This window comes from Silvibacterium dinghuense, from assembly GCF_004123295.1.
Classification (GTDB): domain Bacteria; phylum Acidobacteriota; class Terriglobia; order Terriglobales; family Acidobacteriaceae; genus Silvibacterium; species Silvibacterium dinghuense.
The window spans coordinates 2074324-2131994 of the sequence record NZ_SDMK01000001.1 but is presented as its reverse complement, the minus strand read 5'-3'; the positions used below and the strand labels follow the sequence as shown (position 1 = coordinate 2131994).

The window sequence follows — 57671 nt, the reverse complement described above, 5'->3', positions numbered from 1 at the left end:
TTTGTCACCCGCGGCCAGGGTGCCTATCTCTGGGATGAGGACGGAAACCGCTACATCGACTACTTCGGCTCCTGGGGGCCGATGATCCTCGGCCATGCCTTTCCGCCCGCCGTCGAGGCCATCCAGGCCGCGGCCACGCGCTCGGCCAGCTTCGGCGCTTCGACCGCTGCCGAAGGCGATCTCGCCGAGCTGGTCGTGAAGGCTTTCCCTTCGATCGAGAAACTGCGCTTCGTGAGCTCAGGCACCGAGGCAACGATGTCGGCCATCCGCCTGGCGCGCGCCTTCACCGGCCGCAAGTACATCATCAAGTTCGAGGGCTGCTATCACGGCCACTCCGACGGCCTGCTGGTGAAGGCCGGCTCCGGCGTCGCCACCTTCAGCATCCCCGGCTCGGCCGGCGTACCCGATGAGATCGCGCACCTGACACTGGCGCTGCCTTTCAACGATCTCGACGCGGTACAAAAAGCATTCGCTACGTATAAGGATCAAATCGCAGCGATTATCGTCGAACCGGTGGTCGGCAACGCAGGCACCATTCCGCCCGGCCATGGCTACCTCGAAGCACTTCGCGCCCTGACAACCGTCGAGGGCGCACTGCTGATCTTCGACGAGGTCATGACCGGCTTCCGCCTCTCACTCGGCGGCGCGCAGGAGCTCTACCGCATCCAGCCCGATCTGACCACGCTCGGCAAGATTGTCGGCGGAGGCCTTCCCTGCGCGGCCTTCGGCGGACGCGCCGAGATCATGAATCAGCTCGCGCCGCTCGGCCCCGTCTATCAGGCCGGAACGCTCAGCGGCAATCCTCTGGCCATGGCGGCAGGCATTGCGACGGTCGGATATCTCGTAAAGCATCGTGTCGAGGTCTACGCGCAACTTGAATCTGTCACAGACACCGTTGCAAATGGTGTCGCGGCGGAAGCCTCGAAGGCTGGTATCGCAATGACCACGAATCGCGTGGGGGCGATGTGGACCTGGTTCTTCACCGGCTCACCGGTCACCGACTACGCAAGCGCGGCACAATCCGACACCGCAACCTTTGCCGTCTTCCATCGCGCCATGATGGAACAGGGCATCTGGCTTCCCTGCTCGCAATATGAGGCTGCCTTCCTCGGCATCGCCCACTCCATCGCGGATGCTGAAGCGACAATTGCAGCTTCGCGCAAAGCATTTGCATCGGTAGCAGAGACCCTGGCTGCCAAGGCACGCTGAAGCAATCAGCGGTCAGGCGCAGGTACGGTCAGTGATAAAGCGGCCAGCAGGAGCGGTGCTTCTGCTGGCCGCTTTTGTGCCTGACTGCTGGCTGCTCCCCTGCTGACTCGCTGCTTACGGTGCGCCGAAGAGTTCGACCTCGGGACGGATCGGGTTGCCAGGCTCAGCCCGCGCATACCAGAGCTCGAGACTATGAATACGGCGCTCGCCGCCAGGCAACGCAATCCAACGGCTGGTGCCACTCGGCGGGATGAAGGTACTCACCGGCAGTGTCTCTGCAGCCCCATCGGCATAATGAATCACCACGTGGTCGAAGCGAATCGGCGCATCGTGCACCTGCAGCAGCACGAAATGAAAACGTCCCGCATAGCGATCGACCTTGATATCATCGTGATCCACCGGACCATCCACATGCGCGGTGCCCAAGACCATCTCCGGACGCTGTTGCGCAAAGGGAGGGGGGTAGGGTCTGGGACCGTAACCTCCATACTGCGCCTGTGCTGCAAGCGGCAGGAAAAGTGCTGCCGCGCTCAAGATCCACTTTGCTTTGTTCATCGCTTCACTCCTCGTAACGGAGCCACTGCCTGCAGACAGCACTCTCAGCCACACGGGGATGGACCCGAGGCATCCATCAAAGTTGCGCTGTGAAAATTTACGAGAACCAGGCCGCCAACGAAAGCAAAGCCTGCAGCAGCGAATCCCACTTCATCAAGAAGACGCTCCGATGACGGAACATCCGCCTGCCGCGATAGAGTAGAGGGCAAAGGCGGACATCATGAGCGATACCGTTTTCAATCCCCGCAACTCACTCAGCAGCGACGAAGTCGTCACTCTCACGCGGCAACACAATTACGGCACATGGCGCTATCAGAAATCATGGAAGCCGCTGCACATCGTTGATGCCGAGGGCTGCACCTTCACCGATGCATCAGGCAAACAGTATCTCGACTTCTCGGCACAGCTCATGTGCTCGAACCTGGGCCACAAGAATCAGGCCGTAATCCGGGCCATCGGCGAGCAGGCGCAGAAGCTCGCCTACATCATGCCCTCTTATGCCACCGATGCACGCGCCGAGTTAAGCCGCCTGCTCCTCGATGTCTTACCCGATGGGCTGACCAAGTTCTTCTTCGCGACATCAGGCACAGAGGCAAACGAGGCTGCCTTCAAAATCGCGCGCATGTATACGGGCAAGACGAAGATCATCGCCCGCTATCGCTCTTATCATGGTTCGACCATGGCTTCGATCGCTGCCACCGGCGACCCTCGCCGCTGGGCCATGGAGCCGGGCGGTAAAGGTCAGGGCTTTCTCTTCGCCCCCGAGGTGCACTGCTACAAGTGCCCGATCAAGCACACATATCCGGGCTGTGGCATTGCATGTGCCGATTACCTCGAGCACATGATCGAAAACGAGAGCGACGTCGCCGCAGTACTCGTCGAGCCGGTGGTTGGGACAAATGGCGTGCTTGTACCACCTCCAGAGTATTTACCGCGTCTGCGTGAAATATGTAACCGTCATGGTGTCTTATTAATTGCTGATGAAGTTATGTCTGGTTGGGGACGCACGGGCGAATGGTTCGCGGTCAATCACTGGGGCGTTAAGCCGGATATTCTCGTCACCGCCAAGGGCATCACCTCGGCCTATGTGCCACTCGGGCTCTGCGCCACCACGCAGACCATCGCCGACTACTTCGAAGATCACTTCTTCGCGCATGGCCACACCTACGAGGCGCATCCCATCACGCTCGGTCCTGCGATCGCCGCTATCGGCGAAATGCAGCGGCTCGGGCTTGTCGCACGCGCAAAGGAAATGGGCGCATATTTAGGCGAGAAGCTGCATGCCCTTAAGCTAAAGCATCCCTCCATCGGAGAGGTGCGTGGTCTCGGCCTCTTCTGGGCCGTCGATCTCGTCCGCGATCAGCAGAAGAAGACACCCTTCAACACCAAGCAGGACAAGGTCGACGGTAAGCCCACCGTCGTCGATCAGGTTGCCGCGGAATGCATGAAGAACGGTGTGTCGCTGCAGGCCTGGATCAGCCACTTTGTCATCGCTCCGCCACTCATCATCGAGAAGAGCCAGATTGATGCCGCAGTGGAAGTCTTCGATCGCGCGTTGACGATTGCAGACCAGGCACTTTGATTCATCCGAAAACAGAGGAGCCGCGGCATTTTGCCGCGGCTCCTCTGTCTGTGCTGATGGTCATTCCTGGTTAGAAGAGGAACTTGATCGCCAACTGCGTATTGCGGTTGTGACCATAGCTCCAGCGGGAATCCTCGAAAGTATTTCCGCTTGGGGTATCGCTGACGTCGTCGATGCCCAGATCCGGCGTACCGAGGTTCTGGTTGTTAAGTGCGTTGTACATGATGAGCTGAAGCTGAACGCGAAGCTTCTCGTTCACCTTCTCTTCCTTGAAGAGATTCAAGTCCATGTTCGACCACGCCTTGGAGAAGACCGTGTTGCGGCCTACGCCAATATACGGAGACTTCGCACCGAGATGCTGCACCAGCGCCTGCGTATTGCGGAGCCAGTGCACCTGCGACGAGCTGACGGGCGTGCAATCCGCCCAGTTGTAGTAACCGATGCCACCGCAGACCGAGCCATCCGCATCGTAGATACCGACCTTGTTGATGGGAGCCTTGGGGTTTGAGAGCACTGGACGCGCCACATCATACCCACTCAACTGCCAGTTCATGAAAGAGGTATCGTCCGTGTAGCTCTGGTAGCCGGCACCATCGCCGAAGAAGCCATACTGATACGGCGTACCCGGCTGACCGGTGTTGAAGGTGTAGATGGCACCCAGAATCCATCCACCCAGTGCCTTAGCCACGAGAGTATGCTCTTCCGCGAAGAAGGGCAGTTCATAATGGAAGCCGCTCGATACCACGTGCTTGAGCGATACGCCGCTCAGGCCGCGTTCCGGCTGGTTCGGGTTCAACGGGTTCTCAGAGAAGGTGATCGAGTTACCGGCCGCAAACGTGCTGAAGACATCCGAGGTGTTGTCGATCGTCCGGCTATAGCTGTAGTTGGTAATGGTCGTCAGGCCGTGCCACTTGTGGGTCTGCAACTGGAACTGGAGCGAGTTATAGAGGGCGAAACCGCCGTTATCGCGGGTACGCACGTTGGCATGGGTGCAATCCGGACGGCCATAACCGGGCTGGGTGTCATCCGTGCAGAGGTCGATGTTCGCATACGCTGGAAACTCGTTCTTGATGTCCAGCAGGTAAGGATTGCCATCGATGCTCTGGAAGCTCGCGACCTGATGGTTGCCGACATACTTCACATCGAGCGAAGCCCTGCTGCCGAGCGCAGTCTCAAAACCGAAATACCACGATTCCGTGTAGGGGTTGCGGAAGTCGCTGGTGTTGTTGGTGGTGTTACGCGATCCGGGATTGCCACCCGTGGGAATGTACTGCAGATTCTGTGCGCGGACCTGAGATGCGAGTACGCCGCCGGAAGGCAAGCAGGTGATGGTGGTGCCGCAACCCGTGATGCTGCCGTTGTTCACAACCGGCGACGAGGATGCCGCATTGATGAACATGTTATAGAAAGCCGGGTTGAAGTTGATGGCAAAGCCGCCACGGACGACAACCTTGTCCTTGAGGCTCTCTGGGCTATAAGCAAAACCGAGGCGCGGCTGGAAGTTCTTGTATTCCGGCTTGGTATAGGGATAAGTACGCACGGAGAGCGGCAAGCTCTGATCCCAGAAAGCAGTTGCCGCATTTTCTTCCCGCTTCACTGTTTCGTCGTGGAGCAGGTTGATGGCCTGGGTGAAGAACTCGTAGCGCAGGCCAAGGTTCAGAGTAAGGTTCGGCGTGGCCTTCCAGTCATCCTGGATATAGGCAGCGTAGTCGGGCTCGGTGAACTTGGTGGTGAAGGTGCCGTTGGCCAGCGTAAAAGCGCTCGTTGTGCCATCGAGGAAGTTGTTCATCACCGGGTTGGTGGGATCGGTAGAAGAACCCGAGAAGGTCATCGCGCCTTCGTAGTAAGGCAGGAAGGGGTTGGGCGAGTTCTGATAGCTCCACTCGCCACCGAAGAGGATGGTCTGCTTGCCACTGGTCCAGGTGGCATTGTCCTGTACCTGGGTCACCTTCACGGTACGGCCCTGGGGAAGATTGTCCGCATAGCCGAAGCCCATCATGCCGATCTTGCCCGGAGTCTGACCATCGCTTTCGCTGGTCGGTGTCACGTCGCCGGAAAAGCCGATGCTCGCTGTGCACTGGTCAGGTGTGTTTACCGTGCAGTTCGGCTGCGCGCCGCCCTGGAAGAGGATCGAGGTCTGCTGGAAAGAGTAGCGGAGTTGGTTGACAAGATTCGGAGTGAAAGTGTGTTCCCAGTCTGCGCCGATCGACTGGGCGTGGTCGGGCTCGTTGTACCAATTACCTTCCGGCACGCTGGAGCCGCCGCTTGCGTTGATATACGGATCGTCCTGGTAGAAGTAGCGAAGGAAGAAGTGCTCCCTTCCCTGCTGATAGTCCAGGCGCGCCATCACTTCTTCGTCGTTGGACTGCGCCGGGATCGAACGGGTAACACCGGCAAAGGGAATCGTGATGGTCTGACCGTTGTAGGTGACCGGAACCTGGTAGGTGACGCCTGCAACCTGCGGATTGCCGGTCGTGATCGAGTACGGTCCGTTGTTGACCAATGCGGCCACACCGGGAGCATTGGGGAAGGCCGACGTGAGGTCCGAAAGACCTGCGGGGGTGGGTGTAATGGACGAGGTGAGATTAGTGGCGCCACCGCCATAATGGCTGCGGTTAAATAGGGCACTGCCGAAGAAAAACAGCTTGTCCTTGAGTACCGGACCACCGAGCGTGCCGCCGACGACGTTATCGGTGAAACGGGTCAGGGTTGGCGTAACGCACTCATTGGAAGTGGTGGGCTGCTGACCGGGCAAGCAATATCCCTGCCAGGAACTCTTCTGGCCTTGGGCGAACGACTCGCCCCAGTTGCCCTCATATTTGTAAAACGCCGTGCCGTGGATCTGGTTGCTGCCCGAGCGAGTTACATAGTTGATAACGGAGCCGGCGTTGCGGCCATACTGGGCGCTGAAGTTATTGGTGATGATCTGTACGTTGTCGAGAGCATCTTCATTCGAAAAGAAGACCTGCGGGCCGCCCACGGAGTTGTCGTTATTCGACTGGCCGTCGATTTCCGAATTGTTGGCGCGGCCGCTCTGACCCTCCGACGAGAAACCGCCATAGGCGCCATTGTTGTTGCTGAACGCGAGATCGTGAGTAATCACGACGCCCGGGCTTAGGAGAGCGGCCGTATCGAAGCCGCCGCCGAAGGGCAGGGTCTGCAGCATCTGCGAATCGATGGTGTTCGAGACCTGGGCTTCCGAGGTATCGAGCAGTGGCGTTGCATTGCCCTCGACCTGGACGACCGAGGTGCTTCCAACGCTGAGCTTCTGAGGACCGATATTGGTCTCGCCAACGATCACATTGACCAGGCTAATGCTGAGCTTCTGGAAGCCCTGTGCTTCAATGATCAGCGAATACGATCCAACCGGCATATTAACCAGCGAGAAGGAGCCGTCGCCGCGTGTCTGCTGCACGGAGTGATAGTTCGTGCCTACGTTTGTTGCCGTTACCGTCGCGTTCTGTACGACTGCGCCGGAAGCATCCATCACGACACCCGCGATGGAACCGGTTGTGATTCCCTGGCCGGCCGCGCGCAGCCCGCCTCCCAGCAATAGCACCAACAGCATCAGAGAAACACACGTCAAACGTGCATGAAAACCGTCGAAACGACGCATCCGAACCTGCCTGAAGAATGTGGGTTTTTCGTTCAAGGTGAAGGAGGCTGATTCGCCTGGGCATTCCTTCCCTCGCCACATGCAAAGGCAATTCACTGTCCTGTTACGTTTGGTAACAGAAATAAAAATCTTGAATTGTATTTCTTGCTAACAACACAAGCGTGTCCATATTGAGACACGTCGCTGTCCCATAACGGACATACCGCGCATAAGAAATATTTCTTACGCGTCATCTGCAACACTACCCGTAACTTTTCTGTAACGAATTCAGTCTTGCTGTGGGAGGTGGCCATCGGAAAACCTCCGCAAATCCATATTTATGGACAGGAAGTCTTCCGGAATTCATCGCGCCGCAAAGAGGATGAGCGCGTCTGCATACAAATACGTTCCTGCGGAGGGGAAAGTTTCTCCCGGCGCCGAGACGCTTTCGCCTCATACACTAGAGCCTGTGAAGCTTCAGTTCGCCGCCATCGGTGTACGCACCCGCACCCCGGTCGATCCGCTCGTCGAGCAGTATCTCGGCCGCATTGCCCCCTTTGCCGAAACCGATGCCCCCATCTTTCGCTCGGCCGCGGCCTTCTGGGAAAACATCGACCGCCAGCGAGCCCGGCCATTGCTGGTGCTGCTCGATAGCCGAGGCCGCCAGTTTTCGTCGGAAGACTTTGCTGCCTGGCTTGGCCGCCAGCGTGACGAAGGTCAGCAACGCCTCGCCTTTGCCATCGGACCGGCGGATGGCTGGTCGGGAGAGGAACGCAAACGCGCCGGCCTCCTGCTCTCACTGGGGCCCATGACGCTGCCTCATGAACTGGCGCGGCTCCTGCTCTGCGAGCAGGTTTATCGCGCATTTACAATCCTCTCTGGGCATCCGTACCACACCGGCCATTAAGATCCACGGCCTGAGGTCTGGCGCAGCATCGAATATTCGATGGAAGAATCTGGTTCCCCAGGCTGCGTGCTTATCCTTTCCCTCGCCTGCATCCTTAAAATAAGGATGGGCCAGCCGAGGATCATACGGATCGGCACGGCCGCAGAGAAGAGAAAGGAAATCGATGTCCTGGTTTCGTCGCGAACATAACAATATTGAAGACACCGGCGAGAAGACCGTCCGCACGGAAGGCCTATGGGTGAAATGCGACTCCTGCGGCCAGGTCATCTGGAAGGCCGACCTGGATGCCAACCTCCACGTCTGCCCCAAGTGCGGTTTTCACTTCCGCATGGGCTCCCGCGCCCGTGTGGAGATGCTCCTCGAGCCTGGCTATGAGCTGGTCGACCTCGAGCTCCGCTCGACCGATCCTCTGAACTTCACCGATCTCAAGCCTTATAAGGATCGCCTGGCCAAGGCCCAGCGCGATACCGGTCTCAACGACGCCATCGTCAATGCGGTCGGCAACCTCGGTCCGCACCCGGTGGTTATCAGCGCCATGGAATTCAGCTTTGCCGGCGGCAGCATGGGAGCAGTAGTTGGCGAGACTATTGCCCGGGCCATCGACCGCTCGCTCGAGACCCGCCATCCGCTGATTGTTATCTCCGCATCGGGCGGCGCCCGCATGATGGAAGGGATCGTCAGCCTGATGCAGATGGCCAAGATCTCCGCCGGCCTCGCGCGCCTCGACGACGCCCGCATCCCCTACATTTCGCTGCTCACCGATCCTACCTACGGCGGCGTAACCGCCTCATTCGCTATGCTGGGCGACCTCAATATCGCAGAACCCGGGGCGCTGATCGGCTTCGCCGGGCAAAGGGTGATCGAGCAGACCATCCGACAGAAGCTCCCTGAGGGCTTCCAGCGCTCCGAGTTCCTGCTCCAGCACGGCTTCCTCGATGCCGTCGTCGGCCGTAAGGAGCTTAAGAGTTATCTCATCCGCGCTCTCGACTTCATGCAGCCAGCCTGAGAGTTCTCTCTGAGAAGCGGCAGCCTCGCGAGGGGCTGCCGCTTTTCTTTGCGCCAAGCCTTCCCCGCATGAAAATCATTCTTTCGATGGAATTACCACTCCATCGACCGATGGTTCCGAATCACCACCCTGCTCAGGCACTATCAGTGGCGCGACGCCCCTCCCTCGTCCAGAACTCACTGAAAGCAGGCTCTTTGAGCACTTACGACGTCATTGTGGTGGGCAGCGGTGTTGCCGGCATGGCGGCATGCCTGCACCTGGCGCGCAGCGGCATGCGCGTGCTCTCCCTCGAGGCCGATGCAGGCACGGATTCCCCCGTCGGAGAATCGCTGGATTGGTCCTCTCCTGACCTGCTCGCCGCGCTCGGCCTGCCTATGGATCAGCTGATCGGTGAGGGCATCGCCACCTACAAGCGGCACGTGATCCTGCGCATGCCCGACGGCCGCGAGCAACATTACGTCCCTGGAGAATGGCTGGGCCGCTCCCCCTGGAACGTCAACCTGGCTACCATCCACGTCGATCGGCAGCGCCTCAACCGCGTCCTGCATGAGCTCGTAGCGCAGGCCGGGGTCCATACCCGCGTCGCGCGGATCGCTCGCGTGGAAAGCGCAGATCGGCGCATCCTGGCCCTGTGCACTACCTCCGGGGAACGCTTTGAGGCTCCGTGGTTCATCGATGCCTCGGGCTCGGCTGCCGCGCTCTTTCCCCGGCATTTCCGTCTTCCCTTTCGCGAATTCGGCCCACAGAAGGTCGCCCTCTGGGACTACCTGACGGTCTCGAAGTCGCTGGAAGGCACCACGCTGAACGCCGATCAACCCGACTGCTCCTACCTCGAATGGGTCTGGCAGATTCCCATCCATCCGCAAGTCATCAGCGTGGGCTACGTGGCACGCGCGGAGACCATCCGCGAGCAACGCCGGGCCGGAGAATCCCTGGAAGCCATCTTCGATCGGCAGTTGGCCTGCTTTCCTGAATTGGCCGAAGCCCGGAAACAGCAGCGCCAAAGGGGAGAACCGGCTACGCTGCGCACCACCACCTTCCGCTGCCGCGTGCACAGCGAGTCCGCTGGTCCCAACTGGCTGATTGTCGGCGAATCCGCCGCCATGGTCGATCCCATGACCTCGAATGGCGTGACCGCCGCACTGCGCCATGCCGCCGAAGCCTCCAGCCTGATCCTTCGTGCCCGAAACCGCCACGAGCTGCCCGGCCTCGGCACATGGCTCTACAGCCGGCGCATCGCCGCGCTCGGCCTCTTCTTCAATAGCGGTATTGAGCAGGTGATTTATGACTGGCCCATCCGCCGCCGCGTCGGCATCGCCCGCGCAGGCGATATCTATACCATCCCCGCCTGGCTCATGAACCTGGTCTACGCCCGTATGCGCCCGGTTGGCCCAATCAAAACGATGCTCTATACCTCTGCCACTGCGCTGATGCGCAGGACACTGGCCATTTTTTACTGGTTTTCGAAAAGGAAGGCACCCGCCAAAGCTGTATGTACCATTCCCTGAGCACTCCCATGCACGTCTCGGCTTGTGGAGAGGGCGCACCGGTGCTCTTCCTCCACGGCATGCCGACCAGCGGCCGCCTCTGGGACGCGGTGATCGCCCGCCTCTGCTCTCAATACCGATGCATCACTGTCGATCTGCCCGGCCTTGGCCGCTCGCCCCGTGCGCCGCATTCGCTCGGCGATCTGCGCACCATTGCCGATCAACTCGACCAGATTCGCCGCCGGCAGGGGATCGAGCGCTGGCATGTCGTCGGCCACGACGCAGGCGCTGTGATCGCCGTCCACTATGCGCAGTTCTATTCCGGCCGCGTGGATCATCTCGCCCTGCTCGCACCCGCGCTCTTTCCCGAGCTCAAGCCCTATTTCCTGATCGAACCGCTGCGTAAGCCGGTCGTCGGAGAATTACTCGCGCCGGTGATCCGTACCCTCTTCTGGAAGATTGCCATGCAGCGCGCCCTCGAAGAGGTGGAAGACGGACGGAGTCTGGCCCGTGACTTCTATGCTCCCTTCGCCGGGCCAGCCGGAGCCATGGCCTTCCTGCGTCTGGTGCGCTGGGGCCAGCCGCAGCGCCTGCTCGCCGATGTCCCCGCCATCCTTCCCCGTCTTGCGATGCCCGCGCTCCTCTTTCACGGAGCTGCCGACCCGGTCATCCCCGCCGAGTTTGCCCAACGCGCCTTACGCCTGATGCCGAATGCCAGCCTGCTCACGCTCGAATGCGGCCACTTCATCCCGCTCTGCCAGCCGGCTGCGGTCGCCACCGAGCTGGGCCGCTTTTTTGCGGCCTGAATTTGCATAGACAGTAGCGTGGAAATGGCGTGCTGCATGAAACCTGCGCGGCATGAAACCATGGAGACGTGGCCAGGGCAAAACCATTCAGGACAGGACAGACCACTCCGCAACGCAGCCGGAGCGTCGATCTCCAACGCGTGACCCATGGCGATAAGGCCGAGCTCATCGCGGCCAATCTCGCCAATCGTCCCTATCACGAGCCATGGGCGCGGCCTTTTACCGACGATGCCGGCTTCCACGCGTGGTTTGCGCGCTGCGTCACCGGACCGAATGTCTCTTTGCTCGCGCGGGAGCCGCGCTCCGGAGAGCTTATCGGCGTTGTGAATCTGAATGAAATTGTGATGGGCGCTTTCCGCAGCTGCTTTGTCGGCTACTACGGTTACGAGCGCTGGAGCGGCCAGGGTTACATGACCGCGGCGCTGCGCGCCGCCGCCACATTTGCCTTCCGCGACCTCGGCCTGCACCGTCTCGAGGCAAATATCCAGCCAGAAAATCTGGCCTCTATCCGCCTCGCCCAGCGAGCCGGTTTTCAAAAAGAGGGCTTCTCGCCCCGCTATCTCTTTCTAGATGGCGCCTGGCGCGACCACGAGCACTGGGTACTGCTCAACCCTGAGCTACCCCACTCAAGCCAACTTCAGGCTTGAATGAGCCACCGTCCTCTCACGTCTCAAAATCGAGACATGGGGCACCCGGCTGCACGTCCACCGGAGCGCGACCAGAAAACACTACCCCCACACAAACTCAATCGGCATCTGCACATCCGGATGCAGGCTCTTGTGCACCGGGCAGGTATGCGCGGCGCGTTCCAGCTTCTCCCGCTGTTCCTCGGTAAACTCGCCCGGAACCCGGATCTTTACCGCCAGCTGCCCAATCCGCCGTATTCCCTCGGTGGCCATGCTCTTTTCGACGGTCGCTGTAGCGCCGGCGATATCCACCTCGAGCGTCCGCGCCATGATGCCCATCACCGTCAGCATGCAGCTGCCCAGCGCCGTCGCGACCAGGTCGGTCGGCGAAAAGCTCTCGCCGCGTCCCTGATTGTCCTTTGGCGCGTCCGTCGTGAGTTCGGTGCCGCTGGGGCCATGCACGGCCTTGCAGTGCAGCTGTCCCTGGTACTCCAGTGCAATTGAAACCATCATGATCTCCATCGTGGCGCCATGCCGAATCTGCTCCGGCGCCGTGCCTTTTTTGTACCACCGCGAGGGAAGAGCGAGATCTCAGGCTACCGGCACCGCATCCTGTTCGCGTTCGCGGTCCGGCTGCCGCGCCATCAACAACGGGCCGAAGGCGACCGCTACGCCGGAAAGAACCACCAGTCCCAGTGCCTTTTCGAGACCGATATGGACCGCAACCCAGCCGATCAGAGGCGGACCGGCGAGAAAGCCGAAGTATCCCACCGTGGAGACGGCCGAGATCGCAGGACCGGCGCCGATCTTCGTCGTCCGCGCCACCGCGGTGAAGACCACCGGCACGATATTCGCCATACCGAACCCTGTCAGCACCAGACCCACCAGCGCAGCGGCCCAATGATGCAGCGTCACCGTTGCGCCAAAGCCCAGCGCCAGCAAACCACCGCTCGCAGCCAGCGCCTGTGCCGGTGAGAGCCAGCGCAGCAGCCAATGTCCACTGAAACGTGCTCCTGCCATGGCGACGGCATAGGTTGCATAACCTGCCGCCGCAAGCGAAAGGCTCACACCCAGGTTCGAGCGCAGGAAGACCGCCGCCCAGTCGCCCACCGCGCCCTCGGCAAAAAGCCCGAAGAAGGCAATCACCGCAAGGCGCAGCGTGCCTGTATCCGGCAGCCGGAAACGGCCCTCGTTCGCAGCCGCTGCTCTCTCTTCTGCCGGCTCCTGGATCAGCCACGGCAGAGCCAGCAGCGTGGCTGCGACCATCAGCAATCCCCCTCCGCCCAGATCGAGAAGCAGCGATGCACCATGCCGCAGCGAAAGGCTCGACGCACCGGCGCCAAGGAGTCCGCCGAGACTCCAGCAGCCCTGCAGCGGGCTCATGATCGATTTGCCGAAGTGGCGTTCGACGGCAATGGCCTGCGTGTTCACGGTCACGTCGAAGGCGCCCTTGGCCGCGCCATACAGCACAGCGCACACCACCAGCATGACGAAGCTGTCCACCATGCCCATCGCCGCCAGGATCAGTCCGTAGCTCAGCGCCACCACTCGCGCCACCGTCCGGCTGCCTATCCGTGCAATCAACTGCCCCACCAGCGGCATGCTCACAATCGAGCCGAGCACCAGCCCGAAGAGCACCAGGCTCAGTTCGCCGTTTCCCAGCGCCAGCCGCTGCTTGAAGACCGGCACGTGCACGGCCCACAGCCCAAAGCCGAAGCCGTCGATGAGAAACAGCGCTGCCAGCGCCCACTTTGCTGCGTTTTCCCGCATATATCTATTGGAGCCGATTCCACCTGTGCAGGATCATGAATTTCCATGGCGGTCTTGATAACCTTTCTGCATGAGTTTCTCACTCGATGCGCTACGGGCCTTCACGGTTCTCGCCGAGGAGCTCCATTACGGCCGCGCAGCGATCCGGCTGCACCTCTCGCAACCCGCGCTGACCCGCCAGATCCAGCGCCTCGAGGACGAGATTGGGGGACGCCTCTTTGAGCGCACCACCGGCATGGTTCGCCTCTCGCCTGCAGGCGAAACGCTGCTCGAACGCGCTCGAGCCCTCGTCCGCGAAGGCTCCGCATTTGAGGCTCTCGCGTATCAGGCCGCACGCGGTGAAGCCGGCAGCCTGCGCGTCGGCTTCGGCATCGCCGCTGTCGGCGCAATCCTGCCCACTGCGGTTCTCGCATTCCGCAAGGCCTGTCCGAATGTTCTGCTGGAGCTTCGCGATCTCGGCACCACGCGCCAGATCGAAGAACTGATTCAGGGCACGCTCGACGTCGGCTTCATCCGCCTGCCCAGTCCGTCCGCGCATATCGAGGCCATTCCCGTGCTCGAAGAAGAGCTGCTGCTGGTTGCGGCACAGCCGCGGCTCGCAAGCGCGAAGATTCAGCTTCGCGACTTTCGCGACGACCCGTTTGTCCTCGTTTCACGCTCGGTCTCGAGCACGTATTACGAGCACGCTCTTCGCCTCTGCCATACCGCCGGATTCAGTCCGCAGGTAGTGCAGGAGGTGAACGAGTGGTTCACCGGCCTGAACCTGGTGCGCGCCGGCATGGGCGTCAGTCTTGCGCCGGCCAGCACCCAGCGCATGCGGGTCCCCGGCATCCGCTATCGCTCCCTCGACGACCCGCGCGCGTACTGGCGCATCGGTATCGCCTGGCGCAAAGACCGCTGGCCGCTGGCGGAGCGCTTTGTCGAGATCGTGAGGACGCTGCCCCATCAAGGCACAACCTGACCGATCCCGCTCTCCTGCGGTCAGAGAAGATGTAAAGCCGGCCTGCGTCATGCGGCTCAGACCGGCCTTGCGTATTTATTTCTCTTTCAGGTTTGCCGGCAGCGTCCAGCCCTGCATGTTCTCCGATTTCAGCAGCAGGTAAAAGTCGTACGTCTCGTTGTCCTCACCGTTGTTGTGCTTGCTCTGTGCAACGGCCATGGCTTTTTGTGTATTCACCACGGTGCGCGGTGAACTGACCTGTGCCGCCGCATCGCTGACCGTGCTGCCGATAGTCGTGGACGCCGCGCTGCTCGTGCTGGATGTCGAGTCGAGCGACTCGAAGATATCGTCCAGAGTGCATGGCTGGAGCGGTGGTTCGGCGATGATGGGCAGCGTGGGCAGGCTCGTATCCTGCGACGAGAAGTTTAGCGTCAGCGCGAGATTTGCCACTTCATCCGAGGCATCGCGTGAGGTCAACGGGCTCAGCCCCCAGCGCCACTCGATCATCTTCAGCACGGAAGTGTGGTCGTAGAGCAGAGAGTTGATTCTCGGCTTGGCGGGATTGCCCTTCGTAAACGGCGACACCACCAGCGTGGGAACGCGGCAGCCCAGCAGCGCCTTGCCGTCCACAAGATCTGTATCCACGGTGTTCGGTGCAATCACACGCGGCGGCACGACATGATCGAAGAACCCGCCCCACTCGTCGCGATTGATCACCAGCACCGTATTCTTCCACTGCGGACTTGCCGCCAGCGTCGTCACAATCTCGCGCAGAAAGATCTCACCCTTGCGCAGGTCGGCATGCGGATGGTCATCGTTGCCGAGGCCATCATCGAGGATGGTGAACCACGGATCGACGAAAGAGACGGCCGGCAGATTGCCCAATGTTGCATCCGAAAGAAACTGCGCATACAGGCTCGAGATGCCCGCATACTTCAGTCCCCACAAGGCCAGGAAGGGGACATTCGAGTAGTAGTAGCGGCAGCTCACACCTGCTTCCTGCAGCCGGTCCCATATTGTCGGCAGCGAAGAGAGATCAAGCGTATTGCTCAGGCGATCGGTCTGCGCCGCATGCTGAAAGACGCGGTTCGGGAACGTAGAGGAGAGGATGGACGCGAAGTAGTTGTTCAGCGTCGTGTAATTCCGCGCCAGAGTGCCGAAAAGCGGAAGGTCGGCCTCTTCGTAGTAGCCGATGCAGAAGCTGTCGTTGGTGCTCGTGCGCAGCCAGCCGTCCATCTTGCCGTTGTCGTACTCCGAGCGGCCGCCGGCATAGGAGTGATCCGGGTCGGGATGCTCACAGCCCACGTAGTAATTGAGCCGGTGCGTCGCCTGCGGATTTCCATTGTTGTCCAGATAGGTGAGCCCGGCCTGACGTCCATTTGCGTTCGGCATCCAGCCCAGCAAATGATCGAAGCTGCGGTTTTCCATCATGACAACAACGATGTGCTCGATCCCTGAGCTTGAGGGTGATGGCAGCAGCGCCGTTGCGGCCTGCATGTCGGTCTGCGCTTTTGTATCGGTTGCCGTGCTGGCGAGGACAGCAGCGGACAGGCTTGCCGCGCTGCGCAGAAAGGATCTGCGGTCTACGCTCATCGGTGGGGTCTCCGTTAAGCTGATTCCGGCAGCAATCTGTCTTCACTACCTGCCCATGCTTATAGAAGTCCCGCGCCCCTGTGCATCTCAACAACGCTTGAAAAAACCGTGAAAAGGCTCGCTGCCGCGCGCATCCTGGGTTGGCCTCGCGTCTGGTTCGCTTGCAACGAACGTGATCCTGCGATGCCTTCAGCTCCATGTGCGCAGCAGAGCGCCATTCGCGCCTGCAACGGGATCACTCTTCGGATACGGAAGATGCGACATGCGTTCGATCGCTGTTGCATCCGGCGCTGCGCGGCAGATGTCCCACTGCTGATCCGGAGGATAGGCACCCACGACAAGAAAGTCGTCGCTGGCCGACAGCCGGCAATGACCCGTGCCAGTGGGCAACACGGCTACATCCCCAGCTTCGACGGCGACCTCATGTCCGCCCTCACCGCCCAGCAGGATGCGCGCGTGTCCGGCAGCGAAGCCGAGCACCTCGTGCGCGGTCGAGTGATAGTGATGAAAGCTGTAGACACCATTGCGCCATTGCGGAGGCCAGCCATTCCGTGCGAAGACGGCCTCGAAACGGGACGCAGGATCTTCGCCATGGCCAGGAATCACACCGCGATAGAGCAACACCGGCAGATGCTCGTTGTTCGGCATCCATCCATTGCGTGAGAGCCGCAGCAGCTGGGGATCTCCTGCGCCGCCGCTCGTAGCAGAGAGCTCACCTTCGGCAACCATCCGTCCTGCAACGGGAGCGAGCCCCATCGCCGTCAGCATCTGTCCAAACCTGCGCCGCGTCATGCTCATACCTCTAGAGATGACCTGGGAGAACAGCGCGATGCCACAGAATCCGACAGGATCTGACTGGGCGTCTGAATAGCCCGTCATCCACTAAAATTGAGCTATGTCCTACGCAGCAGCCATTGAGGGCCTTTATGCGCTCGCGGGAGAGCTTCATGCGCCTGCGCCCGGCCAGCCGCGCCGCAAGTTCGAGCTCAGCCAGATGCGCGCTCTTGCCGCTGCTCTCGGCAATCCCCAGCAGGCATTCCCTTCGGTGCTGGTCGCGGGCACAAACGGCAAAGGATCCACATCTTCCACACTTGCCAGCATCCTTGCGGCCTCCGGTCTGCGCGTCGGCCTCTATACCTCGCCGCATCTCACGCGCGTCAACGAGCGCATCCAGTTCCTCGCCCCGGGCCATCCCCCCAGGGAAATCGGCGACGATGCCTTCGCACGTCTGTACTTCCAGGTCGATGACATGGCCCGCCGTCTCGTCACTGCAGGCTCCTTACCTGGGCATCCCAGCTTCTTCGAGGCCATGACCGCCCTCGCTTTCCTCAGCTTCGCCGAGGAAAGTGTGGATATCGCCGTCCTCGAAGTCGGCATGGGCGGACGTCTCGACGCCACCAATATCGTCGAACCGCTGGTCTCCGTCATCACCGACATCTCGCTCGATCACACCGAATGGCTTGGGCTCACCATCACCGACATTGCTCGCGAAAAGGCCGGCATCCTGCGTGAACATGGGGTTCTCGTAACCCTTCCGCAGCATCCCGAAGCGAATCAGGCCATCGGTGAGATCGCCGTTGCGCTGCACGTCGAAGGCATCAATGCTGCGGACTACATCCCATCCCGCGCCACGGAAAGCAACAGCTATTCGATCCGCGTGCTGGGCGAGGCCATCGAGATCGCCTCGCCTCTGCACGGCGCGCACCAGCAGCGCAATGTCGCCCTGGCGATCACAGCGGCAACGGCACTCCGCAATCGTATCAGTGACAGTTACAAATTAACGCCGGCATCCATTGCCGCCGGCATCCGGAACACCCGCTGGCCCGGACGCCTCGAGCAGATTGGCCGCATTCTCTTCGACGTCGCCCATAATCCCGCGGGAGCCTGGGCCCTGCGCGCCGCGCTTTCCCATCTCGATCCCGAGCCGCGCCCCCTTATCGCCGTCTTCGGCTGTCTGCGCGACAAAGCCATCGGCGAAATGACGCAGATACTTTTCCCTCTTTTCGACAGGGTTATCCTCACCGAGGTGCCCTCGCCGCGCACGGCTACGCTCGCGGAGCTCTCCACCGCGATGGCCGCCACCGGCACGAGCTTTGAGACTGCTGCCAGCCCGGGCGAAGCCCTCGAGCGTGCCCGCGCACTGACCGGCGAAGCCGGCCTTACCGTCATCACCGGCAGCGTCTACCTTGTGGGAGAACTCCGTCCCATGGCCCAGACCCTGAATACGAAGCCGGCACGCTGAAAGAAAACGACATGCAGCCCACGCTCAAGCCCCGTCCCAATCCCATTCCTGCCGGCACGTGGCTCTTTAATTACGTTTTCCGTGCTCCGGCCTTCTTTCTCACCACTGCATTCTTCGGCAGCCTGTCTCTGATTGCATCCCTGTGGGATAAATCCGGGCGCCAGCAACATGCCATCGCCCAGCGCTGGGGACGCACCATTACCCGTATCAGCGGCAGCCGGGTGCGTGTCCTCAATGCCCAGTTCCTGAATGGCAGCGTCGCCGTGTATTGCGCCAACCACTTGTCCTATATGGACACGCCGGTCATCTTTGGCGCGCTGCCGTTCCAGTTCCGCATCGTGGCCCGCCACGAGCTGTTCAGCCTGCCTTTCATCGGCTGGCATCTCACCCGCTCCGGCCAGGTTCCGGTCAATATCAGCAACCCACGCGCTTCGGTCGGCAGCCTCAGCTCCGCCGTGAGAACACTCAAATCCGGCCTTCCGCTCTTTATCTTCCCGGAAGGCGGCCGTTCCGACGCTGGTCACCCCGACGAATTTCTGAACGGACCGGCGTTTATGGCCGTCCGTGCCCAGGTACCCCTTGTTCCCATTGCGCTGATCGGCACCTGGGAGCTGCTCCCAATCCATACCTCGGTTTTTTACCCCGTACCGGTCACGATTGCCGTCGGTGAGCCCATCGACACCATCGGATATACGATGCGCGATCTCGACAAGCTCACCGCCCGGCTACGCGACGAGATCAGCCGTCTTTACTACCAACACTCTCACCTCGAGCCGCCCGTTCTGAGCACTTAGGCGTGTTCGAGACCGTTCCATCGAAGGCACAATCATGAGCGCACCCCGCATCGCCATCCCTGTTCCTCACAGCACCGACGCTGCCTATAATGCCCGCTCCCTGCCGCAGTACCTCCATGCGATCGAAGCAGCCGGCGGTATCCCGGTCGAAGTTCCTCTCAGTGCATCGCCGGCCGAAGTTGCCCGCCTGGCTGCTTCCTGCCAGGGCGTGCTGCTCCCTGGAAGCGGAGCCGATGTCGATCCGGAAAAGTACGGCCATCCCCGCATCCCGGCCTGCAATGCCACCGATCCCGCCCGGGAAGCCGTGGATGAGTTGCTGATGCAGGATGCCGCAAACCTCGACAAACCGCTGCTCGCCATCTGCTTCGGCTTCCAGTCATGGAACGTCTGGCGCGGCGGCACACTCATCCAAGACATCCCGACCCAGCACCCGACGAGCGTCAATCATGCTCCCGGACGCACCATCGTGGATGCCCATTCCGTCACTATCGAGCCCGGAACGCGGCTGGCCGCGATTGTGGGGCACGACACGCCCGCAGACCCGCTCCCGGTAAACAGCAGCCATCACCAGGCCGTCGACCAGCCCGGAGACCGGCTCCGCATCGCCGCCCGCAGCCGTGAAGACGGCATCATCGAGGCGCTCGAGGGTACGAGCGAGGCCTTTGTTCTCGCCGTACAGTGGCATCCCGAGCGCTCTTATGACGCCGATCCAGCCTCCCGCGCCCTGTTTGCCGCGTTCCTCGCCGCCGCCTCGACCTGGAAGCCGCGCTCCGTCGTCGAATCTGTCGCTGTTTCCGGCACCGCGGCGGACGCTGCCCGATGAATGCGGCCGATCTCCTCCTCGAGGCCGTGGACAAAGCCGGCCTCGATCCTCTTCCCGAAGGCGCTCCCGGCCAGTTCGCAACCTACCTCGAGCTTCTCCTCAAGTGGAACGCCCGGCTGAACCTCACAGCCATCCGCAATCCTGAAGAAATCCTTCGCCGCCACTTTCTCGAATCCATCGAATGCGCCCGCGCTATCCCTGATGCCGGTGCACTCCCCTCTTCAACTGTCCTCGATCTTGGCTCCGGGGCGGGTTTTCCCGGAATTCCTGTCGCCATTCTGCGCCCGGAGCTGGTCGTAACCCTGGCGGAATCGCAGGCCAAGAAGTCTTCTTTTCTCAGGGAAGCCGTTCGTACCCTGGGTTTATCAGCCCGGGTCTTCGATGGACGCATCGAGACGATGCCCTTGCCCCAGCGTTTTGGCACCGTGACACTGCGCGCGGTGGACAAGATGGTTGAGGCGACAGCCCTTGCCGCTGAGCGCGTACAGGAGGGGGGATATCTCCTTCTCTTCGCCACAGAAAATACTCGCGAAGCCGTGGAACAAGCCGTTGCGCCCGTTCTACCCGGCCTCCAATGGGATGCGCCACGGAACCTTCATAGCAGCGGGCATGGATTCCTGCTTCGCGGCCACCTCCCAGCCTGATTGTTCCACGTGGAACGCGCCCATCTCCTGCGTTTCCATGTTCCACGTGGAACATCTTCTCTTCCTCTTCAAAAATCCCCGCGATATCACCTGCGACATCGCCTGGAAGCACTCAAGGCTCCATTCCCAAGCCTGTGCTCCACGGATAGCTGGCTTCGGTTCTCTCCCCGTGCTTATGCAGAGAGAAAGAACCTCTTTCTTTCTCTTGTTCCACGTGGAACATTTCCTCGCCACTTAGAGCCTGTTATGAACTTTCCCGCGGCGGTCGCTGGGAGCCAATTTTTTTCGAGGTCGAGGAGCGAGTTGCGACGGATATCGGGCCATATCCGAGCAGCGAGCGACGAAGAGATCGGGAAAATTGGCCCCAGCCCTTCGGGTTGCGGGGAAAATCGGCCCATACTTCGTTGTCGGCCTCGCCTAGGAATAGCCTATGCCTTCGGCCTCCGTCTCGTCTCGGCCGATTTTCCCCAGCAACGCCGCTCACGCGAAAGTTCATAACAGGCTCTTAGCCCATAGCGCCGCTGCGTTCCACGTGGAACACTCCACGATTTCCACCGTTGCCTGCATACTTACCCACAACCCCACCGTTCCGAGAACCCTGCGCAAACCCGCTCCAGACGCGCATTCCCCCGCATCCCTCAATGCGGCCCCGAAAACTTTCCACAGTTTTCCTCGACTTTCGCACAGCCATCCCCATTGCATCCTCCCCCGCCCCATCGATACCCTTTTTCTTCATGGCAGACGCCTCCGCATCCAGCACAAACACCGTTCTCGCTGTCGTCAATCAAAAAGGCGGCGTCGGCAAATCCACCACCGCGATCAACCTCTCGGCCGCGCTCGCCATGGAGGGACTCCGTGTCCTCCTGATCGATTGCGACCCCCAGGCCAACTCCACCGGGGGATATGGTCTGCCGCGCGACGAGCAGCGCAAATCCACCTATGACATCCTCGTCGGAGAAGCTACTCTTGCCGAGGCCCTTCAGCCGACCGAGATCGACACTCTCAAGCTCGTTCCTTCGAGCAAGCACCTCATCGGCGCCAATGTCGAGCTTATCGAGCATGATCGCCGCGCCTATCGCCTCCGCGACGCCATCGACACCATCCGAGCCGACTACGACTACATCCTGCTCGACTGCCCGCCGGCGCTCGATCTTCTGACTCTGAATGCTCTGGTGGCTGCCAGCGGCCTCCTCGTGCCCATGCAGGCCGAGTACTTCGCTCTCGAAGGCATCAGCGAGCTCATGCACACCCTGGAGCGGGTCCAGGAGAGCCTGAACCCCGACCTCCAGATCGAAGGCGTCCTGCTCACCATGTACGACGACCGGACAAACCTGGCCCAGCAGGTGACCGAAAACCTGCGCGAGTTCTTCAAGGACAAGCTTCTCAAGACCAGCATCCCGCGCAATATCCGCCTCGCCGAAGCGCCAAGCTATGGCAAGCCTGTCCTTTTATATGACCCGCGCTCGCGTGGCGCGGAAAGCTATGCCGAGCTGGCTGAGGAGCTCCTCAGCCGCCACAAGCGCGTCAGCCCCAAAGCCAAGGAACGCAAGGCTGCAGCGGCATCGAAACCGGCAGCCAAGGTTCGCTTCTGGCCTTACGGCTGAGGCATCCGATTCGCCTCACTTGTTCCGCCTGTACCCTGACATCACTCTCCCGCTCGAAGGATTCGCCCATGCCGCCAGCCACCTCCCCAAAAGAAGCACCCAAGCGCCGCGCTCTCGGCCGTGGACTCGATACGCTGCTGCCCCGCGCCGCAGCTCCCGCACCGGCAAAGCCCGCGCCGGAGCCGGAACCCAAGCCGCAGGTCCTGGAAGGCACCCCACGCGAGATCCCGGTTGGCGAGATCGACAAGAACCCTTATCAGACTCGTACCCGCTTTGACGAAACGCAGCTCAACGAGCTGGCAGCCTCGATCGCCGCCACCGGAGTGGTGCAGCCGATTCTCGTCCGCCCCCTGGCCAATGGACGCTTTCAGCTGATTGCCGGCGAGCGCCGCTGGCTTGCCTCGCAGCGCGCAGGCAAGGAAACCATCCCCGCCATCCTGAAGACCGTATCAGATGAGCTGGCGATGGAGATGACCATCGTCGAAAACCTGCAGCGCACAGACCTGAACCCGATGGAGCAGGCGCGCGCTTATAACCGCCTTGCCGGCGAGTTCAAGATGACGCAGGAGCAGATGGCCAAGCGCACGGGCAAGGATCGCGCCTCGGTCTCGAACTTCCTTCGGCTGCTCCGCCTTCCAGAAGCAATTCAGGCCAAGGTGGAAGCCGCTGAACTTAGCTTCGGTCATGCCCGCGCCCTGCTGGCACTGGAAAATCCTGAAACGATTCTCTCCGCGGCACAGAAAGTCCTCGCGCTTTCGATGTCTGTACGACAGACCGAAAGCTACGTGCAGGGCATTCTGAACCCGGAAAAGAAGGAAAAGGGCAAGGAAAAGGAGGATCGCCAGGCAGGCGATCCCAATGTCCGCGAGGCCGAGCTCCGCATCCAGCGCGCTCTCGGGCTCAAAGTGCGTATCGAAGACAAGAAAGGCCGGGGCCGCGTCATCATCGAATACGCCCGCCTCGAAGATTTCGACGCTCTTCTCGATCACTTTGACAGCTAGATTTTCACTGGCAAGGGAGCGCCGCCTCCACTAGCATGGGCCTACCCATGCTCATACGGATACGCTCCCTCACCGCGCTCCTGGGCGTTGCCCTGCTCTCTGCTCCGGCTCTCTTCGCACAGAATTCCACTCCCAGGGCTTCGACATCTAATATTTCGATGCCGAATAATCCGAAGGCGCTCCTTGACCTTGCGCGCGAAGTCAGCGGTCTGACCTCAGCCGAGATGAAGCCCTGGCATGCGAAATACAGCTACCAGACCTTCGACCGCGACGGAAAGCCCGCAAACCAGGGAACGGTCGAGGAGTGGTGGGCCGCGCCGAACAAGTATAAGCGCGAATGGGTCAGCGATCACTTCAACCAGACGGAGTATCAGAATGAGCGCGGGCACTTCCGCTCCGGCGATCCGACCCTGCCACCAGCTGCAGAACTCACGCTCCTGAGTAGAATTACCGAGCCGATACCTCCGCCCGACAAGCTCGCCGGATACACGATCCAACACAGGGACAACCCGTACTCGCACGAGCACTTCGTCTGCATCGAGACGGCCGGCCATCTCGATCACATTCTCGCAGGGCCTCCGTTCGGCCTTTTCCCCGTCTACTGCTTCGAGCAGAACAAGCCGATCTTGCGCACCGTGGGCTCCTTCGGAACCCACACCACGCTCTATCAACAGGTAGGGAGTCTTGCAGGTCACTCCGTCCCCATCCAGCTGCAGATTGTGGACGGGGAAAAGAGCTACGCCAGCGCACATCTTGAAGAAGGAAACCTGATTGGCACCGTGAACGAGGCAGCCTTTCAACCGCCGCCCGACGCAGTGGAAACAGGTCCAAACAACGTGCTCTCAGAAAAGGTGGATGGGCTTATCAAAGGCCACAGAATCGCAGGCGATCCGCCGATCTATCCCGTCGAGTCCAAACAGCAACACTGGGAAGGAGAGGTGGACATCTCCGCAATCATCGCCGAAGACGGCACTATCCAGCAGCTCATGGTCATCTCCGCGCCAGACTATAGACTGGCCGCTGCTGCCATGCTCGCGGTCCACACATGGAGATTCCAGCCTTTTCTCCTACGTGGCAAGCCGGTCAGCGTGCAGACACAGATCAATGTGACCTATAGGCTAGGAGGATGATCGAGAACCTAGCCGCGCTCACCACCGAGGCCCGCAACCCTGCCACTGCCGACCTCGACAGCCGGTCCACTGCGGATCTTGTCCGTGCGCTGCATGCCTGTGACCAGGAAGCCGTCGATGCCGTGGGACGCGAGTCGGAGCGCATTGCCGCCGCCATCGATGCCATCGCCCTGCGCTTGGAGCGCGGCGGACGCCTTTTTTACTCCGGCGCAGGCACCTCCGGCCGTCTCGGCGTCCTCGATGCCTCCGAGTGTCCGCCCACCTACAACACGCCTCCCGAGATGGTGCAGGGCCTCATCGCCGGCGGCGATCACGCACTCCGCCACCCCGTGGAAGGCGCCGAAGACGACGAAACGCAGGGCAGGCGCGACCTTGAGACCCACGGCTTCTCCGCAAACGATGTGCTGGTTGGCATCGCAGCCAGCGGCCGCACGCCTTATGTCCTCGGCGGTATCGCCTATGCCCGTGCACTCGGTGCCCTGACCATCGGTCTCAGCTGCGTCGCCGGCTCACGGCTTGCTCAGGCGGCTGAGCTCGAAATCACTCCCGTCACCGGCCCGGAAGCTGTCACCGGCTCCACGCGCATGAAGGCCGGCACCGCCACCAAACTTGTCCTCAACATGCTCTCGACAGGGGCGCTGGTCCGGCTCGGTTACGTCTACGGCAATCTGATGGTCAACGTGCAGCCAACCAACGCCAAGCTGCGCGACCGTGCAGCCCGCATTGTCTCGACGGTCACCGGCCTTGAGACAGCTGCGGCCTCCACCCTGATCGAGCAGGCCGGGTCGGTGAAAACGGCCATCGTCATGCACCAGCTCCAGCTCGACCGCGCGGCAGCCGAAGATCGCCTCCGGGAAGTGGGTGGAAGCCTCCGCCGGGCACTCAGGCAATAATGCGACCCTCGCGCGAAGCGGCTTCCTTCCAGCACTTCCCCTATTTATCACTTTCACTGTTACGTATTAGCCTTTTCAAGGCGAATACGTAACAGAAACACCTACAAATACCGATGGATTGATACATCAGCCTTTAGAAACGCTGCCTTCCGCATCTTTTCCCTAAAGAGCACCGCTTCAATTACCCTGAAGAGTTGTCAAACGCTACGGAGTGCCGTCTGCCTTGAAGAAACAAGCCAATCTGAAGAAATCCACCAGCGCGCCGAAGGCACAGTCGCCCGGAAAGCCAGTCCCGCAGCCTGCGGGAGAAGTCCTTGTAGGCATCGTCATGGGCTCGAAGAGCGACTACGAAGTCATGGCTCCGGCCGTCGAGATCCTCAAGGAGTTCGGCATCCCTCACGAAGCCCGTGTCGTCTCCGCCCATCGCACCCCAGACTGGCTCTTCGCGTACGCCGAACAGGCCGAAGCACGCGGTCTCCGCGCCATCATTGCCGGAGCCGGCGGCGCCGCGCACCTGCCGGGCATGCTCGCCGCCAAGACGACGGTGCCGGTCCTCGGCGTGCCCGTGCCCGCCACCCTGCTCAATGGTCTCGATTCGCTGCTTTCCATCGTGCAGATGCCCAAGGGCATCCCGGTTGGAACGCTCGCCATTGGCAAGCCGGGAGCGGCGAACGCCGCACTTTTCGCCGCACAGATCCTCGCCACCACGGACGCCGACCTCCGCGCCCGTCTCAAAGCCTGGCGCGAGAGCCGCCGCGACGAAGTGCTCGCGCAGGAGCTGCCCCAGTGACCGACAGCAAGACAACCGCAAAGACCGCCAACCCCATTCTGCCCGGCGCAACCATCGGCATCCTCGGCGGAGGCCAGCTCGGCCGCATGATGGCCATGGCCGCCCGCTCGCTCGGCTACCGCGTGCAGGTCATGGACCCCGATCCTTCATGCCCGGCCCGCTTCGTCGTCGACGCCTGTTTTGAGGGCAATTGGAACGACGCCCGCGCCGCCGCCGACCTCGCCCGCGGCTCCGACGTCATCACCCTCGAGATCGAGCAGGTCTCGCTCGCCTGCCTCGACGCCGCGCAGAAGTTTGCGCCCGTCCGCCCAGGCCGTGAACTGATGCGCATCATCCAGGACCGCATCCTGCAGAAGACGTGGCTCGCCGAGCACGGCTTCCCGCTCGGACCCTGGCGTGCGATCGAGTCGGAAGAAGACCTCGTAAAGGCTGCCGCAGAGATTGGCCCCAGGCTCTTCGTGAAGAGCGCGCGCGGCGGTTACGACGGCCGAAGCCAGGTGAAGCTCGGCTTCGGCGACGCCACCACACCGGCCGAGGCATGGAAGCTGCTGGGCGAGAAACCTTGCGTGGCGGAACAGGCCGTCGAGCTCGATCGCGAAATCTCCGTAATGGTGGCCCGCGCTCCCAACGGCGAGACGAAAAGCTTCTCCTCGGCCATGAACCACCACGAGAAGCAGATCCTGGCCTGGAGCGTGATCCCGTCTTCGATTCGAGCTGAAATGGAGAACCAGGCTCAGGGTATCGCTGCACGGATCGCACAGGAGTTCGAGCTCGAGGGGCTGATAGCAGTCGAGATGTTCGTAACGAAATCCGGCAACCTGCTGGTCAACGAGCTCGCGCCGCGTCCGCACAACAGCTACCACGCCAGCGAACGCGCCTGCGTCACCAGCCAGTTCGAACAGGCCATCCGCGCGGCGTGTGACCTGCCGCTCGGCGATGTGTCGGTGGTACAGCCCGCAGCCATCTCCAACCTGCTCGGCGACCTGTGGTTCGACAAGGAAGGCAACTGCCGCGAGCCTCGCTGGGATGCCGCACTGGCCGTACCCGGAGTAAGACTGCACTTATACGAGAAACATAGCGCAAGACCAGGAAGAAAGATGGGGCACTTATCGGCTGTGGGTGCTACGCCGGAAGAAGCTGTGGAGCGGGTGCTCGAGGCGCAGGGGAAGCTGTAAGTCTAGCAGTTAGCGGTCAGTTACAAATACGGTTAGTGAAAAAGCGGCCAGTGGGGTTGTTGCCCTGCTGGCCGTTTTGCTTCCCATATCAATAATTGACTGTCATCCCGACCGAAGCGGAGGGACCTGCGACATCAACAACGATGCATTCAATAGATGCTTTGCTTTGGGACTTCAAGACCGGCCAGATTAAACACCATCTCCCAGCCAAGCTCTCTGGCAACTCCATCCTTCGGATACCAGCGATCGACAACGTGATACTTCCCGTCTTTCACACCTTCGATGATCCATTGCGAACCATCCGTCCCTTTTTGATCATTCACCGGATTAGGGGCGGTCCAAAAGCCTGTCTTATTGACGCGCGTTAGGAACGCTTGCATATCTACATCCTTTACTCCGCAGGTTTCCTCATCGATAAGAACACCTGGAGGGTAACCTCCCGCACCACTTGCAATCTTCAGAGTAAGCATCCACTGCTTCTTGTCGTTTCTATAGATACGAACAGAGACAGGATGGTTGAACGAACGCAACCACAGAAATCGATAGCTTTCCACTCTCTGATCTTTTGCTTCGGAGGAAAGCGACGGCTCGTGTAATGCCTGCAGAGCACGCGAATACCACTGGTTCCTAAACACATCGAGATCGTTTCTTGTATCGAGAGCGCCCGCGGGAAACATGCGTGTCTGTGCGAAACAACTGGAACTCATAAGCACCACGATCAGCACAAGCCTTTTCATTCTTCCTCCGCAAGGACTAAGAGCTTAGACACCACGAACCTATCTAAGTTCCAGCTTGTCTCCTGTCTGAAGACAACCGCAGGTCCCTCCACTTCGGTCGGGATGACAAATCTTTTGGTTGGTAAAAACACAACGGCCAGCAGGAGCAAGGCTCCCACTGGCCGTCTTTGTGACTCACTGCTAACCGCTAAATGCTGCTAACTAGCCGATATCTTCCGACCAGTTTTCGAGCGTCTTCTTGACTTCCGACATGAACTTGCCTGCGTCGGCGCCGTCGATGGTGCGGTGATCGAAGCCGAGGGTCAGGTGCAGGAAGTGGCGGATGGCGATCGACTCGGTGCCGTCCGGAGCGGTGACGACCGCGGGCTCCTTGAAGAGGCCGCCGACGCCGAGAATCGCAGACTCCGGCTGGTTGATGATCGGGGTGCCGAACTGCTCGCCGAAGATGCCCGGGTTGGTGATGGTGAAGGTGCCGCCGCTCACCTCATCCGGCTTCAGCTTCTTGCCGCGCGCGCGCTCCGCCAGGTCGGCGATGGAGCGGGCAATGCCCAGGAAGCTCTTCTCCTCAGCCTGCTTGATGACCGGCACGATCAGGCCCCACTCGAGCGCGACCGCGATGCCGATGTTGATGTTCGCGGGGTAGCGGATCGCATCGCCTTCCATCTGCGCGTTGATGATCGGCAGCTTCTTCAGGTTGGCGACCACGGCGCGGGTGATGAACGGCATATAGGTCAGCTTCACGCCGTTGCGCTGCTCGTACTTGTTCTTTTCCTTCTCGCGGAGCTTCACGATCTTGGTGAAGTCGATCTTGAAGACGGTGTGGACGTGCGGGCTGGTGCGCTTGGACTCGACCATGCGCTGCGCGATGATGGAGCGCATCTTCGAGAGCGGCACCAGTTCGCCCGGCGTGGGAGCGGCAGAGGCCGGAGCCGGGGCAGCCTTGGGTGCGGCTGGCGCAGCAGCCGGGGCCGCAGGAGCGGCAACCGGAGCAGCAGCGGCGGCAGCCGGCTTCGCCAGATAGGCTTCCAAATCTTCCTTCGTGATTCGTCCACCTGCACCGGTGCCCGTCACCTTGTTCAGGTCGACATTCTTGTCCTTGGCGATCTTGCGCACCAGCGGCGAGGTGCGGCCATGCTCGGCCGAGCCGGAGGTCTCGTCTTCCTCGGCGGCAGCGGTCGAGGCAGCAGCCGGAACCGGCGCGCCAGGAGCCGCAGGAGCAGCGGTGGAAGGTGCGGGAGCTGCCGCAGGAGCCGAAGCACCGGCTGCGCCGCCGATGGTGGCCACCACGGTGTTGATCTGGACCGTCGAGCCCGCCTCGACCTTGATCGCGGTCAGTGTACCGGCCGCGGGCGAAGGAATCTCCGCATCTACCTTGTCGGTCGAAATCTCAAAGAGCGGCTCGTCGCGCTCTACCTTGTCGCCCACCTGCTTGAGCCACTTGGTGATGGTGCCCTCGAAGATGGACTCGCCCATCTGCGGCATCACCACGTCGGTCGCCGGACCGGCAGCCGGGGCAGCAGGCGCTGCTGCGGGAGCCGCGGCAGGGGTCGCAACCGCGGGAGCAGCAGGGGCAGCAGGAGCCGACGCACCGCCCGCTTCCTCGATCACCGCCACCACGGTGTTGATCTGGACGGTCGCTCCGCCTTCGACCTTGATCTCCTTCAGCACGCCAGCGGCGGGCGAAGGAATCTCCGCATCCACCTTGTCGGTCGAAATCTCGAACAGCGGCTCATCCCGCTCCACCTTGTCACCGGGCTTCTTGAGCCACTTGGTAATCGTTCCCTCGAAAATCGACTCGCCCATCTGGGGCATCAGTACATCGGTCGGCATGGATTTCCTTTCGATTGCGAAGCTTATGGTTTCGGTCGCGAAGCTGAAATGAGCTTTCTGGTTCTGAAGCTGAAAACGCTACAGCCCAGCCCGGGCATCCCGCGGCGCAGGCCAAGATGGAAACAGCACCTGTCCATCCCTCGTCACCGGCCGATCCACTTTCACGCGGGCCACCGCCGCCGAGGCAGTCAAACACATTAGTCTAATTCACACCGGGCACAGTTGGCACCGCGCTCCCACCCGGCAAGCGAAAGATCCGGCATCATTCATCGAATCGCCGGGGGCTGCCATCTCATCACTATCCCCTGACTCTTGAGGAGAAACGTTGGGCTCACGGATCCATAGCACCGAACTCACCCTGCTCGTCCTGGTCGTCCTGGTGGCGGCGCTCGCGGCCCTTGCCCAGCGCCTGCGGACCCCCTATCCCATCGTTCTTGTGCTCAGTGGGCTGGTGCTCAGCTTTTTCCCGCTCATCCCCCACGTCTCCATCAACCCGACCTTCGTCTTCCTCGTCGTTCTGCCGCCGCTGCTCTTTGCCAGCACGCTCAATACCGCGTGGCGCGAATTCCGCTTCAATCTCGTCACCATTGCCATGCTTGGCCTGGGCCTGGTCGGATTCACCGTCGCCGGCGTCTCGCTCATTGCCCACCTCTTCATGCCGGAGTTCGACTGGCGCACCGGAGCCCTGCTCGGCGCCGTCGTCTCTACGACCGACGCCATCGCCGTCGGAGCCATCGCCTCGCGCGTCGGCCTGCCCGCCGAGGTGCTTGAGATCATCGAAGGCGAAAGTCTGATCAACGATGCCAGCGGCCTGCTCGCCCTGCAGTTCACCATCGCCCTGGTCACCGACAACGAAATCCCGACTCTCACCAGCGGCGTCACCGAATTTTTCTGGCTGATGCTCGGCGGCATTGGCGCCGGTCTGCTCGTCGGCTTCTTCATCCTGCGCTTCGAGCGCTTCATCCTCCGCCACTTCCCGCGCTCGAGCGAGGTACCGCTGCTGGTCAACATCGCCACGCCCTACTTCGCCTACCTGCTCGGCGAATCGATCCACGCATCAGGCGTGCTGGCGACCGTCGTCTGCGGACTCTATCTGGGCCGCGCCACCTCGGAAAGCTTCTCCATCCAGGCCCGGCTCGACAGCCGCACCGTCTGGAGCACCATCGACTTCGTCCTCAATGGCCTGGTCTTCATCGTCATCGGCCTGCAGCTGCCTACCGTTCTGAACGGCATGCGCGAGATCCACGGCCAGCTCAACTGGCCCCACATGCTCGCCGGCGCGGCGCTGGTCTCAGCCGTGGTCATCGCCGTGCGCATGATCTTCATCTTCCCCGGCGCCCGCATCTCCTGGTTCCTGCGTACCCGTGTGCTCAAGCAGCCCATCGTCAAGCCCGGCCGCAATGAGCTGCTGGTCATGGGCTGGAGCGGCATGCGCGGCGTGCTCACCCTGGCCGCGGCCCTCTCGCTGCCGGAATACATCTCCACCGGCGAGCTCTTTCCCCAGCGCGGACGCATCATCTTTTACGCCTTTGCCGTCATCCTCGTAACCCTCGTCGGCCAGGGCCTTAGCCTGCCCGCCATGATCCGCAAGCTGCGTGTGGTCGAATCCGAGGAGATTCTGGACCATGAGCGCCGGGCCCGCGGCGTTCTGCTCAAGGCCGCGCTCAAGGCGCTGCGTGAAATGCCGTCGAATGAAGATGAAGGCGAGAACAGCGTCCATGCCATCCTCACCCGCTACTACCGTCAGCGCCTGGAGGCGCTCAAGCCGGAAGACGGTGAGCCTGCCCTGAATCAGCAGCGCAAGTACCAGGAAGTGGCGGCAACGCTGCGGCGCGTCGAACGGGCCCAGATCCTCAGAATGAGAGAACAGGGCACCTTCCGCGAGTCCACCCTGCGCGATCTCGAGCGTGAGCTCGACCTGCTCGACCTGCGCTGGGAAAAATAACGCTCAGCGCGATACCGGCTCGGCCACTGTCAGCCCTGCGCCATCCGTCACCGCACGCACCATGGCGTCAAAACCCATGCAGGAGTTGATCATCATGTGGTACAGCCGGCGATCGGTCCAGTCCTGGTCGTAATAGCGGCGGATATAGGCTGCCCGCTGCTTGTCCACCTCGGCCAGTCCGTGTTCCGCCTGGTCGGCGCGCTCCGGAAATTGTTCGGCGAACCACTTTTCCTTGCGCCATTGCGAGGCATAGGCGAAGACGTGGAAGACATGCGGAGTTCGCGCCAGGATACAGGCTGCGCCGCGGCCCACAATGACCGCCTGCCCGTTGCGCGCTACCTCCTCGAGGTGCTTGCGCATCAGGCCGACCATCCGCTCACTGTCGAAGATTTCGTTGATCGGTGGCGCCGGAAGGCGCTCGATGGACCCATGCCAGAAGGCTTTGCCGAAGCGGTAGTACCAGGGGTCCAACCGCTCATCGCAACGCTCAGCCAGTCTGGCCGTCACGCCGGCTTCGCGTGCCACCTCTGCAGCCAGACACTCGTCCACCAGCTTCCAGCCCAGATGCTCTGCCAGGTGATGCGCGAACTCCGCTCCCCGGCTACCGTACTCCCGCTCTACCGTGATCACTCGGATCATGGCCGCTCCTCCCCTCGGGGGAAAACGTGCGGAATCCTAGCATGGAGCAGAACCAGGTGCAATCACCCTGCCAGGACTATTCGCGCCAGAGCGCCGGAAACTCAAGCTCGTCCGCCATTTCCCTGCGGACCGGCAGCGATTCTCCACGCATGTGAGCCAACGTCCGAACGACTCCTGTTCGCACCGCCCAACAGAGCATGAAGATCAGGCCGATGACCATCCCTGGAATCGCCAGCAGCGCAGTCATCACGCACAGCGAACGGGAAAGCACACGGGAGAGTATCGTCTCTCGATGAAGCTGGACCAAATCAGACTTAAGAGTCCGCTTCGGAGGGGGCGCAACAGCATGACCTGAGGGATTGACCGACCAGACAGAAGAGTGCATCAGAACATCCTTTCAACCTGTGTACGCTCTCCGTGCGTAATGGGGGCCAAACCCGCGAACGGCGTCTTACAGGATTCTCAACCTCGTGAATCCTGCACCTTCCATATCGCTTCTGGCAATGACATCAAAGTACCCTCACCCCAACAACTTGGTAATCGTGGCGCGTAACAGTACACAAGTGACCCAAAACCGATCACCGGCATCCTCTTTTTTGCCTGTATTTACTGTTTAAACTCCACCACCGTCGCTCCCGCGCCGCCTTCGTTCTGCCCCGGCTCAGTCACGCTCGCCACCTGCGGATGCCGCTGGAGCCACGCCCGCAGTGTCCGCCGCAGCACGCCCATGCCGGTCCCGTGCACGATCCGGATGCGCGGCAGCCCATTCAGGAACGCCCGGTCGATGAACTTCTCCACCTCGTCCTGCGCCTCGTCCGCCGTCCGCCCGATCACGTTGATCTCCCAGCTGATCGCCGCATCCGGCTCGGCCATCGCCACGCGCACACCGCTCTGCTTCCGCACCGCCATCAGCGGCGACGTCCTGCCTCCGGCCGTATTTCCCGGCGCGTGGATCACCTCGGCGATCTCGTCGCGCGAGACACGCATCTTCATCGGCCCGATGGCGACTTCAAATGTGCGCTCATCCACCTGCCGCTGCACGATGGCCGTTTTGCCCAGCGTCCTCAGCTTCACCGTGTCCCCGGCCGAGACATGCTTCGCCACATGCGGCTGCGCGTTGGCATCGTCCTTGTCCGCGCCCGTATGCCGCGCCACCACCTGCGCATTGAAACTCTCCTGGAACTCACGCCGGAGCCGTGCAATCCTCCGCTCGGCCTCCTTCGTGAGCTTTTCCTTCGCGGCCTTGTCATCGATGGCCTTGACCGTCTCGCGCGCCTGGTACTCGAAGTCCTTCATCAGCGAGGTGAGCTGCTGCTCCATTTCGCGCACCTTCGCCCGCCACTCCTTCATGCCCTCGGTCTCGAGCCGATGCCGCTCGCGCCGCAGATCGGCTTCGAGCTGCATGATCTTCATCCGCTCCGTGCTCACTTCGCGAATCTGCTCATGCAGCCGGTCGAGGAAACACCCGATGTCGAGCGTCTGCGAGCTCAGCCGCCCGCGCGCCGAGGCGACAATCTCCGGCAGCAGCCCCAGCCGCGAGGCGATGTTGATGCCTGCCGAGGCGCCCGGGACGCCCTGCCGCAGCTCATAGGTAGGCGCAAGCGTCTGCTCGTTGAAGCCCACCGCCGCGTTGATCACGCCGTCCGTCGTCTCGGCATAGACCTTGAGCGAGGTGTGATGGGTCGAGATGATCGACCATGCCCGCGCCTGCAGGAAGTGCTCGGCAATCGCCACCGCCAGCGCCGCGCCCTCTTCGGGATCGGTCGCCGAGCCCAGCTCGTCCAACAATACGAGCGAGGAAGCGTCCGCCCGGGCTGCGATGCGGTTCAGGTTGACAATATGCGCCGAAAAGGTCGAGAGGTTCTGCTCGATCGACTGCGCGTCGCCGATGTCCGCAAGAAACGCGTCGAAGATGGGGAAAACGGCCTCGTCCGCCGGCACCGGCACGCCGCTCTGCGCCATCATCGCCAGAAGGCCGGTAGTCTTCAGGCCCACTGTCTTGCCACCGGTGTTCGGGCCGCTGATGATCAGCTGCCGCTCGGCATCGCTGAGCGCAATGCTCACCGGCACCACGCGGCCGCCCTCGCCGCGCAGCCGCTTTTCGAGCAATGGATGGCGCGCATTGCGCAGCAGCAGCTCCGGTTTTCCGGCCTCGGCAAAGCGCGGCGCGGCGCAGTTATATTCGCGCGCAAAGCGTGCCCGCGCCTGCAGCGTGTCCACCTCGGCCAGCACCTCGGAGCCTTTTTGTATGACGCCCGCAAACTGCCCGATCTGCCGCGTCATCTGCATGAAAATACGATGGATCTCGGCGGTTTCCTCTTCGAAAAGCCGGACCAGGTCGTTGTTCAACTCGATGGTTTCGAGCGGCTCCACGTAGACCGTCTGCCCGCTCGAGCTCGACCCGTGCACCACGCCGGGCACGCGTCGCTTCCACTCCGCCTTGACCGGAATCACGAAGCGTTCGCCGCGGATCGTCACCACATCTTCCTGCGTCGATCCGCCCTCGGAGAAGCGGCGCAGGGCCGAGCGCAGGCTGTCTTCGATGGCGCGCTGCTGGCGCTCCATCTCGCGGCGGATGCGGCGCAGCTCGGGCGAAGCGTCGTCGGTGAGCGAACCGTCGGGCAGCAGGCGCGCCCGCATGGATTCGACCAGCGGCACCAGCGAGACCGTCAGCAGTTCTCCCGCCATGGCCCGCAACCCGTCGAGGCCGTCGGCCAGCGCCTGCGGAGGATCGTTCAGCAGCGTGCTCCACGCCGCCACATCCTCGGCCAGATTCACTACGCGGCGAATCTCGTCCGCCTCGAGCGCAGCACCCTCGATACGCGACTTGGCCAGCAGCGTCGAGGCATCGAAGAGTGAACTGATGGTCGGCCGCGCCCCCTCACCCAGCAGCAGCTCCATCTCGACGACCAGTGCCAGCTGTGCGTCAATCCATGCACGATCGGTCGACGGCGCCAGCCGCTCCAGCCAGCCGCGGCCCATCGCCGACTGCGCATAGGCGGAGAGCAGGCCGAGAAAACGATCCCATTCGAGAGCCGACGGGCTGCAATCGCTCACGGCAGAAGGCACGGTAGATGTTGGGTTCCAAACACTCGCAGACACAGCTTCATCCTACTGCTTCGGCCTCATCCGGCCTGCCTTCCCATCGCCGGATGAGCCGCGATGGAACCGATCCACGCCGACCGGCGTATCTTGAATACGTTAAGTACTTACTTTGCCCTCAGGCTCTAAGGAGGAGATCCAATGTTCTGCAGCGGATGTGGTCAGCCCCTCAATCCCGGCCAGGAACTCTGCACCCGATGCGGTCGTCCCGTGCCTGTAGCAGCCATGCCCGGCGTCGGACCGCAGGTACCCTATGCCGGGGTACCCGGAATGGGCTACGTCTACTCCCGCGTTCATCGCCACATCCAGTCGCTCTCCGTGCTCTGGATCGCCTATGCCGTCTGGTCCGTTTTCCAGTGGGCCATTGCCATGTCCTTCTTTTCAGGGGCCTTCGGCAACTACTTCGGCCACTGGCACCATGGCCCCTTCAGCGATTTCCCCTTTACCCACATGCCCTGGATTGGCCCGGTCATCACCATCACCCTCATCGGGCGCGCCATTCTCTACGTGATCACCGGCATCGGACTCTCGCGCCGGGCACCCTGGGCACGCGTGCTGGCCATCGTCACCGCCTTCCTCACCCTCATCAAGCTCTTCCTCGGCACCGCGCTGGCCATCTATACACTCTGGGCACTCATGCCCGCAGCCTCCGGCGAAGAGTACCGGCAGATGGAGTCGAACCAACCGTTGTTGTGAGTCAGCGGCGGTAAAGCGGTTAGCCGTTAGCCATAAAAACGGCCAGTGGGCCGCTACGCGGTCAGCAGCGGGCAGCAGAGAACTGCTGACCGCTTTATCCCTGATCGTCTTTGACTCACTGCTTGGCATCGGCGCGAAGCGCCGGTGCCTACTGACCGCCCGCTACACTAGAGTCATGGACTTCCCCATCACCCGCCTGCGCCGTCTCCGCCGCACGGAAGCGATGCGCCGCTTCGTCCGCGAAACCTCCCTCGAGCCCAGCGCGCTGGTGTACCCGCTGTTTCTCTGCCCCGGTGAGGGCGTCCGCCGCGAAATCTCCTCCATGCCCGGCGTCTTCAATCTCTCCATCGATGAAGCGGTGAAGGAAGCCGAAGAGGCCGCATCGCTCGGTATCGGCGGCCTGCTGCTCTTTGGTCTGCCCGAATCCAAGGACGAGCAGGCCACCGGCGCGTGGGACCACAACGGCATCGTGCAGCAGGGCCTGCGCGCGCTCAAACAGAGCCGCTCGGCCAAGGATCTGCTGCTCATCGCCGACGTCTGCCTCTGCGAGTACACCTCGCACGGCCACTGCGGCATCGTGCACAAGAACGGCGACGACTATGAGATCGAGAACGACGCGAGCGTAAACCTGATCGCGAAAACCGCCGCCTCGCTGGCCGAGGCCGGAGCCGACATTGTTGCGCCCAGTGACATGATGGACGGCCGCGTCGAGGCCATTCGTGACGAACTCGATGCCGCGGGCCTCGAGCAGACGCCGATTCTCTCCTACGCCGCCAAGTTCGCCTCGGCTTTCTACGGACCCTTCCGCGAGGCAGCCGACTCGGCGCCGCAGTTCGGCGACCGCCGCAGCTACCAGATGGATGGCGCAAACCTGCGCGAGGCCATGCGCGAGATCGAACAGGACCTGGGCGAAGGCGCGGACATGATCCTGATGAAGCCCGCCATGCCGTATCTCGACGTGATCCGCGCCGCGCGCGAGCGCTTCGATGTGCCCATCGGCGCCTACCAGGTGTCGGGAGAATATTCGATGCTCCACGCGGCCTTCGCCAAGGGCTGGCTCGAGCCCGAGCGCGCCATGATGGAGTCGCTGCTGTCGATCCGTCGCGCCGGTGCTGGGTTCATCGTGACGTATTTTGCCAAGGAAGCGGCGAAGGTGCTGGCGTAGGACTAACCATGTACGAGGAAGACTGGAAGGAATATCGGAAATATTGCCGGAACTTCTGGCTTGTTTACCTCGGCTATATCCCCGTCATGTCTGTCATAGCCATGCTTTCCGCATGGCTATTTCATTCCTTCAAACCTGCCTTTGTCGCAGCTCTCGCCTACATGCTTCTATGGGCAATCTCTGGAGCCCGCGTCAGCCGCTTTTCTTGCCCTAGATGTGGTGAATGCTTTGCCGGCAGGTGGTGGTACCACCTCGGACTCCTTGCGCGAAAGTGCCAGCATTGCGGTTTGCATAAATTCAGCCTGCAATAGGCTGGATTCTCCAGCATTCGTCGCGCGGGAAGCCTTTGAGGGAGCTAAGCCCGGTCCAGCTCCGCAAACAGTTCGCTGAGCACAACCTGAATCTCCGAGCCGGGAATGGCCAGCACGCCGTTCTCCGGCTCTTCAAAGCCGCGCGACGAGCAGACGTAACCCTTACGCAGCTCCGGATCGACGACCCAGACGTGTTCGGTGCCCATGGCGAGATAATCGTCCACGCGCTGGCGGATGCGAGCCATGGTGTCTTCCGGCGAGAGAATCTCAATGCAAAGCAGTGGAGCCTCGCGCAGAATCCGCTCCCATTTCAATCCTGAACGGGTCACCGTGATGTCCGGGATGCGGAAGCGCGTTGCGCTGACCTGCACACGCAGCTCAGGGTAGACCTCTGTCTGCCATTGCTTCCTGTTCGAATGGAACAGAAAGTAAAACGCGCCCTGAAGAATGGAGTGTTCTTTCTCGCCCAAGTTGCGCTCCTCGATCACCCCATCCACGTAATCGCAGTCGGGCCGGTAGGAGGAGGCCAGGTATTCGGCCACCGGAACCTTCACGGGCTGAGGAATCGCGCTCACGCCTCCAGTATCCGCCCAATCCTCCCGCATTCCAAGCCCATTCCCGGCCACCGCGCCCCCTTGCGTACAATGGAGTGTTCGGGCTCGGCCGGTGCCGTGTCCATACGTCACCCTCAGAACGGAGCTAGCTTTGGCAGAGACCATTTACGACGTAGCTGTTATCGGCGGAGGACCCGCCGGATACACCGCAGCCATCCGCGCCGGCCAGTACGGCCTCAAGGTCGCGCTTATCGAGAAGGACAAGGCCCTGGGCGGCACCTGTCTGCTGGTCGGCTGCATCCCGACCAAAGCGCTGCTCTTCAATGCCGAGATCTATGACCACCTCAAGCACGCCAAAGAGTACGGCATCGACGACCTGGGCGCGGGCAAGCTGAACTGGAAGGCCATCCTCGAGCGCAAGAACGGCGTCGTGACGCGTCACACCAAGGGCCTCGACTTCCTGATGCGCAAGAACAAGGTGACCGTGGTCCCCGGCTGGGGCAAGCTCACCGGCCCGGCCAAGGACGGCATCCATACCGTGGAAGTGGCTCCGCGCGAAGGCGAAAAGACCGCGCCGACCACCGTCAAGGCGAAGAACATCATCCTGGCGACCGGCTCGACCGCGCGCATGCTGCCCGGCCTTACCCCCAGCGACCGCGTGATGACCAACATTGAGATTCTTTCGATGGAGAGCATTCCCAAGTCGCTGCTGGTCATCGGCGCAGGCGCCGTGGGCGTCGAGTTCGCCTCCATCTTCAAGAGCTTCGGCACCGACGTCTCGATCATCGAGTACCTGCCGCGCCTGGTCCCGGTCGAGGACGAAGAAGTCAGCAAGGAGCTGACCCGCTCCTTCAAGAAGCGCGGTATCGACATCAACACCGGCGCCAAGGTGGAGAAGGTCGAGACCACCAAGGACGGCGTGAAGGTCACCTTCACCGACGCGAATGGCAAAACTGTTGTCAAGGAAGCCGAGCGTGTCCTGGTCGCCGTGGGCCGCGCGCCGCGCACCGAGGGCATCGGTCTTGAGAAGACCAAGATCACCCCGGACCGCGGCTTCATCAAGGTCAACGAGTACATGCAGACCGATGAGCCCGGCGTTTACGCCATCGGTGACATCGTCGCCGGCATGCCGCAGCTCGCGCACTCGGGTTCGATGGCAGGCCTGGTCGCGACCGCGAAGATCGCCGGCAAGTACGCGCGCCCCATCCGCCGCAACCGTATCCCCGGCTGCACCTACACCGAGCCACAGATCGGGTCGGTTGGTCTCACTGAGGCGAAGGCCAAGGAACTCGGCCACAAGGTGAAGGTCGGCAAGTTCCCGTTCGTCGGCAACTCCAAGGCGACGATTCTCGACGCGCACGACGGCTTCATCAAGGTCGTCTCGGATGAGCAGTACGGCGAGATTCTCGGCGTGCACATCATCGGCCCGCAGGCGACGGAGATCATCGCCGAAGCGGTCACCGCGATCGAGCTCGAGGCCACCGTCGACGACATGATGTGGATCATCCACGCCCATCCCACCCTCGCCGAGGCCATGTTCGACGGCTTCGCCAGCGTGGAAGGCAAAGCGATCAACGTGTAATGAACAAGCGCCCCACCGACGATAACTGTCAGTGGGGCGCATCTCAATCTGGGCTATGATTCCCTTCTGGAGGGAGCCATGAAGTACAAGGTGGAACTCATCGAGTCGGAAGAAGGATTCGCCGTCGGTTGCCCTGAACTCCCCGGATGCTGGTCTCAGGGAGCGACCGAAGAGGAAGCTCTCGAGAACATCAAGCAGGCTATCTCCGAGTACCTCGCAGCGAAAGACGAGCTCAACAACCGGAAGCAGACGCGATACGTGGAAGTCATGGCCTGCTGATGGGCAAGCTGCCCGGGATACACCACCTGCATGCCGTAAAAGCTCTGGAACGGGCAGGCTTTGAGATCATCCGGCAGAGCGGCCATATCGTCATGTCGGACGGCCGCAGGATCATCACCATCCCACGCCACAATCCGGTCAATGCCTTCACCATGTTTGCCATCGTCCGTGACGCCGGACTCACCATCGAACAGTTTCGAGACCTTCTCTAGCAAGCCATGATCCTCAACCTCGTCCATCTCGGCCGCATCGATTACGCCTCCGCACTCAGCATCCAGCAGCAGCTCGTCGAGGCGCGCCACCAGCAGCGCATCGGCAACACGCTGCTGCTGCTCGAGCATCCGCCTGTGCTCACGCTGGGCCGCAATGCGCACCGCTCGAATGTGATCGCGTCCGATGAGTTCCTCGCCTATCGCGGTGTGGAATTGCACGAGATCAACCGTGGCGGCGATGTTACGTACCATGGCCCGGGACAGCTCGTCGGATATCCCATCATGGATCTGCGCAGCTTCACGGTGAATGGCTCAGACAAGCGCCTCGGCGCAGTCGATTACGTCCGCCTGCTCGAAGAAGCGCTGATTCGTGCCTGCGCCGATTACGCCGTCCGCACCGAGCGCGTGGCGGGACGCACCGGCGTATGGACGCTCGCCGGCGGCTCCATCCCCGAGAAGAAGATCGCCGCCATCGGCGTGCATATCTCGCGCGGCATCACCTCGCACGGCTTTGCCTGGAACATCACCACCGACCTGCGCGACTTCGAGCTCATCGTGCCCTGCGGCATCACGGACCGCGATGTGACCAGTCTCGAGCTCGAAGCCGATGCCGATCATCGCCCCGCGCCAACCATGGAGAACGCCGTGAACTCCATCGCGCGCCACTTCGGCCGCATCTTCGAGCACCAGGTGCTGTGGCTCGAGTCTGTCGAAGAGCTGCTCGCCACATCATTAACACATTAATCTATTCCGCGCGCAACGCCTGCATGGGATCCACCCTCATCGCACGCAGCACGGGTGCGATCAATGCCAGGGCTGCTACCAGCAAGATCATCCCTGCGGCGAACAGCGAACGGCCAGCTCCCAGGGATGCCTCCGTGGCCAGCAGTTTCGCTATTGCTCCTCCCATGAGCATCGCTCCTGCAATGCCCGCCAGCAGGCCCGCGACGACCTCCAGCAGCGTACGGCGACCGAGCGCGACAAGGATCGATCCCCTCTGCGCGCCCAGTGCCATGCGGATGCCGATCTCGCGCGTACGCAGCGTCACCGTGCGCATCACCATCCCATAGAGCCCGAGCGCGGTGAGCAACAATGCCAGTACGGAGAAGCCTCCAGAGAGCCATACCAGCATGCGTTCACGGCTCAGATCATCATCCGCGCGCGAACGAAAGGTCCGTACTTTCACGACTGCGGCTGCAGGGAAAACGGCGGCGGCGCGATAGACCGCCTCCATGGCAAGTTGCGTCGACGCACCGCGCACCAGCAAGGCAGTATCGCTCACCGGAGCATCATTGTCTTCAGGCTGGTCCACACGGAAGACCTCGTAGAGTATAGGCGTAACCGGTTTGCGCAGCGAGATATACTTCACATCTTCAGCAATGCCCGTCACCATGCATGCGAACTTCGGATCGCGCACTGTGCCATCGGGCTTGCCGGCCGTACTGAAATACACCATTCTGCCCATGGCATCTTCATCGGGAAAGAAAAACCTCGCCAGAGATTGGCTCAACACGCAGTCTCTTTCGCGATTCGCCGTACCACCTTCCAGCAAGCGCGTCCCCGCGGCAGGAAAGTATCCTGTTGAGACCGTCGTGATAGAGAGATTGCCATCGCTATGGATCGTTCCATGGCTATCGACCGAGAAGCTGCGGCTGACCATGTAGTGGTTGGAGAGCGGCAACAGGCCGGTATAGCCCACAGCCTGCACGCCCGGCTCCGCCTGCAATGCTGCGGTAAAGCGCTGGTAGAGCTGGTTTCCCTGCACGCTACTCAATTTGAGCGGCGAGAGATCAACTGTCGCAGCCGCAGTGTGATTAAAGTTGAATCCCGTATGCCCCATCGTTAGCTGCAGCAGCGTGCGCCCCAGCAGGAGCGATGTACTCAGCAGGCAAAGACTCACCGCCACCTGCAGCGCAATCGCCCAGCCACTCGTCTGCTTTGCCGACACGGTCCGGCTCACAAGCTGTGCCCCTGTCGCCGGCCGTATTCCCGAGGCACGCAGCGCAGGAACGAGTCCGGCAGCAAGGGCCACCATCAGCGCGGCGCCTATGTTCACCGCAAGGATCACGCCGTTCGGCCGCAGCACCAGATCCTGCGGCGTGCGGTCGCTCGCCAGCATGCCGCTAAGAGCGTGCGCTCCCAGCCAGCCCAGCAGCACACCACCCAGCAGTCCTGGTACAACCAGCAACAGTGTCTCTACCAGCACCTGCTGGATCACTCGCCAGCGACGCGCGCCAAGCATGATGCGCAGCGCATATTCCTGGCGACGGCCGCTCACGCGTGCCAGCATGACCAGCGCCGTGTTTACCGAGCACAGGAGTAGCAGCAGCCCGACCAGCAGTTCCAAAACAAACAACGGACTCTGATACGTCGTCTTCAGCCAGGAGTAGCCACTACTTCCATCGGCTACGTTGAGCCGCAGCATTTTGAAATACTGAGCAAGATAAATACCGGAAGGGTCTGCGTCCTTGCGCAATTGTGATTCGAGCGCCGCCAGTTCGGCCTTCGCCTGCCGCAGTGAAGAACCGGGTTTGAGCCTTCCCATTACGTAGAAGCCATAATGCGCAGGCCACGCGACTGTCGTGTCATCCTTCGCCCACAGTACGTTGGCAAACTCGAATGGCAGATAGACAGCAGGCTGCAGGTTCGCCGTTAGGCCGGTAAAGGCCCCAGGCATCACGCCAATCACCGTCACCGCATGGCCATCCACGGCGATCGGCTTGCCGAGCACATCGGCGCTCGCGCCAAAGTGGCTGCGCCAGTAGGCATCACTTAACAACGCAACCGGTTGGTGAGCATCCTGTGCATAGAAGGGACGCCTAAGCTCAGGTGCGAGGCCCAGCAGGGAGAAGCTGTTCACGGTAAGCACCTGCGCCGTCTCAGCGGTCGTGCGGCCGTCAGCAACTACCGGCACCTTTTCATCGTTGGCCCAGACCAGCATATCCGTGCTGGTCTGCTGCCGCGCACGCAGCAGTGTATAGAGCGGTCCGCTCAACCCATGCAGCGTATCGCCATTGCGCATCTCGTAGACGACCAAACGTCCTGGATCATGTACCGGGAGGCCGCGCAGCACGATGTTCCACGTCAACGTAAAGATGGCCGTATTTGCGCCGATGCCGAGGGCCAGCGTCAGCACCGCGATCAGTGTAATGCCCGGCGACTTCATCAACTGGCGCAGGCCATACTTCATGTCAGCCCAAAGCTGCTCGATGCGCGGCCACTGCCAGTGCTCGCGGCTCCGCTCCTCGATTAACGCAGCATTGCCGAAGGCCTTTCGCGCGCGCAGATCTGCCTGCTCGCGGGAGATGCCTTCCTCCCGCATCCACTGCTCCGCCCGCTCTTCCATGTGGAGACGTACCTCTTCCGACAGCTCACGCTTCATACGTTCTCGCCCGAAGCTTCGTGCCCAGAGATTCATCGCTCACTCCGCCCGCAGCGCGGTCATCGGATCAATCGAGGCCGCACGCCGCGCGGGCAGAAATCCAGCGAGCATCGCTGCTCCCATCAGCAACACCACCACCGCGCCCAGTGTCACCGGATCGTATCCCTTCACACCATAGAGATAGCTGCTCAGCGCCCGTCCAACGCCCAGCGCGGCCACCGTGCCCAGCACAGCTCCCACGGCGGCAAGGCGCAGACTTCTCCTGAGAATGATCTGGAATACACTCGAGCGCGATGATCCGAGCGCCATGCGGATGCCGATCTCCCGCGTCTGCTGCGTCACAGAATAAGAGACCAGTCCGAAGATGCCGACCGCAGCCAGCAGCAGCGCAAAAACGCCGAAGAAGCCCAGCGTCAGCATCGAAAACCGCTCGCTTGCTGTGGCGCTGCTCTCAAGCGTGGAGAGCGTCGTCACCTTCGCCATCGGCAACCCCGCATCGAGCGAACGCAATGCGGAGCGCGTCTCACGGATGACCAACGCCGGATCGGCCTTGGTGCGAATGACCACGTGCATCATGGCCATCGAAGGCCACACATTCTGCGTATAGGGCTCGAACATCTCCGGCTCCGGTGTCTCGCGTAACGAAGTGCGCTTCACATCCGCCACCACACCCACAATCGTCGCCGGCACCCTCTGAAACGGCACGCGCACCTGCTTGCCCAGCGCGCTCTGATGAGGCCAGAAGCGCTCTGCCATGGCGCGGTTCACGATCGTCACCTGCGGCGCTGTCAGCGTGTCGGAGTCCAGGAACTCCCTCCCCGCAAGCAGCGGCGTGCCCATGGCCGCAAACAACCCCGGAGAACCGATCGTATAGTTCACAATCGGAGGCCGATCCCCTTTAGCCGGAGGCCTTTCATTCACCACAATCGCCGTCGACTCCGTAGCTCCCTCCATCGGTACCGACTCCGTGACGCCCACAGCATGCACACCCGGCACCGCTCTCAGCTCAGGCAGCGCCTGCTGGTAGAAGTGCGCAATGGCATCGCGGTCGGGATAGGTGGCCGTCGGCAGCGAGAGCGAGAAGGTCAGCACATGCTCCGGACTGAATCCCGGGTCTGCGGCAAGAAGGCGCGTGAAGCTCCGCACCAGCAACCCGGCCGAAAAGACCAGCACCAGGGCCAGGGCCATCTGCGAGCTCACCAGCACAGCACGCAGACGTGACTGCTTCACGCCGCCGCCCTGCCGTTGCCCACTCTCTTTCAATCCACCCGCCAGATCGACACGTGCAGCTCCCAGCGCAGGCGCAAATCCGAAGATCAGCCCGGTCATCAGTGTCAATCCGATCGCGAAAGCAAGCACAGGAAGATCGAGCGATACCTCATGCAGACGTGGCAACTGTTGCGGGCCAAGAATCCTGATGGCCTCGATGCCTGCAGCCGCCATGATGACGCCAAACCCTCCGCCTGCAAAGGCCAGCAGCAGGCTTTCCACCAGCATCTGTTTCAGCAGGCGCGAACGCCCAGCCCCCAGCGCCGTCCGCAGCGTAAACTCGCGGCTCCGCGCAATGCCCCGCGCCAGCAGCAGCCCGGCGATGTTGAAACAAACCACCAGCAGCACGACACCCACTGCGCCCAGGATCAGAAACAGCGGACGCCGCGAATCCCCTGCGATCTGCTGTTGCAGTGAAACCACTCGCGACTGCGACCATCCCTTCGCCACAGGCATTTCACGATCCATGCGTTGTGCAAAGAGGTCCATCCCCGCCTGTGCCTGCTCCAGCGACAGCCCAGGCAGCAACCGCCCCACAAAAGCCAACTCGGACGGCGTGAAGCGCGGCGTCACAGCGGGTAGAGCTATCGGCACCCAGAGCTCGCTCTCGATTCCGAAATCAAACTCCGCAGGCATCTCGCTGGCTCGCGGAAAGCCGAAACCCGGCGGCATGACGCCCACCACGGTGTACGGCGCGCCGTCGAGGGAAAGGGCTTTGCCCACAATGGATCTGTCGGCATGGAAGCGGCTGCGCCATACCGCATCGCTCATCATCACCACATGCGCATTTCCCGGCGTGTCTTCCTGCTGCGTAAAGATCCGCCCCAGCTCCGGCGTAACGCCAAGCGCAGGAAAGAATACCCACGATACCAATGCTCCCTCAAGCGTCTCCGGATCGCCCTGCCCGGTGAGGTTGAAGCGGGCTCCCTCAAAAGCTCCGATGTATCGATACGTTCCCCGCTCCTTCTCGAGCGCATGAAACTGAATCGGATTCCATGGAAGCAAACTCAGGCCACCGGTATCCACGCCTGCCGGAGCCACAGCCCACGGAATCACCAGCGATGCGCTGTCTGGATACAGCAACGGCTTCAGCAGAACCGCATGCACCAGGCTGAAGACTGCTGTTGTCGCCCCGATACCCAACCCCAGCAGCAGGATCACCGTCACCGCGAAGCCCGGAGAAGAACGCATCTGCCGCAGCGCATACTTCGCATCCGAATAAAGCTCTTCGCATACCGGCCATTGCCAGGCCTCGCGTCCGCGTTCCTCGAGCAGCGTCGTATTCCCGAACATCCGCCGGGCACGCAGCTCTGCCTCTTCGCGCGGAAGGCCTTCGTCGCGCATCAGCTGTTCGGCGCGCTCTTCCAGGTGCAGGCGCAGCTCCTCGGAGTAATCGGCATAAATGCCACGGCGGCGGAAGATGCGCGAGAACCAGCTCATGCCCTCACCTCGGATCTATCATTACTGCAAATAAAACTGCCACCATTACAGTTACGTATTTGCTTCGCCACGCGTGCCCAGCACCAGCGCGATGCCTTCAAACATCCTCTCGAAGCTCGAACGCTCGCGCTCCAGGTGCTTCAGCCCCGCGGCGGTGATGGTGTAGGTTCGTACCCGGCGGTTGGTCGAGGAGATCCCCCACTCCGCCTTGACCAGCTTTTCCTTGAGCAGGCGCTGGAGCGCCGGATAGAGCGATCCCTCTTCCACCTGCAGCAGCTGGTTCGAGCGTTGCTGGATATGCTGCACCAGCGCATAGCCATGCGCCGGCTGCCGCCGCAGCGACTCGAGAATCATCATCTCGAGCGCGCCTGGAAAGAGATCGCGTGAAGTTCGCTTCAGAAACATAGGCTTTTCACTAGAAGGCATAGAGTAAAAAAGGGTGTAAATTCTGTCAATCAAAATGAATTCCCTGTCATGCCAGGCAACCGATAAGCCCTGTCTTACCTCCGAGTTAATCGCTGCTCTCTGCCGCTGTTTTCTTTCGCTCCGCATCGGCAGGCGTTTAGGATGCGCACTACGAGGCCCAATGCCCTTCCAACGCAATGCAGCTGAAAAGGATACCCACATGAGCCCGTTCCGCCGTCTCTTCCGCATCGCTACTCTCGCGCTAGCCGCTGCTGGCCTGGCCGCAGCTCCTGGCACGCCTGCCCAGGCGCAGATCGGCATTTCTATTACCATCGCTCCCCCCGTGCTGCCCGTTTATGTGCAGCCCGTCTGCCCGGCGCCGAACTACATCTGGACGCCCGGTTACTGGGCCTGGGGACCTGGCGGCTACTATTGGGTGCCTGGCACCTGGGTGGTAGCACCCGCCCCCGGCATGCTCTGGACGCCCGGTTACTGGGGCTGGGGTAACGGTATCTACGCCTGGCATGCCGGCTACTGGGGACCAACGGTTGGTTTCTACGGCGGCGTGAATTACGGCTTCGGCTACGGCGGCAACGGCTTCTACGGCGGACGCTGGGTGGGTGGCAATTTCAGCTACAACACTGCGGTGGTCAACGTAAACCGGACCGTGATTCGCAACACCTACATTGACAACACGGTCATCGTGAACAACAACGTCAACCGTGTCAGCTTCAACGGCGGACAGGGCGGCATCCAGGCTCGACCCACGCAGCAGCAGATGCAGGCCCAGCAGCAGCGCCGCTTCGGTCCTACCGGTGCGCAAAGCAACCAGGAACGATTCGCCCAGCAGAACAAGGCCAACTGGGCTTCACAGAATCACGGGCGGCCAGCCGTTGCCGCTCTGCAGCGGCCGGCAAACTCAGCAGCGGAATTCAATCGCGCACGGCCAGTAACCAACAACCAGCCTGCAAACAGACCTGGCAATACGCGGCCCGAGGCTGGGAACAACAGTCGTCCTGGAAACACCACACGTCCTGCCACCGGCAATCGTCCTGGAACCACCGAACGGCCGCAGGCGCAAACCAGGCCAGCACAGCAGGCCAGACCGCAGACTCGCCCAGCAGAGCAGACTGCGCGGCCTGAGACCCGCCCTGCGCAACAGTCCAGACCCGAGCAGCAGACGCGCCCGCAAACCCAGGCTCGTCCGCAGGCACAGGCGAGGCCCGCAACCCGGCCACAGCAACAGGCGCGCCCGCAGCAGCAACGGCCACAGGAAGAGAAGAAGCCCGAATAACCCTGACGTCATTGCAGACAAACAGACGCCCTGGCACACAGCCGGGGCGTTTGTCGTTTCGGAAACTCTCGCTGCTTTTTATGCAGATTCACCCCCCGATCCAATATCTGTTGTGAGGGGACATCCTGGCAGAAAGAGTGCCCGCTCTGGCAGTCTCCACGTCCATTGCTGTGATGATTGCGACTTTACAGGTATCAGCCGAGATGTTTGTATTAGTTCCGAATAGGAGCGATTCGCATGGCGGCTGCCACCACAATCGAAACCCAGCTTCCTCCCATCCCAGGCGCGCCCGCCGCGTCAGAAACGAACGCGGTGCAATCTCCAAAGCGCAATGTCGCCGTGGATGCCTATCGCGGTCTCGTCATGCTGCTCATGATGGGCGAGGTCATGCAGTTTGCTCATATGCATCAGGCCTTCCCGGACAGCCTGTTCTGGCGCATCCTCGGTTACAACCAGACGCACGTGGAGTGGGCCGGGCTGGGCCTGCACGACATGATCCAGCCTTCGTTCACCTTCCTGGTGGGCGTCGCGATGCCCTATTCCATTGCCAGCCGCATCCGCAAAGAGCAGACCTTCGGCAGAATGCTCCTGCACACAATCGTGCGCGCTTTGATCCTCACTGCACTGGGCGTACTGCTGCGCTCCACGGACAGTTCGATGACGAACTTCACCTTTGAAGACACGTTATCGCAGATCGGCATGGGTTATACCTTTGCGTTTCTGCTCAGCTTCTGCAGACCCAAGTGGCAATGGACCGCCTTTGCCATGATTCTCTTCGGTTATTGGCTGGCCTGGGCGCTCTATCCCGCACCAGGACAGGCATTCGATTATGCAGCGGTGGGTGTTCCGGCAGACTGGCACCATAACTTCACCGGATTTGCCTCGCACTGGAACAAGAACAGCAATCTGGGACAAGCCTTCGATGTCTGGTTTCTCAACCTGTTTCCGCGTCCCTCGCGCTTTCTGTTCAACGAGGGAGGCTATCTCACGTTGAGCTTCATTCCTACGCTCGGAACCATGTTGCTGGGCCTTTTCGCCGGACAGTGGCTGCGTGCCGCGGCACCGAAAATCCCTCTGAAGAAGCTGATCCTCATAGGGATAGTATTGGTAGCGCTCGGCACCTTCTTCCACTTCCTCGGCATCTGTCCGATCGTGAAGCGTATCTGGACCCCGGCCTGGACACTCTTCAGCGGTGGCCTCTGTTTTCTTTTTCTCGCAGCCTTCTCGTGGGTTGTCGATATCAAAGATCACCGCAAGGTGGTGTTTCCGTTCGTGGTCGTCGGCATGAATTCGATTGCCGCTTATCTGATCGCCCACCTGTGGGAAGGGTTTCTTATCCGCAACTTATACACCAACCTCGGACACAAGTTATTCCAGGTTTTCGGCATGGCTTCAGAACCTCTGATCATGGGCATCGCTGTCATGCTGATTTACTGGTATGTGCTGTATTGGATGTACCGGAACAAGGTATTTTTGCGGATATGATTGGGCCTTAAGATAGGCGCATTCCAAAGAACAAGGCCCTCGCGTTCGAGGGCCTTGTTCTGCACTTACCTAACTTGCGTATGCGGAGAATCAGATCCGCATCGGCATGATGATATAGCGATACTTATATTCATTTTCGGCATCTTCCGGCCGCAGCTGGCCGGCAGACTGGGCGTCCTTGAACTCCAGACGTACCTCGCCCGTGTTGCCGATCGCCCGCAGGAAGTCGATCAGATAAGCCGAGTTGAAACCAACCACCAGCGGATCGAAGGCATAGGGCGACTCGATGACATCTTCCGATTCGCCCGAATCCGTTGACGAGGACGAAAGCTTCAGCTCGTTCTGCTCGAGCCGCATCTTCACCGCACCCGAGCGCTCATCGGCAAACTGTGCCACGCGCTGGATCGAGCCCATCAGGTCTTCGCTGCGCACAATCACGAACTTCGTGTTCTCGCGCGGCATCACCGCTTCGTAGTTCGGGAACTGCCCTGTCAGCTTGCGGCTGGTCAGCACGCGGTGTCCCACGCGGAAGAAGAGCGTGTGGTCATCCTCGGCAAATTCAATCGTCTCCGCCTCGGTGTTCGAGAGCAGCGACTGCAGCTCGGCCAACGCCTTGCGCGGAATCAGCGTCTTGCGCTCGCCCGAAACATTCGAGAGCGTTTCGCCGCCTTTTTCAATAAAGGAAAGGCGATGACCATCGGTCGCCACCATGGCCAGCGACTCTGCTTTCAGGATAAGCAGCGCGCCGTTCAGCGTGTAACGCGATTCCTCGTTCGAAATCGCAAAGATCGTCTTGGCGATGCAGTTCTTCAGCGAGGCGGCCGGAATGCTGGTTACCGCAGTCTGCGGAAACTCCGGCACCTGCGGAAAGTTGGCCCGCGCCATACCCACCATCTTGGTGTTCGACCGGCCGGAGCGGATCTGCACCCAGTGGTTGTCCATCAGCTTGATGGAGATGTCGCCATCACCCAGCAGCTTGATGTAGTCATACAGCTTGCGCGCCGGAATGGTGCACGAGCCCGGCTTCTTCACCTTGGCCTTGCATGAGGTCTTCATGCTCTGGTCAAGATCCGTCGCTGTGATCGTGATCTGCTCTTCGTCAGCCTCGATCAGAAAATTCGAAAGAATCGGAATCGTCGTCTTGCGCTCGACCACGCTCTGCGTCGCCGTGAGCTCCCGCAATAAATCCTGGCGGCTGATGCTGATCTCCATGTTGGCACCCTGGCCGGTCACCGGCACTGAATTCTCGCTCTCGATACCCAGTCCTGTCGCTGCGCCTGACATACGAAACCCCCTCTGCGATTGCGCCCACTCTACACCACCCGGGGTTCGCCTCCGAAGCGGCTTCTACCGTTGGCTCTGGTCACGGCTTCATTCTAGTAACAAACCTCTTTGTATCACCCTCTGGAAAACTCCGTTCTATTCAGGAAATACGGGCGCTTTTTCGCACTGCCTGAACGCCGGTTTTCGCTCCCTGGCCGGGAAGCTGCGAACGGCTACGGGTATTACGAGTTTTTAGGGATATCTCTCCCGCCGTAGTAACCGTTTGGCGAGGAAAAGTGGAAATAAAGCCTAAAGCGCAATTTTTCCAGCAGATGCGTTTTGTACCGGTTTTCCAAAACACGTCTGGAAAATTCGCAAAATCGGGAAGACTGGTCGAAATCCCCTCTCACCCCTCCCCGGTTTTCCTTCTTCCACACAGGCTGCTTTGAAAAATACGTGGAAAAAACTGTGGGTTCCGTGGAAAACTCCCATTTCGCCAGAATCCATGCGCGTTCCATCTATCCACGCTTTCCACAAAAACCCGCTTTTCCAACATTTTCACAGGTACCAGTGGAATCTGCGGAAAACTTTCCCGCTTCGCGGGTAAGGGAGGCGGCGAAAATCCCCAAAAAAATCGCACGGCCTCCCAAAAGAGGCCGTGTGACAGTCCAAATTTTTGTATTTGCCCCGCGATAAGGACCTGCTTCTTTCCGATTGCACCATTTTCAGTGCACACAAACGCTACACCAGTTTTGGTGCAGCTTTTCAGAAAGCGGATTGAAGCAGCCTCAGTTCAACGCAGAAATCAGTCCAAATCGTCGCCCATCACAGCCGTCATATTCGAGGCGCTGGTCGAAGAATTGGCAATGAGCAACGTCCGCACCGAGCCGCTCGAGAACGTCACCGAGCTGTCGATATAAGCCGTCGTAGTCGTCACGTCGGTCGTGCCGGTGGGCACAATCACAATCTCGTAGGTGCCATCGGCAATGTCGGTGTAGGACATGGTCGAGCCCGCTGCCAGGTCGCTCACAATCGGCGTCAGTCCGCTGAGGCTGCTCGTGGTCGAGGTACTGGTCGAAGTAGAACTGGTGGCCGTGATGGAGCTGGCCGTGGTCAGGTACACATCCACCGCGCCCACGGTACTGGCTTCCTGCACAATTCTCAGTGCAAAGTCGCCGGAGGGCGCAGCTGTCGCCTGGTCGGTGAGCAGGGTCGTAGCTTCACCCGTGCCGCTATCCGTGAGCAGCAGCGAGTACTGGCCGCCTGCAGTCAGTGTCCCGCTCGCCTGGGCATCGACCGGCGTGGTCTTGCCCGTGGGATAGACCTTCAGACTGATGGTTCCCGAGGAGACATCCGCGTAGTTCGAGAAGGTGGGAAACCCCTGGTTGGCCACGATCTTGGTGCCGTTTGCGTACAGGTCGACGCCCAGCGCATTCGAGCTGGCGTCGATGAGCCGCACCAGCGTCGACTGCTGGGTGGAGGCGACTGATTCACATCCGGTGAGCGTGAGTGCTCCGGATGCAGCCAGAATTACCCAGCCTGCAGCTGTCCAATCCAATCCCTTTGCGGCCTGCCTCGCCTTGCCTCTCATTCGCACCGTGAGGGTGCTCCTCTCCAAGAACCTGCTCCCCGCGGTCGTAGTAAGAATCCTGCCCGGGTTTACGCGCTTATGTTACCTAAGTTTCATGGATAGAGATATTCCTCTCTCGTGGCATGCCGGGAAGCGATACGAAAAAGGGAAGAAGCCATTTGATATCAGAGAGACACGCTCCAGCTATGGCGGGTGAGCGAGCATTGGATTCTGCACAGAAGTAACCAAAATTCTGCGCTTGCCGCGTAGAGAAGTCTCTATACATTCGCCACGTAGAGAAACCGCACCAGGAACAGCACCGCCAGCACGTACAGCAGCCAGTCCTCCTTGCGGAAGCGTCCGCTCAGCAGGTGGACGCAGGCGTAGGCAATGACTCCGAAGCCCAGCCCATTGGCGATCGAAGCGCTGAGCGGGATCATGACCAGAGTCAGGAAGGCCGGGATCGATGACAGCGGGTTGGTCCACTCGATCTCGGTCACCGTCGTCAGCATCAGGCTGCCCACGATGATCAGCGCCGGGGCCGTTGCCGCCGTCGGTACGATGCCCACCAGCGGAGCCGCTCCCAGCGCCAGCAGGAAAAGCAGCCCGGTTACGATGGCCGTTATGCCGCTGCGTCCACCCGCTGCTACGCCCGCGCTCGACTCCACGTAGCTGGTCACGGTGGAGGTCCCGGTCAGCGACCCCAGGATGGTCGCCGTTGCGTCGGCAAAGAGGATGCGGTTCAGCCGCGGAATCGAGCCGTCGGGTTCGATCAGCTCCGCCTTCTTCGCGACCGCCACCAGCGTGCCGAGGTTGTCGAAGAGGTCGACGAAGAAGAAGACGAAAATGATCTCCAGCAGTCCCACATGCAGCGCCGCGTGGATATCCAGCCGAAAGGCCGTCAAAGTCAGCGCTGAAAACTTGTACGACGAGACCTTCCAATGCACCAGGTGGAAGGGTATTGCCGCCAGCGTGATCGCCAGCACGCCGATCAAAATGGCTCCGCGCACCCGCCATACCTGCAGCACTCCGATCAGGAGAACGCCGGCCAGCGCCAGCGCCGTCTGCGGATCGCGCACGTTGCCCAGCGTCACCAGCGTGGCCGGAGCCGCCGTGATAATCCCCGAGTTGTGCAGCCCGATAAAGGCGATGAACAGCCCGATGCCGCCCGCGACCGCTGCGTACAGTTCTTTCGGAATACTGCGCAGGATCAGTTGCCGGATGCCGACCGCTGTCAGCAGCAGGAAGGCCACGCCCGAAAGAAACACCGCGCCCAGCGCTGTCTGCCACGGCACGCCCATCTTCATCACCACGGTGTAGGTGAAGTAGGCATTCAGCCCCATTCCCGGTGCCAGCGCAATCGGATACCGCGCCACAATCCCCATCAGAAGGCATCCGAAGGCCGCAGAGAGGCACGTGGCCGCCGTGACTGCAGGCAGTGGAATGCCCGCCTGGGCGAGAATCGCCGGATTCACCAGGATGATGTAGGCCATGGTGACGAAGGTCGTCAGGCCGGCAAAGAACTCTGTCCGCCAGTTCGTCTCCAGGCGGGAAAACTCAAAGTAGCGTTCCAGAAATTGGATTGGGGCAGAGCGCATGGGCATCGATGAGGCCCATCAGAACACATGCAGACGGAATTCCAAACGAAGTTTCTGCTGCGCGCAGGGCGATTCGCCTTCGGCCTCTGCTTCCGTTGGTCGCGATCCCGGGTTCCGCGCTGTCTTAGAACCCAGCCCGGCTCAGCAGCCGCTGGTTGTAGCGATGCGTCGCCCATGCGCCCCAGATCATCGACACCGGCCAGATGAGAAAGCCGGCGTGACCGAGCGTAAGGATGAACAGGGGAATCGACAGCACGATCATCACGATCGCGCCGAAGATGGTGCTGTAGAGCATGCCCAGCGGCCCCAGGAAGAACGTCAGCACCAGGCTTAGCGCCACGCTCTTGGTGCGCGCCACGACGATCGGCGTATATGGCGGAATCTGGTTCATGGCAATCTCCTGTCGGTAAGAGTACCGCAGCTCCTCTCTGATCGGCGTTGTCCAGGATCGCGACCGACGGAAGCAGAGGCCGAAGGCGAAAGGCCTGGACGGCCAGTCCCGCCTTACGCGCAGCAGCGTAGTAGGCTGGAAATAAGGCCTTATATCGATGAGCACATTGAAAGCCGTGCGCGGCACACGCGATCTCCTGCCGCCCGAAACCGAACTCTGGAACCACGTCGAAGCCACCGCCCGCCGCGTCTTCTCGCGCTACAACTTTGGCGAAATCCGTACGCCTGTCTTTGAGGACACCAACCTCTTCGCCCGCGGCGTCGGCGAAGAGACCGACATCGTCTCGAAGGAGATGTACACCTGGGAGGACCGTGCGCGCGCGCAGTCCGAGAAGCAGCAGTCGCTCACCCTGCGGCCCGAGAACACCGCCGGCGTAGTCCGTGCCTACATCGAGCACAAGCTCGGCGACACGGGCCTGCTGCAGAAGCTCTTCTACATCGGTCCGCAGTTTCGCCGCGAGCGCCCGCAGAAGGGCCGCTACCGCCAGTTCTGGCAGATCGGCGCCGAGGTCATCGGCCCGGTCAGCGCCGGCTCTGAGTCGCCGCTGCGCGACGCCGAAATCCTCGAGATGCTCGCGACCTTCCTGACCGAGCTCGGCATCGAGGGCTGGACGCTCGAGATCAACTCCGTCGGCTCGGCCACCGATCGCCCGCGCTATGTCGCCGCGCTGCGCGAGGCGCTTGCGCCGGTGAAGCACCTGATGTGCGAGGACAACCAGCGCCGCGCCGAGACCAATCCCCTGCGCGTGCTCGACTCGAAGGACCCCAACGACCAGGAGATCATCAACAATCTGCCCAAGATCGCCGACTACCTCGACGAGGATTCGAAGGCGCACTTCGCGCAGGTGCTCGCTGCGCTCGATGCCTGCGGCGTGCCCTATCGCGTGAACCCGCGCCTGGTCCGCGGCCTCGACTACTACACGCGCACGACGTTTGAGTTCACGCACGGCGGTCTCGGTGCGCAGAATGCCCTGCTCGGCGGCGGACGCTATGACGGCTTGTCGGAAAATATCGGCGGCCCCAAGGCACCGGGCATCGGCTTTGCCATCGGAGAAGATCGGCTGATCCTCACGCTCCAGGCCGCGCAGGAACAGACTGCAACGCTGGCCGACTATTACATCGCTCCGCTGTCGATCACGCAGAACCCTGCCGCGCTCGAGCTCGCAAAAGAGCTGCGCCGCAAGGGACTGCGCGTGGAGCTGGGCGATGGCAGCTTCCGCCTGAAGAAGTCCTTCGAGCTGGCAAACAAGCTGGCAAAGAAGATCATTCTCCTCGGTGAAGACGAAGCCAGCACCGGCATTCTCACGGTGAAGGATTTCGCCACCGCAGAGCAGACGAAGGTGCCGCGCGCGGAGATTGGGTAAGACTGCGAACAGCGCGTACAAGCAAAACGGCGGAGCCTCACTGGCTCCGCCGTTTTCGTCACCAAAGTTTTCTCTGCATCGAACTTTTCCTTGCAATCCGGAGAACAGGGCGCTTGTATCAGGGCACGGCTTCAGCCGTGCCGTTACGCGCTTCCGGAAGGATGGGGCTTCAGCCCCTGTCATGGCAAAGCCTGGCCACAATGCGAATCCGCAAGACAGGGCCTGTAGCTGTCGCACCTTTTTCGTCACGACAAAAACACATCGAGGACAGGCGCTTCTTCAAGCGGAGCGCAACGCGATGCTCTTCGTGGAGGTGCTTCGCCGCTGCGTTACACGAAGAGATTTCGTGCTCCACGACTTTGTCGTCATGCCCAATCACGTGCACCTGCTGCTCACCGTGGACGAGACCTCGAGTGTCGAACGCGCCATGCAGCTTGTGAAAGGCGGCTTCTCCTATCGCCTCAGAAAAGAACACGGTTATCCCGGAGAGGTTTGGCAGCGCGGGTTCTCAGAAGTTCGAATCTATGACAATACAAGTTTCGAGAAACATCGAGATTACATCGCTTATAACCCTGTACATGCAGGCCTTGTTGCTTCGCCCGATATGTTCCCCTTTACTCTTACCTCGCTGACGCGCAAGAAGCAGGGGCTAAAGCCCGCTCTTCATACGCCAGAAAGGCACGGCTGAAGCCGTGCCCTGATACAAGCAGCCTGATTCAAATGTGGCGGCATCGCTGTATGGATGAGACGAAGCTTCGGCTTCCTACTCACACCGAATCGCCCGTATCGGATCGATCCGCGAGGCACGCATGGCCGGCACCAGGGATGCCGCTGTGGCCACGATCGCCAGCGCCAGCACGGCCAGCGCGAGTACCAGCGGATCATGCGCGGTGGTTGCGAAGAGAAAATTCAGGTGCGTCAGCGTTCGTGCTGCGAACAGCGCCAGCACCAGTCCTGCGACGACTCCACTCAGCGCCAGGATTGCGTTCTCGCGGAAGACCAGTGCCACGACCCGCTCCCGTTGCGCGCCCAGCGCGATCCGTATGCCGATCTCGCTTGTGCGCCGCGCCGTGGCATAAGCCAGAGTTCCATAGAGACCGATGCCGGTGACCATCAGTGCCACTGCAGCAAAGTACAGTGCCAGCAGCACCATCACCCGTTCGGTAGCCAGTGCGTTGTCCACCACCTGGTACAGCGAGGTCAATGTAGGCGCAGGAATATCCGGGGCCACACGGTGTGTCACATCGCGGGCCGCGGCCAGCAACGATCCCGCCTGCGCCTTCGCATCGGCCATTCGCACCACCGCGTTATAGGAGACGAAGGGATCGATGTTCTGAGCAATCGTCAGGTACACCGTTGCCGGAGCGGGCACGTGCACATCGCTGTACTTCGCATCTCCCACCACGGCGATGACTTCATACGAAAGCGTCTTATTGCTGCGGGCGTCTTTGCGGGTCATGTGCTGCCCGATCGGGTTGCGATCCGGGAAAAGCAGCTTCGCCGCCGCATGGTTGATCACGATCTTCAGGCTGGATGACGCCGTATCCGCAGCCGAAAAATCATGCCCGGCCAGCATCGCGATGCCCGAGGTCGAGAAATACCCCGGCGATACCACGTTCATCCACATGTCCTTCTCTGTTTTCTCTCCTTCGGGTGTGAATCCCTCGTCCCAGCTCATGCCCATGAATGGCGTAATCAGCACAAAGCTCACACTGCGCACGCCCGGCTGCCGTACCAGTCCTTCGCCGATTTCGCGATAGCGCTCGGCCAGCGCGTCGCCATGCAGTTTTTCTGTCTCCATGGAGAAGCTCAGCAGCTCCAGTCCCTTCGGGTCATAGCCGATCCCGGAGTGATAGAGGCGCGTCAGGCTCGCCGCCAGTAGTCCTGCGCCGATCAGCAAGGTGAGCGCAAGTCCTACTTCTGAGGC

Annotated in this window: 49 protein-coding genes (2 of these 49 only partly in view); 29 read left to right on the top strand and 20 right to left on the bottom strand. The window is 61.2% G+C overall.

Annotated elements, in window-relative coordinates; translation table 11 throughout:
• Window positions 1-1209: the 3' portion of a glutamate-1-semialdehyde 2,1-aminomutase gene (hemL, locus tag ESZ00_RS08365; protein ID WP_129207637.1), read on the top strand. 108 nt of this gene lie to the left of the window's left edge; 1209 of the gene's 1317 nt are visible here — the last part of the coding sequence; its start codon lies beyond the left edge, outside the window; its stop codon occupies window positions 1207-1209.
• Window positions 1210-1323: 114 nt separating this feature from the next.
• On the opposite strand, the gene ESZ00_RS08360 is transcribed toward hemL, so the two are convergent.
• The gene (locus tag ESZ00_RS08360; protein ID WP_129207636.1) at window positions 1324-1764 is read right to left on the bottom strand and encodes a hypothetical protein; all 441 of its coding nucleotides are present in this window, start codon (window positions 1762-1764) and stop codon (window positions 1324-1326) included.
• A gap of 220 nt (window positions 1765-1984) precedes the next feature.
• On the opposite strand from ESZ00_RS08360, the gene ESZ00_RS08355 reads away from it, so the two are divergent.
• Window positions 1985-3346, top strand: coding sequence for an aminotransferase family protein (locus tag ESZ00_RS08355; RefSeq protein ID WP_129207635.1), 1362 nt, complete (start codon window positions 1985-1987; stop codon window positions 3344-3346).
• Window positions 3347-3416: 70 nt separating this feature from the next.
• On the opposite strand, the gene ESZ00_RS08350 is transcribed toward ESZ00_RS08355, so the two are convergent.
• Window positions 3417-6962 carry a TonB-dependent receptor gene (locus ESZ00_RS08350; protein WP_164981405.1) on the bottom strand — a complete coding sequence of 1182 codons (3546 nt, stop codon included), beginning with the start codon at window positions 6960-6962 and terminating at the stop codon, window positions 3417-3419.
• A 448-nt stretch (window positions 6963-7410) separates the two neighbouring features.
• Here ESZ00_RS08350 and ESZ00_RS08345 point away from each other — a divergent pair, with 448 nt between their 5' ends.
• The 5 genes from ESZ00_RS08345 (at window position 7411) to ESZ00_RS08325 (ending at window position 11794) form a co-directional block, all read left to right on the top strand.
• Window positions 7411-7848 carry a 23S rRNA (pseudouridine(1915)-N(3))-methyltransferase RlmH gene (locus ESZ00_RS08345; protein ID WP_229741047.1) on the top strand — a complete coding sequence of 146 codons (438 nt, stop codon included), beginning with the start codon at window positions 7411-7413 and terminating at the stop codon, window positions 7846-7848.
• Window positions 7849-8011: 163 nt separating this feature from the next.
• Window positions 8012-8854: an acetyl-CoA carboxylase, carboxyltransferase subunit beta gene (gene accD, locus ESZ00_RS08340; RefSeq protein WP_129207632.1), complete on the top strand. Its 843-nt coding sequence runs from the start codon at window positions 8012-8014 to the stop codon at window positions 8852-8854.
• A gap of 194 nt (window positions 8855-9048) precedes the next feature.
• Complete coding sequence (locus ESZ00_RS08335; protein ID WP_164981404.1) at window positions 9049-10362, top strand: NAD(P)/FAD-dependent oxidoreductase; 1314 nt, start codon at window positions 9049-9051, stop codon at window positions 10360-10362.
• An 8-nt stretch (window positions 10363-10370) separates the two neighbouring features.
• Window positions 10371-11147, top strand: a complete 777-nt coding sequence (locus ESZ00_RS08330) for an alpha/beta fold hydrolase (protein ID WP_164981403.1) — start codon at window positions 10371-10373, stop codon at window positions 11145-11147.
• A gap of 68 nt (window positions 11148-11215) precedes the next feature.
• Window positions 11216-11794: a GNAT family N-acetyltransferase gene (locus ESZ00_RS08325; RefSeq protein ID WP_129207629.1), complete on the top strand. Its 579-nt coding sequence runs from the start codon at window positions 11216-11218 to the stop codon at window positions 11792-11794.
• A gap of 81 nt (window positions 11795-11875) precedes the next feature.
• Here the strand turns inward: ESZ00_RS08325 and ESZ00_RS08320 are convergent, their stop codons facing one another.
• Both ESZ00_RS08320 and ESZ00_RS08315 read right to left on the bottom strand, forming a co-directional pair.
• Window positions 11876-12286: an OsmC family protein gene (locus ESZ00_RS08320; protein ID WP_229741046.1), complete on the bottom strand. Its 411-nt coding sequence runs from the start codon at window positions 12284-12286 to the stop codon at window positions 11876-11878.
• Between the two features lie 78 nt (window positions 12287-12364).
• Entirely contained in the window at window positions 12365-13543 is a 1179-nt protein-coding gene (locus ESZ00_RS08315) for an MFS transporter (protein WP_129207628.1), read from the bottom strand.
• A gap of 70 nt (window positions 13544-13613) precedes the next feature.
• Here ESZ00_RS08315 and ESZ00_RS08310 point away from each other — a divergent pair, with 70 nt between their 5' ends.
• Window positions 13614-14504 carry a LysR family transcriptional regulator gene (locus tag ESZ00_RS08310; RefSeq protein ID WP_129207627.1) on the top strand — a complete coding sequence of 297 codons (891 nt, stop codon included), beginning with the start codon at window positions 13614-13616 and terminating at the stop codon, window positions 14502-14504.
• A gap of 75 nt (window positions 14505-14579) precedes the next feature.
• On the opposite strand, the gene ESZ00_RS08305 is transcribed toward ESZ00_RS08310, so the two are convergent.
• Window positions 14580-16076 carry an alkaline phosphatase family protein gene (locus ESZ00_RS08305; RefSeq protein WP_129207626.1) on the bottom strand — a complete coding sequence of 499 codons (1497 nt, stop codon included), beginning with the start codon at window positions 16074-16076 and terminating at the stop codon, window positions 14580-14582.
• Window positions 16077-16265: 189 nt separating this feature from the next.
• Complete coding sequence (locus tag ESZ00_RS08300; RefSeq protein WP_204520166.1) at window positions 16266-16868, bottom strand: cupin; 603 nt, start codon at window positions 16866-16868, stop codon at window positions 16266-16268.
• Window positions 16869-16971: 103 nt separating this feature from the next.
• On the opposite strand from ESZ00_RS08300, the gene ESZ00_RS08295 reads away from it, so the two are divergent.
• The 10 genes from ESZ00_RS08295 (at window position 16972) to purK (ending at window position 27172) form a co-directional block, all read left to right on the top strand.
• Window positions 16972-18318, top strand: coding sequence for a bifunctional folylpolyglutamate synthase/dihydrofolate synthase (locus ESZ00_RS08295; protein ID WP_129207624.1), 1347 nt, complete (start codon window positions 16972-16974; stop codon window positions 18316-18318).
• Window positions 18319-18329: 11 nt separating this feature from the next.
• Window positions 18330-19112, top strand: a complete 783-nt coding sequence (locus ESZ00_RS08290) for a lysophospholipid acyltransferase family protein (protein WP_129207623.1) — start codon at window positions 18330-18332, stop codon at window positions 19110-19112.
• 34 nt (window positions 19113-19146) lie between these two features.
• A complete protein-coding gene (locus ESZ00_RS08285) occupies window positions 19147-19935 on the top strand; it encodes a gamma-glutamyl-gamma-aminobutyrate hydrolase family protein (protein WP_129207622.1) in 789 nt (262 codons plus the stop codon).
• Window positions 19932-20579, top strand: a complete 648-nt coding sequence (rsmG, locus tag ESZ00_RS08280) for a 16S rRNA (guanine(527)-N(7))-methyltransferase RsmG (RefSeq protein WP_129207621.1) — start codon at window positions 19932-19934, stop codon at window positions 20577-20579. Before ESZ00_RS08285 ends, rsmG begins: the two co-directional genes overlap by 4 nt.
• 734 nt (window positions 20580-21313) lie before the next feature.
• Window positions 21314-22183, top strand: a complete 870-nt coding sequence (locus ESZ00_RS08275) for a ParA family protein (RefSeq protein WP_129207620.1) — start codon at window positions 21314-21316, stop codon at window positions 22181-22183.
• A 68-nt stretch (window positions 22184-22251) separates the two neighbouring features.
• Window positions 22252-23184 (top strand): ParB/RepB/Spo0J family partition protein, encoded by a 933-nt coding sequence (locus tag ESZ00_RS08270; protein ID WP_129207619.1) that lies wholly within the window; start codon window positions 22252-22254, stop codon window positions 23182-23184.
• Between the two features lie 47 nt (window positions 23185-23231).
• Window positions 23232-24314 (top strand): energy transducer TonB, encoded by a 1083-nt coding sequence (locus ESZ00_RS08265; RefSeq protein ID WP_164981402.1) that lies wholly within the window; start codon window positions 23232-23234, stop codon window positions 24312-24314.
• Window positions 24311-25207: an N-acetylmuramic acid 6-phosphate etherase gene (gene murQ / locus ESZ00_RS08260; protein ID WP_129207617.1), complete on the top strand. Its 897-nt coding sequence runs from the start codon at window positions 24311-24313 to the stop codon at window positions 25205-25207. Before ESZ00_RS08265 ends, murQ begins: the two co-directional genes overlap by 4 nt.
• 328 nt (window positions 25208-25535) lie before the next feature.
• Complete coding sequence (purE, locus tag ESZ00_RS08255) at window positions 25536-25997, top strand: 5-(carboxyamino)imidazole ribonucleotide mutase (RefSeq protein ID WP_129208012.1); 462 nt, start codon at window positions 25536-25538, stop codon at window positions 25995-25997.
• Window positions 25994-27172, top strand: coding sequence for a 5-(carboxyamino)imidazole ribonucleotide synthase (gene purK / locus ESZ00_RS08250; RefSeq protein ID WP_229741045.1), 1179 nt, complete (start codon window positions 25994-25996; stop codon window positions 27170-27172). The genes purE and purK overlap by 4 nt, the downstream gene beginning before the upstream one ends.
• A gap of 149 nt (window positions 27173-27321) precedes the next feature.
• Here the strand turns inward: purK and ESZ00_RS08245 are convergent, their stop codons facing one another.
• Both ESZ00_RS08245 and sucB read right to left on the bottom strand, forming a co-directional pair.
• Entirely contained in the window at window positions 27322-27909 is a 588-nt protein-coding gene (locus tag ESZ00_RS08245; RefSeq protein WP_129207616.1) for a hypothetical protein, read from the bottom strand.
• Window positions 27910-28110: 201 nt separating this feature from the next.
• Complete coding sequence (sucB, locus tag ESZ00_RS08240; protein ID WP_129207615.1) at window positions 28111-29739, bottom strand: 2-oxoglutarate dehydrogenase, E2 component, dihydrolipoamide succinyltransferase; 1629 nt, start codon at window positions 29737-29739, stop codon at window positions 28111-28113.
• Between the two features lie 325 nt (window positions 29740-30064).
• On the opposite strand from sucB, the gene ESZ00_RS08235 reads away from it, so the two are divergent.
• Window positions 30065-31684, top strand: coding sequence for a Na+/H+ antiporter (locus tag ESZ00_RS08235; RefSeq protein ID WP_129207614.1), 1620 nt, complete (start codon window positions 30065-30067; stop codon window positions 31682-31684).
• A gap of 3 nt (window positions 31685-31687) precedes the next feature.
• Here the strand turns inward: ESZ00_RS08235 and ESZ00_RS08230 are convergent, their stop codons facing one another.
• The 3 genes from ESZ00_RS08230 to ESZ00_RS08220 all read right to left on the bottom strand — a co-directional run bounded on the left by ESZ00_RS08230 (window position 31688) and on the right by ESZ00_RS08220 (window position 35425).
• Complete coding sequence (locus ESZ00_RS08230; RefSeq protein ID WP_129207613.1) at window positions 31688-32323, bottom strand: cytidylate kinase-like family protein; 636 nt, start codon at window positions 32321-32323, stop codon at window positions 31688-31690.
• A 76-nt stretch (window positions 32324-32399) separates the two neighbouring features.
• The gene (locus ESZ00_RS08225) at window positions 32400-32594 is read right to left on the bottom strand and encodes a hypothetical protein (protein WP_129207612.1); all 195 of its coding nucleotides are present in this window, start codon (window positions 32592-32594) and stop codon (window positions 32400-32402) included.
• Window positions 32595-32929: 335 nt separating this feature from the next.
• Window positions 32930-35425: an endonuclease MutS2 gene (locus tag ESZ00_RS08220; RefSeq protein ID WP_229741044.1), complete on the bottom strand. Its 2496-nt coding sequence runs from the start codon at window positions 35423-35425 to the stop codon at window positions 32930-32932.
• A 210-nt stretch (window positions 35426-35635) separates the two neighbouring features.
• Between ESZ00_RS08220 and ESZ00_RS08215 the strand changes: the two genes are divergently transcribed.
• Together ESZ00_RS08215 and hemB are read left to right on the top strand one after the other, a co-directional pair.
• Complete coding sequence (locus tag ESZ00_RS08215) at window positions 35636-36121, top strand: hypothetical protein (protein WP_129207611.1); 486 nt, start codon at window positions 35636-35638, stop codon at window positions 36119-36121.
• Window positions 36122-36296: 175 nt separating this feature from the next.
• A complete protein-coding gene (gene hemB, locus ESZ00_RS08210) occupies window positions 36297-37286 on the top strand; it encodes a porphobilinogen synthase (protein WP_129207610.1) in 990 nt (329 codons plus the stop codon).
• Between the two features lie 355 nt (window positions 37287-37641).
• Here hemB and ESZ00_RS08205 read toward each other — a convergent pair whose 3' ends face one another.
• The gene (locus ESZ00_RS08205; RefSeq protein ID WP_229741042.1) at window positions 37642-38172 is read right to left on the bottom strand and encodes a Uma2 family endonuclease; all 531 of its coding nucleotides are present in this window, start codon (window positions 38170-38172) and stop codon (window positions 37642-37644) included.
• A gap of 130 nt (window positions 38173-38302) precedes the next feature.
• On the opposite strand from ESZ00_RS08205, the gene lpdA reads away from it, so the two are divergent.
• The 4 genes from lpdA to lipB all read left to right on the top strand — a co-directional run bounded on the left by lpdA (window position 38303) and on the right by lipB (window position 40968).
• Window positions 38303-39733 carry a dihydrolipoyl dehydrogenase gene (lpdA, locus tag ESZ00_RS08200; RefSeq protein ID WP_129207608.1) on the top strand — a complete coding sequence of 477 codons (1431 nt, stop codon included), beginning with the start codon at window positions 38303-38305 and terminating at the stop codon, window positions 39731-39733.
• A 78-nt stretch (window positions 39734-39811) separates the two neighbouring features.
• Window positions 39812-40012, top strand: coding sequence for a type II toxin-antitoxin system HicB family antitoxin (locus ESZ00_RS08195; protein WP_129207607.1), 201 nt, complete (start codon window positions 39812-39814; stop codon window positions 40010-40012).
• On the top strand, window positions 40012-40224 hold the full coding sequence (locus ESZ00_RS08190; RefSeq protein WP_129207606.1) for a type II toxin-antitoxin system HicA family toxin: 213 nt from the start codon (window positions 40012-40014) through the stop codon (window positions 40222-40224). The genes ESZ00_RS08195 and ESZ00_RS08190 overlap by 1 nt, the downstream gene beginning before the upstream one ends.
• 6 nt (window positions 40225-40230) lie before the next feature.
• Window positions 40231-40968, top strand: a complete 738-nt coding sequence (lipB, locus tag ESZ00_RS08185; protein ID WP_129207605.1) for a lipoyl(octanoyl) transferase LipB — start codon at window positions 40231-40233, stop codon at window positions 40966-40968.
• Between the two features lies 1 nt (window position 40969).
• On the opposite strand, the gene ESZ00_RS08180 is transcribed toward lipB, so the two are convergent.
• The 3 genes from ESZ00_RS08180 to ESZ00_RS08170 are packed head-to-tail and all read right to left on the bottom strand — an operon-like array spanning window position 40970 to window position 46720.
• Complete coding sequence (locus ESZ00_RS08180; RefSeq protein WP_129207604.1) at window positions 40970-43642, bottom strand: ABC transporter permease; 2673 nt, start codon at window positions 43640-43642, stop codon at window positions 40970-40972.
• A gap of 3 nt (window positions 43643-43645) precedes the next feature.
• Window positions 43646-46315, bottom strand: coding sequence for an ABC transporter permease (locus ESZ00_RS08175; RefSeq protein WP_129207603.1), 2670 nt, complete (start codon window positions 46313-46315; stop codon window positions 43646-43648).
• A gap of 51 nt (window positions 46316-46366) precedes the next feature.
• Window positions 46367-46720, bottom strand: coding sequence for a PadR family transcriptional regulator (locus tag ESZ00_RS08170; protein WP_229741041.1), 354 nt, complete (start codon window positions 46718-46720; stop codon window positions 46367-46369).
• A gap of 220 nt (window positions 46721-46940) precedes the next feature.
• Here ESZ00_RS08170 and ESZ00_RS08165 point away from each other — a divergent pair, with 220 nt between their 5' ends.
• Together ESZ00_RS08165 and ESZ00_RS08160 are read left to right on the top strand one after the other, a co-directional pair.
• Window positions 46941-48014, top strand: a complete 1074-nt coding sequence (locus ESZ00_RS08165; protein ID WP_129207601.1) for a YXWGXW repeat-containing protein — start codon at window positions 46941-46943, stop codon at window positions 48012-48014.
• A gap of 237 nt (window positions 48015-48251) precedes the next feature.
• The gene (locus tag ESZ00_RS08160; protein WP_204520165.1) at window positions 48252-49499 is read left to right on the top strand and encodes an acyltransferase family protein; all 1248 of its coding nucleotides are present in this window, start codon (window positions 48252-48254) and stop codon (window positions 49497-49499) included.
• 90 nt (window positions 49500-49589) lie between these two features.
• Here ESZ00_RS08160 and dnaN read toward each other — a convergent pair whose 3' ends face one another.
• The 4 genes from dnaN to ESZ00_RS08140 all read right to left on the bottom strand — a co-directional run bounded on the left by dnaN (window position 49590) and on the right by ESZ00_RS08140 (window position 54321).
• Window positions 49590-50783 carry a DNA polymerase III subunit beta gene (gene dnaN / locus ESZ00_RS08155; protein WP_129207600.1) on the bottom strand — a complete coding sequence of 398 codons (1194 nt, stop codon included), beginning with the start codon at window positions 50781-50783 and terminating at the stop codon, window positions 49590-49592.
• 784 nt (window positions 50784-51567) lie between these two features.
• Window positions 51568-52353: a DUF4397 domain-containing protein gene (locus ESZ00_RS08150; RefSeq protein ID WP_229741092.1), complete on the bottom strand. Its 786-nt coding sequence runs from the start codon at window positions 52351-52353 to the stop codon at window positions 51568-51570.
• Window positions 52354-52610: 257 nt separating this feature from the next.
• Entirely contained in the window at window positions 52611-53930 is a 1320-nt protein-coding gene (locus tag ESZ00_RS08145) for an NCS2 family permease (RefSeq protein WP_129207598.1), read from the bottom strand.
• A gap of 124 nt (window positions 53931-54054) precedes the next feature.
• A complete protein-coding gene (locus ESZ00_RS08140) occupies window positions 54055-54321 on the bottom strand; it encodes a hypothetical protein (protein WP_129207597.1) in 267 nt (88 codons plus the stop codon).
• A gap of 157 nt (window positions 54322-54478) precedes the next feature.
• On the opposite strand from ESZ00_RS08140, the gene hisS reads away from it, so the two are divergent.
• Both hisS and ESZ00_RS08130 read left to right on the top strand, forming a co-directional pair.
• Window positions 54479-55744, top strand: coding sequence for a histidine--tRNA ligase (gene hisS / locus ESZ00_RS08135; RefSeq protein WP_129207596.1), 1266 nt, complete (start codon window positions 54479-54481; stop codon window positions 55742-55744).
• Between the two features lie 181 nt (window positions 55745-55925).
• On the top strand, window positions 55926-56432 hold the full coding sequence (locus ESZ00_RS08130) for an REP-associated tyrosine transposase (protein ID WP_129207595.1): 507 nt from the start codon (window positions 55926-55928) through the stop codon (window positions 56430-56432).
• 75 nt (window positions 56433-56507) lie between these two features.
• Here the strand turns inward: ESZ00_RS08130 and ESZ00_RS08125 are convergent, their stop codons facing one another.
• On the bottom strand, window positions 56508-57671 hold the end of the coding sequence (locus tag ESZ00_RS08125) for an ABC transporter permease (RefSeq protein ID WP_129207594.1). 1557 nt of this gene lie beyond the right edge of the window; 1164 of the gene's 2721 nt are visible here — the last part of the coding sequence; its start codon lies beyond the right edge, outside the window — the gene reads right to left on this strand; the stop codon is at window positions 56508-56510.

Coding starts and splice junctions, on each gene's coding strand:
- ESZ00_RS08160 (WP_204520165.1), top strand. CDS start 48,252: ATGGCGGCTGCCACCACAATCGAAACCCAGCTTCCTCCCATCCCAGGC.
- ESZ00_RS08230 (WP_129207613.1), bottom strand. CDS start 32,323: ATGATCCGAGTGATCACGGTAGAGCGGGAGTACGGTAGCCGGGGAGCG.
- ESZ00_RS08310 (WP_129207627.1), top strand. CDS start 13,614: ATGAGTTTCTCACTCGATGCGCTACGGGCCTTCACGGTTCTCGCCGAG.
- ESZ00_RS08180 (WP_129207604.1), bottom strand. CDS start 43,642: ATGAATCTCTGGGCACGAAGCTTCGGGCGAGAACGTATGAAGCGTGAG.
- ESZ00_RS08275 (WP_129207620.1), top strand. CDS start 21,314: ATGGCAGACGCCTCCGCATCCAGCACAAACACCGTTCTCGCTGTCGTC.
- ESZ00_RS08360 (WP_129207636.1), bottom strand. CDS start 1,764: ATGAACAAAGCAAAGTGGATCTTGAGCGCGGCAGCACTTTTCCTGCCG.
- ESZ00_RS08190 (WP_129207606.1), top strand. CDS start 40,012: ATGGGCAAGCTGCCCGGGATACACCACCTGCATGCCGTAAAAGCTCTG.
- dnaN (WP_129207600.1), bottom strand. CDS start 50,783: ATGTCAGGCGCAGCGACAGGACTGGGTATCGAGAGCGAGAATTCAGTG.
- ESZ00_RS08145 (WP_129207598.1), bottom strand. CDS start 53,930: ATGCGCTCTGCCCCAATCCAATTTCTGGAACGCTACTTTGAGTTTTCC.
- ESZ00_RS08195 (WP_129207607.1), top strand. CDS start 39,812: ATGAAGTACAAGGTGGAACTCATCGAGTCGGAAGAAGGATTCGCCGTC.
- ESZ00_RS08170 (WP_229741041.1), bottom strand. CDS start 46,720: ATGTTTCTGAAGCGAACTTCACGCGATCTCTTTCCAGGCGCGCTCGAG.
- ESZ00_RS08305 (WP_129207626.1), bottom strand. CDS start 16,076: ATGAGCGTAGACCGCAGATCCTTTCTGCGCAGCGCGGCAAGCCTGTCC.
- ESZ00_RS08350 (WP_164981405.1), bottom strand. CDS start 6,962: ATGCGTCGTTTCGACGGTTTTCATGCACGTTTGACGTGTGTTTCTCTG.
- accD (WP_129207632.1), top strand. CDS start 8,012: ATGTCCTGGTTTCGTCGCGAACATAACAATATTGAAGACACCGGCGAG.
- ESZ00_RS08245 (WP_129207616.1), bottom strand. CDS start 27,909: ATGAAAAGGCTTGTGCTGATCGTGGTGCTTATGAGTTCCAGTTGTTTC.
- lipB (WP_129207605.1), top strand. CDS start 40,231: ATGATCCTCAACCTCGTCCATCTCGGCCGCATCGATTACGCCTCCGCA.
- ESZ00_RS08140 (WP_129207597.1), bottom strand. CDS start 54,321: ATGAACCAGATTCCGCCATATACGCCGATCGTCGTGGCGCGCACCAAG.
- ESZ00_RS08355 (WP_129207635.1), top strand. CDS start 1,985: ATGAGCGATACCGTTTTCAATCCCCGCAACTCACTCAGCAGCGACGAA.
- ESZ00_RS08270 (WP_129207619.1), top strand. CDS start 22,252: ATGCCGCCAGCCACCTCCCCAAAAGAAGCACCCAAGCGCCGCGCTCTC.
- ESZ00_RS08315 (WP_129207628.1), bottom strand. CDS start 13,543: ATGCGGGAAAACGCAGCAAAGTGGGCGCTGGCAGCGCTGTTTCTCATC.
- ESZ00_RS08130 (WP_129207595.1), top strand. CDS start 55,926: ATGGCAAAGCCTGGCCACAATGCGAATCCGCAAGACAGGGCCTGTAGC.
- ESZ00_RS08175 (WP_129207603.1), bottom strand. CDS start 46,315: ATGAGCTGGTTCTCGCGCATCTTCCGCCGCCGTGGCATTTATGCCGAT.
- ESZ00_RS08150 (WP_229741092.1), bottom strand. CDS start 52,353: ATGAGAGGCAAGGCGAGGCAGGCCGCAAAGGGATTGGATTGGACAGCT.
- ESZ00_RS08290 (WP_129207623.1), top strand. CDS start 18,330: ATGCAGCCCACGCTCAAGCCCCGTCCCAATCCCATTCCTGCCGGCACG.
- ESZ00_RS08165 (WP_129207601.1), top strand. CDS start 46,941: ATGAGCCCGTTCCGCCGTCTCTTCCGCATCGCTACTCTCGCGCTAGCC.
- ESZ00_RS08300 (WP_204520166.1), bottom strand. CDS start 16,868: ATGACGCGGCGCAGGTTTGGACAGATGCTGACGGCGATGGGGCTCGCT.
- purE (WP_129208012.1), top strand. CDS start 25,536: ATGGGCTCGAAGAGCGACTACGAAGTCATGGCTCCGGCCGTCGAGATC.
- rsmG (WP_129207621.1), top strand. CDS start 19,932: ATGAATGCGGCCGATCTCCTCCTCGAGGCCGTGGACAAAGCCGGCCTC.
- sucB (WP_129207615.1), bottom strand. CDS start 29,739: ATGCCGACCGATGTACTGATGCCCCAGATGGGCGAGTCGATTTTCGAG.
- ESZ00_RS08320 (WP_229741046.1), bottom strand. CDS start 12,286: ATGATGGTTTCAATTGCACTGGAGTACCAGGGACAGCTGCACTGCAAG.
- ESZ00_RS08285 (WP_129207622.1), top strand. CDS start 19,147: ATGAGCGCACCCCGCATCGCCATCCCTGTTCCTCACAGCACCGACGCT.
- hemB (WP_129207610.1), top strand. CDS start 36,297: ATGGACTTCCCCATCACCCGCCTGCGCCGTCTCCGCCGCACGGAAGCG.
- murQ (WP_129207617.1), top strand. CDS start 24,311: ATGATCGAGAACCTAGCCGCGCTCACCACCGAGGCCCGCAACCCTGCC.
- hisS (WP_129207596.1), top strand. CDS start 54,479: ATGAGCACATTGAAAGCCGTGCGCGGCACACGCGATCTCCTGCCGCCC.
- ESZ00_RS08295 (WP_129207624.1), top strand. CDS start 16,972: ATGTCCTACGCAGCAGCCATTGAGGGCCTTTATGCGCTCGCGGGAGAG.
- ESZ00_RS08330 (WP_164981403.1), top strand. CDS start 10,371: ATGCACGTCTCGGCTTGTGGAGAGGGCGCACCGGTGCTCTTCCTCCAC.
- ESZ00_RS08265 (WP_164981402.1), top strand. CDS start 23,232: ATGCTCATACGGATACGCTCCCTCACCGCGCTCCTGGGCGTTGCCCTG.